The organism is Vibrio sp. FE10 (assembly GCF_030297155.1).
In the GTDB taxonomy this organism is placed as follows: domain Bacteria; phylum Pseudomonadota; class Gammaproteobacteria; order Enterobacterales; family Vibrionaceae; genus Vibrio; species Vibrio apostichopi.
Window position 1 is genome coordinate 1,326,443 of record NZ_AP028067.1, and the last position, 57,671, is coordinate 1,384,113.

Sequence of the window (57,671 nt, forward strand, 5' to 3'; positions counted from 1 at the left end):
ACGTTTAGAAAGTCGAGGCTCAGAAGACCATCGTCGTATTCAGCGAATCGAAGAGCTAATGGGACGCTTCACTCAAGAGTTTGAATCGAAGCTTGTACCTAAGATCAACGATGAGTCTGCGCTGTTATCGAATATCCAGCAGCTTCGTTCTTTATATGAGAGCAACTTAATCCCAGTTGAAAACTTACTAGACCAAGCATCAGCAAGTGAGCGTGCGGATACAGAGCAATCACTGCTTGTATTAACCGAGTCGTTTACCACGATTGAACGTACCATTATGGTGTTGTCTGGCATTGCGATTGTATTTGGTAGTGTGATTGCGTATGTACTGTCTAGCTCTATCACTAACCGTTTAACTCGCGTTGAACAGGTAGCGCGACGTGTAGCAAATGGTGACTTAACGGCCGGAGATATCGTTGATGATTCGGGTGATGAACTGGCTGACTTAGCTCAGTCCATTAACCAGATGCAGAAATCATTGGTAGATCTATTGGGTTCTATCTCTTCTGTGACCAACCAAGTTCAATCGGTTACCGGAGAACTGTCGTCGATTAGTCATGACATCGTTTCTGGTGCGTCGGCACAAGCGGATAAAGCGAACCTGATTGCAACAGCAGCAGAAGAGTTAAGCTTAACCATCTCTGAAGTGGCTCAGCAGGGCACTTCTACTTATGAAGAAGCTCGACGTTCTGAGTCTTCGGCAGAAGATGGCCGTAATGTGATAGTAGAGATGGTGGCAAGCATTCAACAAGTCTCTGCTCAAATGAGTGATATGTCGGTACAGATGAACACGCTAGGTTCACATGGTGAACAAATTGGTAGCGTGATTAAAGTGATTGAAGACATTGCTGAGCAAACCAACCTGTTGGCTTTGAATGCGGCGATTGAAGCGGCACGTGCTGGTGAGTTTGGACGTGGTTTTGCCGTAGTCGCTGACGAAGTAAGAGCGTTGGCTGAAAGAACCACCAAAGCGACGCAAGAAGTGTCTGGCATCATCCAATCGATCCAGTCTGGTACTCAAGAAGCCGTGACTTACACTCAAGACAACTGTCGTTTAGTTGAAATTGGTGTAGAGCAAAGCACAGGGGCGGTATCGGCTCTAGAAGCGATTGTTAGCGGTGCTGGCAATGTACAAAGCATGGTCAACTCTATCGCGACCGCGGCAGAAGAACAGACGGCTGTGACCAAAGAAATTGCTGCGGATATTACCGCGATCAGTGATATCTCAGAGCAATCCTTGCAACTGGCGACTCGCAGTTCTGAAAATACACTGGGCTTGAATGCCAAGGTTGCGGAGCTAGAAGCTCTGGTTGGTAAGTTCAAACTTGCTTAGTGCTTAGTTTGTTTTCAATAGGGACTAAAAATCCATTACTGAAAGCGGACAATTAAAAAGAAGCCCAATGATTCAATGTTTATTGAGTTAGTTGGGCTTTTTCGTAGCTGGAATCTGGGTTCAGACACGGTATACTCCACGCTCTACAATGGAGCTAGCCTTTACATGTTCGACATTCTTCTGAACCATTCAGATTTTTTACTCATTAATAAGCACCCTGGAGTCAGCGTCCACAAAGACGATGGTGACACCATGCTGCTGCAAGAAGTCGCTAATGCGCTTAATGAGCCGAAGTTATATCTCGTTCACCGCCTCGATAAAATGACCTCAGGTATTCTGCTGTTAGCAAAGAATGCCTCGGCAGCGAGTGAGCTTTCACAGCTGTTCGCAAAGCGTGAAGTAGAGAAGTACTACCTTGCGATTGGTTCGAAGAAGCCAAAGAAAAAGCAGGGGTTGATCTCTGGTGATATGGAACGTTCACGACGTTCAAGCTGGAAACTACTGACAAGCAAAGAAAATCCAGCGATTACCCAGTTTTTATCTGCAACCGCTGAACCCGGCGAGCGTCTGCTGTTATGCAAACCTTATACGGGACGCACGCATCAGATCCGTGTTGCGATGAAGTCGATCGGCTCGGCCATTGTTGGTGACCCTATTTATAATCCATCGAGTGAGGCTGATAGAGGCTATCTGCATGCCTTCGCGATTCGATTTACCTATCAATCACAAGCCTACGAATATGTCTGCGACCCAAGGAACCTCGATTCCTTAGGTAAGAAATGGCATCAAGAGATGGTGTCTGCTGGTTTAGACAGTTGGCTTGAACCTTGGTCATTAACTTGGCCGAAGCTAAATACTAAGTGAGTGAAATAATGGAAGCATCAGCTTTACCTCTGTTTTTTAGTCATATTGAACAGCAACTTAATGAAGTGCCGAATGAACTACGCCGTATTTTTCACGGTCGTGGTAAGTTTTGGCCAGGCCTAGATCAACTGACATGTGATTGGGTTGATGGGCAGCTACTGGTTAACGTATTCAAAGAAGTAGACGATGAGTTCTTGTCATCTCTTAAAGCCGGACTGGTTGACTTGACCAATAAAGACATCTGGCAAGCAAAGCAGGGCACGAGTATTGTTCTGCAACACCGCTATGCCGATGGCGCGCCTTCAGAGGTTTTATGGGGCGAACTTAATGACTCTCCGGTTGTGGTTGAGCATGGTCTTAAGTACCAATTAGATATTGGCCGTAATCAGAACTTTGGTTTGTTCCTAGACATGCGTAATGGTCGTCAGTGGGTGCAAGAAAATGCCAAGGATAAGAATGTTCTTAACCTGTTCGCATACACTTGTGGTTTCTCCGTCGCAGCTATCGCTGGTGGCGCTCGCCAATGCATGAACGTGGATATGTCTCGCGGTTCGTTGAATAAAGGCCGTGATAACCACCGTCTGAATGAACACGACATGCGCTCGGTTAATTTCCTTGGCTACGATATCTTCAAGTCGTGGGGAAAAATCAAGAAAGGCGGCCCTTACGAGCTAGTGATCATCGATCCGCCTTCGTTCCAAAAAGGCAGCTTTGCTTTAACTAAAGATTACAAAAAGATCTTACGTCGTTTGCCTGAGCTCCTAACAGAAGGTGGCGAAGTGATTGCTTGTGTCAACTCACCAGCAGTATCACCAAACTTCCTAATTGAGACGATGGCAGAAGAAGCGCCAAGCGTTGAGTTCATTGAGCGTTTAGACAACCCGCCTGAGTTTGTCGATGTTGACCTTGATTCAAGCCTTAAGGTACTGAGGTTTAAGATTAATGCTTCTGCTGACGCTTAATTGTTTTTAAACATCAGTTAGAAAAACGCCGCTCATATTGAGCGGCGTTTTTGTATCTTGTTTTTGTCGTTAGATTGCTAACTCTCTTGCTGAGTCTTGAGTGTCTGGAACCCAAAATAAATACGCATAAACGTAGTCAACCAACACGCTGCGCCAAAGGTATAAGCGATAATTGCAAAGTGTTGAGGCCAAATACAGAAAGCAATGAAACAAGCGATGGTTTCTGTGCCTTCGGTTAGCCCAGACATGTAGTAGAGTGACTTGTGCTTATAAACGGGGTTCTCGATGCCTCGTTTGCCTGCCATCACCGCAAACGCCAAAAAGCTGCTGCCCGTGCCGATAAAAGAGAAGATCAAAAATGCACCGGCAATAGCGTTGTGCTCTGGGTTCGCAATCACAAAACCAAAAGGGATTAATGAGTAGAAAAGGAAATCGAGGCTGATATCGAGGAAGCCGCCCGCATCACTGATGCCTTGGATTCGAGCCAAAGCGCCATCAAGCCCATCACACACTCTGTTCAATACAATGAATCCTAACGCCCACTCATATTGTTGAAATGCTAACGCAGGGAACGCTAAACAGCCGACTAAAAATCCGAACAGGGTGGTTTGATTGGCCGTGATACCAAATTGGTTCAGTAACTTAGCTGATTGGTTTAATGGCCACTTAATGACCTTGATGGAGTACTTATCCAGCATTATGATTTCTCCATGGCCAAGACAGCACTTGCGCCCCTTGAGGCACATCAGCTTCGTCGTGCGTCACCATCAGCGTAGGGATGTTGGCTTTTGTCAGCTGCTCAAACACCCAATCGCGAAACTGTGCTCTGAGCTCTTGGTCTAACTTACTGAACGGTTCATCAAGTAAAGCCAATTTAGGCTTCGCCAAAAGCATACGTGTTAAGCTTATTCTTGCTCTTTGGCCCCCGGATATTTGGTCAGGGAATGACTCAGCTAAATGAGTTAACTCAATGTCTTTTAACGCGGTCATTGCTTGCTGTTGACGAGCTGAACCCTTAACGGAATTAGGCAAAGAGAACGCCAAGTTCTCCCATACCTTGAGATGAGGGAACAACAAGTCATCTTGAAACAGAATTCCGACTTCACGCTGATGTGATGGCAAGTCGTCGAGCTGAATGTCGTTCAAAACAACGGTGCCAGAATACGAAAACTCATCATTAAGGTGACCCGCTACGGCGTCCAACAAAGTCGATTTCCCGCAGCCACTCGGCCCCATCAAAGCCAATACTTGGCCTGATTCTAATGTTACGTTTAGCGCTGAAAACAGCGATACACCATCGTTTTTATGGATGGCGAGGTCGTTGAGGTGCAGACTCATTCGTTAGAAAACCTTTAAAAGTAAGACGGCGATATCTGAGTTGAAGTCGGCTGACCAATATCGCTAAAGAGAAAAAGAACAGAGGCAACAAGGCCTGCCAGATAGCATAAATTGCCGTTACCCTGCGGTCGAAACCACTGGTTAGGGCAACAGCTTCTGTGGTGATCGTGCTAATGCGACCTGCACCGAGCATTAATGTCGGCAGGTACTGAGCCAAACTCACACTGATCCCGACCGCCCAAGCGAAGGCGATAGCAGGCAGCAATATCGGCAGCTTAATGGAGTACCAACTTTGAAATGGTGATTTACCTAGGCTGAGTGAGGCTTTTATTAGGCCATCATTGAAGCTTTTCCAAGGGCCATCTAAAGACAAGTACACAAACGGGAAGGCAAAGAATACGTGTGCCCAAATCACCCAAAACTTATAAGCGTTGCTGCCTATGTATAGGGTGGTCACTTGCATGCCAAACAATACTGAGAGTTGAGGTATCAACATGGGAATCGCGATAATAAAGCCTGGAACTTGCCATTTGTATTTGATTCGGTATTCATGAGCCACCAGCGCGAGTAATAAAGCAACGGAAGCAGCAATAAGCCCAATCCATAAGCTTTGCCCGACGGTGCTCATGATGCCATCCCACTCAAACTCCCAAAAACGCATGCTATAGCGACTTGGAAGTACATCAGGGAAGCGCCAACGTTGGGCAACACTCCAAATCCCCATTAGTGGGATGATCAGTAGTGATAATGTCGCAAGCACTGCGAAGACCGTTTTTCCTGGAAGGTTTGTGCCTGTTCTGCCTGAATATTGCCAAGTTCTAAAGTACTTCAGAATTGCCCATTCGATTAAACGGGCTAAGGCGATGATCAACGAAGCTAAACCGAATAAAACGATGGCGCCAGCGGCTGCTCGTGGCAATAAATTAAGGTCTGGGTCGTTAAACCATTGCCATACCAAAACGGCAAAGGTCGGCGGGTTAGTTGGGCCAATGATCAAAGCAATATCGACAACCGACACGCTGTAAGCAAGTACGGCCAACATAGGGAAGCGAAGCTTGGTAAACCATTGTGGGAAAATACATTTCCACCAAATCTGAGAACGACTGTAGCCCAGTGAAGCACTCACCTTAGTGATACGTTCGACATCGATTTGTTGAAGTATCGATATGCTCATCAGCAATAAGAAAGGGACTTCTTTGAGCGCCAACATGATGATGAGACCGAACGCGTATGGGTCTTTGACCAACAAAGCCAATTCAGAACTCGCAGCCGATTCACCAAGTAAGTGATGCACGGCTCTGGCTCCAAGGCCTGTCGGGCTAAATAGAAAAGCAAAGCCAATGGCAAAAGCAACATGTGGGATGGCAAGCATTGGCGATAGCGTTAGCTCAATCTTTCTCCAAAACTTGTTTCCCCAAGAGGCTTGAAGAATACAAAAGGTAAGAAAACAGGCGATGTAGCTGCTTGCGATGGCTGAACCTAGGCTTAAGCCAATCGAGTGCCAAGCTCCTTCCCATTGGAAGACTTGGCTAAAACCGTTGAGTGAGGGCTCCTCTAAACCTAGGGGCGGGATGAAACTCAGTGACGAAGCCACTACTCCCGCTACCCCAGGAATCGTAGGGATAATGCACACAGCTATAACAACAAAATATAGAGCGCGTAGCATGACGTTTAGTTACCGTATCGCTTAAGCCACTCTTTCTCGAGCGCGTTTTGCCAGCTTGGATGTGGTTCATCAATCGATTTAAATTGCTGGGTGTTTTTAGCGCTTCCAGTCAGGTACTTGCTGCTCAACACTGAAGGATCGCCCCAAACGTTGAGGTCGCCTTTACGCGATTGTGCTTCAGGGCTCAATAAGAAGTTGATGGTGACTTGAGCACCAGCACTTGCATTAGCATTCCAAGGAATCGCAAGGAAGTGGATGTTAGACAGAGCGCCGCTTTCTAATGCATACGCTTTGGTAGTTTCCGCTAAACGGCCGCTTGCTTGTGCTGAATACACAGAGTTTGGATTGAATGTAATCGCTAAATCGAGCTGACCATCATCCAGAAGTTGGATGCTTTCAGATGTGCCTGCTGGGAATTGTTTGCCACCGCGCCACGCCACTTTATGGAATTTATCTAGGTAAGCCCAAAGTGGTGCCGTAACTTCTTGGAAGTTGTCTTCTGAAACCGGCTTAGCAAGTGCAGGGTTGTTGTCTGTGAGCTCAATCAGTAGAGACTTGACGAAGCTGGTGCCGTGAAATTCAGGTGGGCGAGGGTAGCTTAAGCGATTCGGGAAAGCTTGAGCGTAGCTCAACATCTCTGAGAAAGATTGTGGTGGATTGTGCAGTGTCTCTTGGTCATGGATGAACACAAGTTGTCCAACGCCCCATGGTGCTTCTAGGCCTTCTGTCGGTTCAGAGAAGTCGACATCAATAGGTAAAGATTTATCAACGTACTGCCAGTTTGGAAGTGATTCTGTGAATGGTCCAAACAACAGCGCGTTGTCTTTCATCGAACGGAAGTTTTCACCATTGATCCAGACGATATCGACACTGCCTTCTGTGTTCTTACCAGCCGCCTTTTCTGCAAGTAAGCGAGTGGTGGTTTCGGCAATATCAGTGACTTTGACATGCTTTAAGGTAACACCGTAGTCACTCTGTAACTTCTTGCCTGCCCATTGTAGGTAACGATTGATCTCTTGGCTTCCGCCCCAAGCGTGAAAGTAGACAGTTTCTCCCTCTGCCTGCTGTTCAATTTGGTTCCAGCTATCGGTTGATGTTGCTTCATCAGCATAAATGGTTGCGCTGTATGCAACGGTTGCCATGATTCCTAACGTACTTACTATCTTGTTCATAAACTTTTCCATTTGGTAGTGAACGGGCAAGAGCATTGTATTTTCGAGCTCCCTAGGGCGTGTTGACCTTTCCAGGTTAAATTTTGTTCGAGCTAAAAGCGTTTTAATCGCGGCGAGGGGGAAGTAGCCTAGTCATTCTAAGCAAATCTCCCTCAACAAAGAGTAAAACGCTTTTAGCTGAACCCTTCGGGCAGCGTTTGCTGGTCATTTCTACTACGTTATCGGCTTCTCATGTAGGCTAGCTACACATCGAAGCCTCTGCCTTGTATAAATACCCAGCAACTCGCTGCAAAAATCAGCTCGAAAGATCAACACGCCCTATAGTTATTCTATCTGTTTCTGAAATAATTTCTAATTCAATAGTAAATTCAATCAATTACTAGGAGCCTCTGCCATCCTAGCAACAGACCGTTAAAGCGGTGAATTAATTGCACCTAAATGAGGTTTTTTTGATATTAATTGGAGGTTGGTACGAAAAGCGGGCGATAAGTGGTGTTTTGAATGCAATAGGCTGTCGAGTAAGAAATAAAAAAGGAGCCATTAAGGCTCCTTTAATCAATATCTGTTTTCAATGACGGATTAGTTTACCCAGTCACGAATTGTGTACGTTAGTGTGTGTACATCGTTTTTTAGTACTAGCGTATCGTTTGTTAGGGTTACGTCGCTCCACTCGCTTAGAGTAGCTGAAACCGATTGTTCGATTTCCATTGCTGAACCGTGACACATTTTCATTGTCATGCCCATTTGCTTGATACGGAATTGACCATCTTTCAATTCGCCCTGACCAAAGAAGTTGTTACAACCAGCCATGCCGTTTGCAGTCAGCTTTTCGCCGATCTCTAGACGAGGAGTCGCTTGTTGCTCGCTTTTCTCAATGTCCTTGCCATCAATTTGCGCAAGTTCCCAATTATGGTGCTGTAGATCGGTTGGCGTTACTTGCATCGCGTTATCACCTGTTGTTGTGCATGCTGCTAACATCATAGGTAAAGCGGCTACTGCTAGTAATTTTTTTGAACTAAACTTCATATTATAAGGCTCCAAAGGAAAGAACGAAGTTACTGAATATATGTAACTTGATGGGTTCAAAGTATAGTTTACAAAACACTATATGTGTCAGTATAAGGTCATAGTTTAGTATGGATTTAATCGGTCTGGCGACAAATTAATCGCTTATTTTTGAATTAGTAAGCTTAATTTCGATGTGTAAGGAGACAGGGTGGAGCAGTTAGAGTTTTTCCAAGTTCCAAGCCCTTGTGTTGGGGTTTGCTCAAGCGATGAAAAAGGCTATTGCCATGGCTGTATGCGCAAAAGAGAAGAGCGCTTTAATTGGATGTCGATGACATCTGCGGAGCAGTTACATGTCATAAAATTATGCCGTCAGCGCTATAGAAGAAAAATAACGAAGCAAAACAACTTGGTTGGTAAGCCTGAAGAAGAAGAGGGAAACACAAGTCCCCAAAGAGATCTTTTCGGCTAAACAATAACTATTGAGTTTTTATTTAACTCCGAAGTAACTATTACTTTACATAATGGTTGGGGTGTAATATTAAGGTAGGTACCTTTGTACCAGAAGGAGTGGTGTCGGTATGAATAAAAAGGACGTGAAAATCAAAAAAAAGCCAGTCAAAGCACTGGATAAAAAACCTATCGGGGCGAAAGATGACCCTGAAGAGAGCCCGCGTGATTGGCATTCGATGTCAGAAGAAGAGCGAATGGAAATCCTTTCTCACCTTTCAGACATGCCTTTTCAATAACATCACTGGTTCATCAGAGACTTTCTTAATAGCCACATTTTCTCAAGCTAACAGGTTCTAGATGAACGTCTTCTTAAACAAACATATGATTCGCTTTCGTTACACCACGATGGTATGTGCAAAATGTATCATCGGCCTCGGTGGTTTTACTATGAATCTTAATGTTGGTTATGACTTCGACAGCCCCTGCATCGTAACAAGCTTGCTCAGCCTTTTTAACGATATCGAGTAATTGGTTGAGCTCACCCTTCATTGTGGTTTCCATCGCACCAATTTGAAACGGAACATCGGCTGCTTTTACTACTTCAATCGCTTTATCAACCACTTCGAAATTGTTGCCTTCTTTAACGCGAGGGATAACTTGGAAGGCAACCATCACTTCTTTTTCTCTTTTTAACTCAGACACTTTCTGCTTACTCAATGAAGGGAAATTGTTGCAGATAATAGGTTAATGCGGAGATAAATTCTACAGCGGTTATGCTGGCTTATGAGCTTATAGCCTACTTGCTACCCCAGTGGTCGCTAACCCAACCGCCTATGTGCTCATCGAAATGACTACCACTGAACCTGTGGTTGCGTTCAACAGAACAGTCACTCTCGTCTTTGTTATCTATTAGGTTTTGTATGTAGTTTGCCATCGGGTCATTGGAACACTGACGATCTCGGCGAGTTGCCACTTCCTTAATCAGTTGCAATCGATATGTAGAGCTAGCACGTTTCATTTCAATGACCTCCTGTTTTAGACACTAATAGAAAAATCTAGTTGCCAGATATAGGGGCGTCAACGTGATCAGAAAGTATTTTTTTTGAGCAACCAAGAATCAATACGTTGGCATCATAATTCATAAAAGTGTCATGTAACTTGGCGTGATTAAGCGGTCTTTTTCAGGTTTAGCTGGCAGTTTTTCTTTGAATAAAAAAGCCCAGTTAATACTGGGCTAATCGATTTTCTATGGTTATTTTGAAGAACTGGTTATTTCGAAGAGTTTGGCTTGCTCTTAAATTGCTTAACACTCTTCTTTTTTGCCGTTCTGCGATTGGCCATTTTGTCCTTTGGTGGACGTTTTCTCGCTGTTGCTTCAGAGGCGGGTTTATCCGTTACTGGAAAACCGTCTAATGACTGCAACGGAAGAGCTTTGTTAGTCAAAGAACGAATTGCGTCTAAATACTCAGTTTCACCGTGGCTCACAAGGGAAATTGCGAACCCAGTGCTTCCTGCTCTGGCTGTGCGCCCGACACGGTGTACGTAAGTCGCAGAGTGAGATGGCAAGTCAAAGTTAATCACGACAGGCAGTTGGTCTATATGTATGCCTCGAGCCATCACATCAGTTGCGATTAACACTCGTGTTTCACCATTTTTGAAACTTTCTAATGCTTGCGTTCTTTCTTCTTGGCTTTTGTTGCCGTGCAAAGCACTTACGCTAATTTTCGCTTTATTCAGTCGCTTGGTGAGCGCGTCAGCATTGTCTTTGGCACTGATGAAAACCAGTACTTGTGGCCACTGATGTTGGTTCAGTAATGCTATCAGTGCTTGAGGTTTGCTTCCCTTATTCACTAGATAGAGCGTTTCTTCAATGGCTGAAACGACACTGTTCTCTTGATGCGTCGAGACCTTTACTGGATTAATAAGAAGCGCCTCAGCCTGACTGACCAGCTCTTTTGGTAACGTAGCTGAAAACAGCAGTGTTTGATGTTTTTTAGGAAGAGCAGAAATAATGGTTTGAATATCCGGCCAAAACCCCATGTCGAGTAAACGGTCTGCCTCATCAAGAACCAAGGACTCGCATTGGCTTAGCACTAGCTTGTTCTCTTGAATAACTGCAAGTAGGCGACCAGGAGTTGCGATCACGAGTTGTGGCTTTTCTAACAATTGCTGTTGCTGATCATCGATATCAACTCCACCAGTCAATGTCACCGTTTTGATATCAAGTGCGGTTGCGATGGGTTCTAGAGCTTTGGCTACTTGAGAGGCAAGTTCACGGGTTGGAACAATGATGATCGCTTGCAGTTCGTGAATTGCCGCATTGATGTTATTTAACAGAGGTAAGCCAAACGCCAATGTTTTCCCGCTGCCTGTTTGGGCTAAGGCGAGAACGTCTTTACCTGAAACAATGTGGGGAATAGCCGATTGCTGCACCTCTGTAGGAGTCTGGAGTTGGTCGGGGATCGCAGCAAGAGTTTGAGCGTTTAGGGTTAGGCTATCAAATGACATAAATGAACCAAGTATCAAAAGGGAGGTGGAGTCTAACAGGGCTATAAATGTTAGAGAATGAGTTTTGCAGCGTTACAGGATAAACAGGTGAATTATACACGTTAATTTTATGTGTTATCCATATAAGCGAACTAAGACAAGCGAGCTGAGCATAAGCTAATAAACGTTTGGCATATTGTAATGGTGTTGAATGGACGTACAATACCCGCCCTAAAACGATCGAGAATGATTAGGAAGCGATAAGGAAATGAAAGCGAAATGAGTTGGGAAAGTATCTGGCTGTTTATTGTCATCGTGTTTTTTATTGCCATTATTCCAGGCCCAAACGCTCTGTTGGTATTGAGCACGGCTTTAACCCAAAGAAAGCTGTTTGCGTTTATTAACGTGTTGGGTGTGTCATGCGGGTTCTTTTTTCATGCGTTCGTTTCTGCGAATGGCATGAGCTTACTGTTATCTCAGACCCCAATGGCGTTTGAAGGTCTTAAGTGGATGGGCGTCTTGTACTTAGTCTGGCTCGGTTATAATCACTTTCGAGCGGCACTGCGTGCTCAAGAAGGCGTGCTTGCTGTGGTAAGTGCATCGGGAAGTAAGCTTTATCATCAATTTGTGAAAGGGTTATTGACCAACTTACTCAACCCTAAAATTGTCCTGTTTTACCTTTCAATATTCCCTCAGTTTGTTTCTACGGACAACATTGTATCCGACAGCTTAATGTTGGGCGCGATACAGGCGACAGTGGTTGCTACCTGGTTTTTGGTTGTCATTTTGATGGCTGATACGTTTAAGAGGTTATTGACTCAAAAGCGCACTTCTCAATGGATGAACATTGTGTGCGGGTTGTTGTTTGTTGGCTTCAGTATTCAATTGGCGTTGTTTCAGCTTTAGTATTCATCGCTAACAATCGAGCTCCTGACATATCCGACTCACATCTCACTTTTTACTGAATGCTCAGCAATCCTTGTTTCTCTGCATAAATCTCTAAAGCATTAGCTCGTAAAGTCGATATAATAATCAGCTATCAATTTGGTGAATGTGTTCGTTCAAAATCCAATTGAAGCTAAAAGCTATTGCTTGACCGAATAAACAGAGACAGGGAGTCACAGATGAGTGAAGAGTCATTCACCCAGAAACGCAAATATTATCGCTTGAAGTACCCAAAAAAGGCACGTCCACTGATGCGAATTAAGGATGAGCTTTTTCATGTCAGTGAAGTGTCTGAAAAGGGTGTGCGCTTGATGATGCGTAACATCATTCCTGTTTATCGAGGCTTCTCAATGGCGGGCAGCTTAAGACTGCATGATAACAACACTATTGATATAAGTGGTGCAGTGCTGCGACAAGAAGGTGATGAAGTGATTGTTCAGTTGTTACAAGGGCCAAGCTTCAAAGATATGGTGTCAGAACAAAGACACATTAGGCAAAGATACCCAGTATTTTTTGCTAGCCTCAGAGTGGCATAGAGAGCTATTAAAGTTAGATACCTTAAAGCTAGATTCACTCATCAAAGCCGATATTAAAAAGCCCAGCACTTTCACAAGTGCTGGGCTTTGCTATATGTGTAAGCAAACTAACTATACGGACAAACTAAGGCGCTTAGTCTGTCTATGGTTCGTTTTACAGCTCGTCTACTGTTGCCCAAACCGCGGCTAGCATGTCGTGACCAAATGCAACGCTACGCTCTGGAGACCAACCGTACAGTTCGTCAGCGTGGCTGATGTGATCTTTAAATGGCATCTCTACGGTGTAAGCCAAACATTTGAACTGCTCGCCGATCCAGTTTGTGCCGACTGTCATATTCGCTTTGCCCGGCTCGTCTTTATCGTAGCCAAATTCATCTTGGAACTCTGGCGTGATAGTCAGAAGCGCTTGCTTGAAGTGATTCTCTAGCTTTGCAATGCGCTCGTTGTATGAAGGTGTGCCTTCGCTGCCCGCTACAAAGTTATAAGGAATTGCTTCGTCGCCGTGAATATCTAGGCACAGGTCAACGCCAGTTTCTAGCATGCGTTCACGCACGAGGAAAACCTCAGGGCTGCGTTCCATAGAAGGTGACTGCCATTCACGGTTTAGGTTAACGCCAATACCGTTGGTGCGTAGGTGGCCACGGATGCTGCCATCTGGGTTCATGTTCGGCACAACACGGAAAACAACGCTGTCTAGCAGAGAACGACCTACTGTATCTGTTTCATCAAGCAGACGTTGAAGCAAGCCTTCGATTAACCATTCAGCCATAGTCTCGCCAGGGTGTTGGCGACCAATAACCCAGATGTTTTTCTTCTCTTCACTTGGCTCACCGATGGTTAGCAAAGTGATGTCATTGTTGTCTAGCGTGTGACCCAGAGTTTCAAGCTTACAAGCTGGGTGCGTTTGCGCACTGTGCAGAAGGTCTTGATGACGATCGTATGAGTAAGGTGCGAAGTACGCGAAGTACATTGAATCGTGTTCAGGAATGATGTCGAAGCTTAGTGTGTCGCCATCGAACTGAGATGGAATACGGAACCACTCTTCACGGTCATAAGATGCAACCACATCGTAATCTTTCCAGCCTTCAGGGTAAGCAGACGTTGCCAATTGGCCGATTTCAAAGTGGTGAGCTTGTTGAGCTTCACTTTCTAAGCGGAAGTGGAACCACTGAGAGATTTCAGTCTGGTTGTCTGCTGGGATAGTCAGTTGAATGTTTTGTGGTGAATCTGCTGAAACGACGTGAATGTTGCCGCTTTCGAAGTTGCTGAAAATTTTCATTGTAGTTTTTATCTCGTAGTTGAGTTGCCGTAAGACTAGCACACTTTTTTTCGAGCAAACCACTAACTAAATCGTAATGAGATGTTATTTCAGCTATCCGTTTTCGAGCCTTCTAACCCTAAGCTTTTTATTTCGAAGCTTTCTATTGTTTGAACTGCCTACTTTTAAACCGTCAGCTTATTAGTCAGCTTATTAACTATCTATTTTCAGCTATCGACGTTGGCAAGTTGTGCAGCCACGACAGGCTGATCGTGTGTAGCGATCCAGCTTACTGCGTTGCACCTTACAGTACGCGTTTTTCAGCGCTCTTCGTCCAGAAAACCAATCATCAGGTTTCGAAAGAATCAGATAACCATTAAAGCGCTTCACGAGCTCGACTCTGTTCTGGTCGATGAACTTGCTATCAAACCCAATTTCAAAGTAATCAAGCGCTTGTTCGATGGCAGTGAAACTCGCTATTTTTTGTTGGAATTCTGTTTGGTTCATTGAGTAAAGAGTTTATGAAAATAGGTAGCCGATATTGTATTGGATTTACAATTTACTTCTTTGATTTGGGAGGCGGTTTAGTGTGTTGTTATTAAATTAATCAATTGTGCATATTAATCCAAAGTATTGTATTTGCAGGGTGATTAGGTTGTAAGGGGGTTCATTTTATAAAGCGACCTCATTCTCTCAGAAAGGTTCATTTTTTATTCCTCAGATTGCGATTTATGATCCAAATCAAACCTGCCTACCCCTAAAGTACTATTCTGATCGTAATTGTAACCAATTGTTGAAGATGATTAAGAATTATGACAATAAAAAAACGTTATATCGCACTAATAGCGGCGGTTGGTATAGGTATTGGCTGGTTAACCTTAGGGGGAACTGCAGCCGTTATGCACTATACATCGAGCACTGAATTTTGTGTTTCTTGCCACACGATGGAAGCTCCCCACAAAGAATACCAAGGTTCCGTTCACTTCAGTAACGCAAAAGGCATTCGAGCAGAATGTGCCGATTGCCACATCCCCACAGATCCGATTGATTACGTGATCACTAAAGTAAGAGCATCAAAAGACATCTACCACGAATTCATCTCCGGTAAGATCGACACGCCTGAGAAATACGAAGCGCACCGTGAAGAGATGGCTGAAACTGTATGGGCTCAATTCCGCGAGAATGACTCAGCAACGTGTCGCTCTTGTCACGACTTCGATGCAATGGAAGAGTTCGAGCAATCTCGTGATGCCGCGAAAATGCACGCTTACGGTAAAGAAAATAACCAAACGTGTATCGACTGTCATAAGGGCGTAGCGCACTTTGCTCCTGAAGCTCAGCTAGACAGTAAAGCGTTTGATACCTTGATTGCCTTTACCAAAAATACGGCAGCAGATGCGAAAGTTGTTTACCCAGTGACAGACATTGCAATAGGTGAGTTCGGTAGCCTAAACCCAACAGCTGAATTGCAAGTAATTAAAGCTGAAGGCGACAACCGCACTGTAACGTTGAATGCGTTCCAAATGAAAGGCGCAGAACAGGTGCTTTACTTCGGTGAAGGGCAGCGTTCTATTGTTGCTAAATTGACAGAACAAGGGCAAGGCGCACTTAAAACGGGTGAATATGAAGCGGATGCTTATGGTAATGAATGGCGTTCAGTTGAATTGACGGGTGACATTATTTCGCCAGTTGTCGATAGCCTAGACCCAATTTGGTCTTACGCCGAAGAGTTAGACAATGTTTACTGTTCAACTTGTCACGCAAAAATTCCTGGTGAGCACTTCACTGTTAACGCTTGGGGACCGGTTGCTAAAGGTATGGGAGATCGTACAGATATCTCAGAGCAAAACCTTGAACTACTGACTAAGTACTTCCAAAACCACGCGAAAGACGTTGTTGGCCACTAATAGTAAGGAATAAAAAATGACAGATATTACACGTCGCGGATTTCTAAAAGGCACAAGTATGGCGGCTGGTGCAATGGCGTTTACGTCGTTTTCCCCAGTGTCCGTAGCTTCATCAGATACGCGTGGTAAAGGTGTTCTTACGGCTGGCCGTATGGGGCCGATGTTGTGTGAAGTGAAAGACGGCAAGTTAGTGTCTACCACGAATGCAGTAGCACAAACGGTTGCAAACAGCCTACAAACAACAGGCCCTGACCAAGTTCATACCAAAGCTCGCATTAAATACCCAATGGTGCGTAAGAGCTACTTAGATAATCCACTGGCGCCTAAAGCAGCACGTGGTGATGACGAGTTTGTTCGAGTGTCTTGGGACGAAGCGTACAAATTGATACACGAACAACACATGCGTATTCGTGAAAACAATACACCAGATGCTATTTTTGCTGGGTCTTACGGATGGCGTTCAAGTGGCGTCTTACATAAAGCACAAACACTACTGCAGCGTTATATGGGAATGGCTGGTGGTTATTCGGGTCATATGGGAGATTACTCAACGGGCGCTGCACAAGTTATTATGCCGCACGTTGTTGGTTCGATTGAAGTTTATGAGCAACAAACGACTCACCCGATGGTTCTTGAGCATAGTGATGTCGTTGTGCTTTGGGGTTTAAACCCTATGAACACACTAAAAATCGCGTGGAGTTCAACGGACTGTTCTGGTTTGGAGTTTTTCCACCAACTGAAAAAATCAGGGAAAACAGTGATTGCGATTGATCCAATGCGTTCTGAGACCATTGAGTTCTTTGGTGATAATGCAGAATGGATTGCTCCGCACCCAATGACTGATGTTGCGATGTTGATGGGTATTGCCCATACACTGGTTAAAACAGATAAACACGACAAGTCATTTATTGAAAAATACACAACGGGCTATAACGTATTCGAAGATTACCTGATGGGTAAAGAAGACGGTGTGGTGAAAGATGCACAGTGGGCATCTAACGTGTGTGGGGTCTCTGTTAAGCAGATTGAATTACTTGCCGAGATCTTTAGCAGTAATCGAACTATGTTGATGGCAGGTTGGGGAATCCAACGTCAGCAATTTGGTGAGCAACGTCACTGGATGTTGGTGACACTCGCAGCGATGTTAGGTCAAATCGGTTTGCCAGGCGGCGGTTTTGGTTTCTCTTACCATTACTCTAATGGTGGTAATCCATCTCGTGATGCGGGTGTTTTACCTGCTATGTCAGCGTCACTTGGTGCGGTAGCCGGAAGTGATGAGCGTGGCTGGTCTGCGACGGGTAAAGTGATGAACTCGTTCCCGGTTGCTCGTATTGTGGAAGCGTTAGAAAATCCAGGACAAGCATACAAACATAATGGTCATGATCGTGTCTTCCCTGATATCAAGATGATCTGGTGGGCTGGCGGCGGTAATTTTACTCATCACCAAGATACAAACCGTCTTATTAAAGCATGGCAAAAACCAGAGCTAGTGGTTATCTCAGAAATTTACTGGACCGCTGCAGCAAAACACGCAGATGTCGTTCTTCCAATTACTACGTCATTTGAACGTAACGATTTGACGATGACGGGTGACTACAGTAACCAACACCTAGTGCCAATGAAGAAAGCGGTTGAACCTCAAGGTGAAGCGCGTAACGACTTTGACGTGTTTGCTGATATGGCGGAGCTACTTGCGCCGGGTGGACACAATGTGTACACCGAAGGCAAGACCGAGATGGAATGGTTGTATGGCTTTTATAAAGCAGCGCAACAAGGTGGTAGAGCAGCGCGTGTCGCTATGCCGAATTTCAGCAAGTTCTGGGAAGATAATCAGCTTATTGAAATGAAGTGGAACGAGAAGAACGCACAGTTCGTTCGTTACGCTGATTTCCGTGATAACCCAATCATGAACCCACTAGGTACGCCAAGTGGTAAGATTGAAATCTTCTCGAAAACGATTGAAGGTTACCAATTAGAAGATTGCCCAGCGCATCCAACTTGGTTAGAACCAACAGAATACACCGGTAATGCTAAAGATGGAGAGCTGCAACTGATGACAGCGCACGCCGCGCATCGTCTACACAGCCAGTTCAATTACGCGAAGATTCGTGAAGAGTATGCGATCGCTGACCGTGAGCCGATTTCTATTCACCCTGAAGATGCAAAAGTTCGTGGCATCAACACAGGTGATTTGGTTCGTGCACACAATGGGCGTGGACAAGTTTTGGTGGGTGCATTAGTGACGGATGGCATCAAGCAAGGCTCTGTATGTATCCATGAAGGCGGTTGGCCAGATTTAGACAAAGACACAGGTCTATGTAAAAATGGTGGCTGTAACGTACTTACGTTGGATATTCCGACCTCTCGTTTGGCAAATGGTTGTGCTGCGAACTCTGCGCTTGTGAAAATTGAAAAATACACAGGCCCAGCATTAGAACTGACGGCATTTGATCCACCTAAAAATGGTTAATCTCTAACGAGAAACAGCCGACAGAATAGAGCCAGCTTAATCGCTGGCTTTTTTTATGATCTTTTTTGCGTCATAGAGACTATTACTCAGTGTCGAGTAGACAGCTCATATTAATCAACGACATCACAGCGAGAGATAAGATCATGAATCGGATCAACCCAAAGAAGTTACTTCGTAGTAAATGGACCGCGGTTAGCCCAGTAAAGAAGGAGAAACACTTCATGATTACTGAGGTTGAATTCGAAGAAGGGGAGGTGATTCGTTGTTTAATCGAAGCGGTCATGACCAAACGAGAGGAAGCCATTAATTGGCGGGATTTGACCGACAAAGATCATTGGCTTCCTGGTTGGAAATAAAGATGTGGAGCCAGCACCTAAAGTAAAGGGAAGATAACGCAGATTCGCCCGTTTTAACTTGCCGAAGCTGTGCGTAATTGCCAGTATTTGAGTCCTTCTAACACTCCCTCTGCGTGTGTTGCTCTGCTGGTGTAAACATTGTCTCTATCGGACAGGTGAGCAACCTCAGGGTAATGGTTAGCCACTAAGATCGAGTTTACGCCCTCTATCGTCAACATAGAGGTGTCGTTAGCAGAATCACCCGCTACGCATACTTCCTCAACGCTCAAATCATGTTGTTTGAGCAGATGATGAATCGCGGTAGCCTTATTGACGCCCTTCGGTGTGATGTCCAGATACCAGTCGTGAGAGTAGGTGAGGTGTACATCCAATCCGTGCGATTCCAAACTTGATTCGATCAGCTCATGTTGAGGATCAGACAGTTTCCCTTCAAAAGTAATCTTGTAATCACCTTGATGGTTTTCGAAGCGTTCGCCCATAAAATCGAGCGGTGCGAGTGCTGACTCTACCTTTGATTTATTCCACGATGCTTCTAATTGGTTATGCCAAATATGGTCAGGCTTTTGGGAGTGAACGTGGTGAATTTTCGTGCCCACATCGCTAATAATACTGTGTGGTTTCGGGTAGTTATCCGATGCTAAGCCCACTCGAATAGAAGGTAGGGTTCTCCCCGTCGCAATGATAAATCGGATATCGGATTGCTCGGTTAAGTAGTCAAATAATTGATTAACCCCATGAGAAGAACCTCCATCCAGTGTCCCATCAAAGTCACATACCAACATTTTTATCATTTTGAATTCCCTGTTCTTTTCTCTAATCATCGCAGAAAGAATATCCATTTCTTCTATAAAGAATGGCTCAGCAATGCGTACTCTACAAGTTGTCTTTTGGCTTAGATAATCGACATTCAATAGTTTGCAGCAAGCGTCACAGTCGGCGTTATGTTCTGGATATTATAGATAATTATATCAACCGGAACTGCGCTTAATTGGGGGCGATTTTAACGGTTGTTTCTACTTTTTTTTTGTGATTCTTCGCCCCTCTATGCGTTTGATTTGTAACTTTGAATGCCTCTCTTTCCTCGTTGATTTCATGCAGAACCCTCGTGTTATACAGACAAAGGCTCAGGGGGGTATTTGACCTTCGTATCAGAGCCAATCACCAGTTTGTAAATGACACCAAAATCGGCGTCAAATAGTTTGTATTCGAATTATTTGTGCACGAACCATTTGTGTGTATTTGTGGTCTATTTAGCCTATTAATTGTTCTTATGTGAAATAAATATTCAATAATCTATCAGTAAGTAATACATAATATTGCAGATGACATTAACGAGTTAAAGTCTTTTATTATCAATATTTTGCTTGGTTTTAGCTTGAAATTTAACCTTTGTTTTGGTTGGTGATTTAGCGGTTTTATTACATATTTACAGAACGCGACCCCTTGATTTGCAGGGTTTAATTGCTTAGAGTGCTAATCGTTTTTCGGGTTTAAATAACCATTTTAAAGCTTAAACAACCGTTTTAAGTTTAAATAACGATTAGTTTAAATAACTAAGAAAGGATTAGATTACATGGATCCCATACTGGAAGTTAAGGGACTGTACAAGGTGTTTGGTGAAGACACCGACCGTGCTTTTACAATGATTAATGAAGGCGCGAACAAAGATAAAGTTTTCGAAGAAACAGGTTTAACGATCGGCGTTAACGATGTTTCTCTTAGCATTCAAGAAGGCGAGATTTTCGTCATAATGGGACTGTCAGGCTCTGGCAAATCAACCCTAGTACGCCTTCTTAACCGCTTGATTGAACCTACCAAAGGTAATGTGCTTCTTCGAGGCAAAGACATTGCCCACATCTCAGAAGATGAACTCCGCGAAGTCCGCCGCAACAACATCTCAATGGTTTTCCAAAACTTCGCATTGATGCCTCACATGACAGTAATTGAAAATGCCGCGTTTGGTCTTGAGCTAGCGGGTGTTGAAGTTGATAAGAGAAAACAGTCAGCATTTGAAGCGTTAGAACGAGTAGGTCTTGGCGCGTATTCGGAATCTTACCCTGATGAATTGTCTGGCGGTATGAAGCAGCGTGTTGGTTTGGCTCGTGCTCTAGCTTGCGACCCCGATATTCTGTTAATGGACGAAGCCTTTTCTGCACTCGACCCTTTGATTCGTACTGAAATGCAAGACGAGCTAATTCGACTTCAAAATGACGATAAGCGAACAATCGTATTCATCTCGCATGATTTGGATGAAGCGATGCGTATCGGTGATCGAATTGCGATTATGCAAAATGGCGAAGTGGTTCAAGTAGGTACTCCTGACGAGATCTTAAACAGCCCAGCGAACGACTACGTTGAAGCTTTCTTCCGTGGTGTGAATGTAGCAAGTGTTCTTACGGTGAAAGACATTGCGCGTAAGAAGCCGGCTGCGGTATTTAAGAAATCAGAACACGACGGTCCAGCTTCAGCTCTGCAAATCTTGATGGATAACGACCGTGAATACGGCATCGTTGTTGAGAAGAGCAGTCACTACTCAGGCATTGTGTCTATCGAGTCCCTTCGTAAAGCCCATAAAGAGAACAAATCATTAGTTAGCGCACAGCTAGATGATGGCTTAACTCTGAATCCAGATTTACCAATCAATGATGTACTTGGCCTTGTGGGTGGCGTGCCTTATTCCGTTCCTGTTGTGGACGATAAAGGTAATTACTTCGGCGTTGTGACGAAATCACGACTGCTACAAACATTGGATAAGGGATAGATCATGTCGTCGGAACAAACAAATAATGACCCATGGTCACAGTCTGCACCTGCCGCTCAACCTGCAAGTGATCCTTGGGGCCAAGCCGCTGATACTTCTCCATCTGCAGATTGGCTAAGCAGCGAAACCGTAGAAACCATTCCTTTTGATCCACTTAATCCTTTTGCAGAAGCAGTTCTGCCTGTTGATACTTGGGTTGAATCTGGATTGAATTGGCTAGTTGAACACGGACGTCCGTTATTTCAAGCAATACGTGTACCTATCGATTTCATCCTAAGTTCATTTGAAACGGCTTTGGTGTCTACGCCAGCTCCGTTCATGTTGATCATCTTGTTTCTCGTCGCATGGCAGTTTTCAAATCTGAAGCTTGGTGTGGCTACTGCAGTATCGTTGACGTTCATTGGCTTGATTGGCGCTTGGTCTGAAGCGATGACCACACTTTCACTGGTTATGACGTCGGTCTTCTTCTGTCTGTTGATTGGTTTGCCCATGGGGATATGGCTCGCCCGCAGTAATACTGCGGCTAAATTCGTACGTCCAATTCTCGACGCCATGCAAACGACGCCAGCCTTCGTTTATCTCGTACCCATCGTAATGTTGTTTGGTATTGGTAACGTTCCGGGTGTCGTGGTAACCATCATATTCGCTTTGCCACCAGTGGTACGTTTAACCATCTTGGGTATTCAACAGGTGCCGGAAGATTTGATCGAAGCGGGTCACTCATTCGGTGCAAGCAAAAAGCAGATGCTATATCGAATTCAATTGCCATTGGCATTGCCAACCATTATGGCGGGCGTAAACCAAACATTAATGTTGTCGCTATCGATGGTGGTTATCGCATCAATGATCGCGGTAGGCGGTTTAGGTCAAATGGTACTGAGAGGTATCGGCCGTTTAGATATGGGACTGGCCGCTGTTGGTGGTCTAGGCATTGTTATCTTGGCAATCCTACTTGACCGTATTACCCAAGTTCTCGGGGTAAATGCAGGCAATACAAAATTACGCTGGTATCACATGGGGCCTGTTTCTCTTGTGCTAAAAGCTTTAAATCGCGGTAAACAATCAGAACTACAACTAAGGAAAAACACCAATGAATAATTCATGGAAGAGCAAACTAGCCGTTAGCATCGTTTCGACACTGGCTGTATCAACGAACGTGTGGGCAGCAAGCTTGCCAGGTGAAGGTGTATCAGTTCAGCCTGTTCAATCTTCAGTTGCTGAAGAAACGTTTCAAACACTGATTGTTAACCGTGCTTTAGAAGAGCTTGGCTACGACGTGAAATCAACACAAGAAGTGGACTACAACGTAGCTTACACCTCAATTGCAAAAGGTGATGCAACGTTCCTAACCGTAGGTTGGTTCCCACTACATGCTGATAAATACAAAATGGCAGGTGGCGATGACAAATTCTACCGCGAAGGTCAGTATGTTAGTGGTGCCGCTCAAGGTTACCTAATTGATAAGAAAACGGCAGAAAAGTACAACATCACTAATATTGGTCAGTTAACTGATCCAAAAATCGCAAAGCTGTTTGATGCAGACGGTGATGGCAAAGCAGACCTAACAGGCTGTAACCCAGGTTGGGGTTGTGAAATGGTTATCGAACATCAACTATCAGCATTCAAACTGGACGATACGGTAACTCATAACCAAGGTAACTATGCGGCTATCATCGCTGACACGATTTCACGTTACCAAAAGGGTGAATCAATCCTTTACTACACGTGGACACCGTACTGGGTGAGTGGCGTATTGGTGCCTAACGAAGACGTAGTATGGCTAGAAGTGCCATTCTCTTCATTACCTGGTGAGCGTGCGAATGTTGATACTACTTTGTCTAATGGCAAGAACTACGGCTTCCAAATGAACTCAATGCGCATTATCGCGAATAAAGAGTTTGCTAAGAACAACCCATCAGCGGCTAAGCTTTTCGAAATCATCAAACTTAACATCAATGATGTAAGTGCTCAGAACATGATGATGAGCAAAGGTAAGAACAGCTCTGCTGATATCGAAGCACACGTAAATGGTTGGATTAAAGCGAACCAAAATACGTTTGATGCTTGGATTGCAGAAGCTAAGAAAGCAACACTGTAGATTGGTACTTGTTCAGGCTCGATTGTCACCTCAGCGGAAATTATGAGCGTGTTTAGTGATTGTGTAGATCTACTAAGTCGCTTTCAAATGAAGTGAAAAGACGGCAAGCATGATGATTAAAAAGCCAGCAGTCCATTTGGATTGCTGGCTTTTTGTTTTCTGTTTCTATTCTTGAGCTTCTAGCTTCTAGCTTCTAGCTTCTAGCTTTTCGCTATAGCTCTAGCGTTCGCCTTGAACTTCGAAGTCGTCACTAACTAGACGAGCACAGCCATCCGCTTCTAATGCCCAATGTTCACGATGGACAACACCAAATGCTTTGTTCATGGTCCAGCTAGCCGTCAGAATGTAGCCGCCTTCTGGGTGTTCTTCCCACTTAACATCGGTGTAATCAACGTCTTTGAAGCCTTGGTCGATGATGTTTTGCCAAAACGCTTGAATTGCTTCACGACCTTCAAAGGTACCAAATGGACGAGCTTCCATCACACACGACTCAGAGTACTGATCCGCACAACCTTTTGCATCTTGGCTGTTGAATGCTTTCTGCCATGCGTTAATGCCTTGCTTACATGCTTCTAATACTTGGTTGTTTAACATTGCTTTTCTCCATAGCAGTCTTCTTTCAAACACTGTGTCTTTGATTTGGGTGTCTCGATAAGTTGGATTGAGTTTAGTCTTGGAAATTGATTTGAAAAACAGAGATAATAGAAAATACTGTATGTAAAAAGAGAACAATAGAATGAGTAAGCTAAAGCAGATGTCGATTTTCGCTCACATCGTAGAGCAGGGTTCAGTATCAGCTGCGGCTGAAAAGCTTGAGTTATCTAAGTCCGTCGTCAGTCAGCACCTCAAAATTCTGGAGCAAGAGCTAGGTGCTTCGCTTCTCAAACGCACAACACGCAGACAAACCCTGACCAGTATGGGTGAGCGTTTCTATTTAAGTTGCAAAGACATTAACGTGATTGCTGACTCTGCTTGGGATATGGCCAAAGCTGAGTTAGAAGAGCCACAAGGTCGAATTCGAATTACGGCTCCGAATGCGTTGATGGATTTGTTGGTCGCGCCTGTTATTGCAGAGCTGATGAAGCAATACCCAAAGTTAAAACCAGAACTGATCAGCGATGATCAGCACTTAGATTTCATGGAACACGATATTGACCTTGCGGTACGAGTGGGCAGCTCGCGTGACAGTAGCCTCAAGCAAAAGCGCTTAGGCGAGTTTAAAGACGTGCTGTGTGGCATCGAAGGTATGCGAGATAGAGAACTTGAATTTATCCCTTACATCGCCAATTCTTGGCAGGGGAAACAGGTGACTCATCATTTTAGTTCTCAAAATGAGCAAGACTTTGTCTACCAACAGCAAGCCAGCTGTACCACTAACTCTTTTCACAGTTGCCTTGCCTTGATCAAGTCGGGCGTTGGCATTGGTGTAATTCCAGATTTCTACCTTCATCAGCTATCCGATGAGGTGGTCGACATTATGCCTAGCTTTCAATTACCCACTAACACCGTTTATGCGCTGAACCCATTCGCTTCCAACACACCTATCGCCATCAAACTTTGCGTTCAAGCGTTGGAAGATAAGCTGAAACAGAGCTTTATTTAATTGATGGGAGGCTTTCAGCAAAAGAGCCCGTCAACTAAGGTGAGATAGCCAATCGGTCATTTCATCTTTTATCTCTCTACCTCTCATTTCTACCTTATCGTGTTCGTTTAATTGTGTGGATATTGGCGAAAAATCAAACCCTTACTTATAGTTAGTCTTAGTGTCTAGTTGCTTATCAAATGCTAAGAGGTTTAGTTATTGTCTGATCTTTGTACCAAATCATGCATCGAGTGTGGGTTAGTCAGCCAGTTCCGTGAATTGCCGCCGGGAAGTGAGGCATCGTGCCCTCGCTGTAAACATACTTTATGTAGTATTGGAGCAAGCAAAGGGCAGGGTGTGATGGCTTATGCATCGGCCAGTTTGATAACGCTAGTGATGAGCCTGATCTTCCCTTATATGTCTTTTAGCGTGCAAGGTATCAGTCAACAAATAACCTTGTATCAAGCTGTCGAAATGATGAACCGGCTCGATAACACTTCGATTGCCGCGTTATTGTTTCTCGCTGTCATTTTCCTTCCTGCTTATTTTCTTATTAGTGTGCTTTGGTTTTATGCATTAACAGAAAGGAAATCAAAACACTCACACGCGCCAAGCGGTTTAGCTATCTTTGTATTAAAAACATTGAGTTGGGTGAAACCCTGGTTGATGGTAGATGTATTTTTGATTGGTGTGCTCGTCAGTTTGATTAAAATTGCCGCTCTAGCCGATGTATCTATGGGTATCTCTTTTTGGGCATTTGGCATTTACGCTATGTTAGTGGTTAAGACGATGTCATTAGTCGATTTTGATTGGATTTGGGATCAGTTAATACCACCAAAACCGTTGGATGGAACTGTCACCGGTGGCCTGTTTCAAAAGCATGATCATTTAGTGTGCCATGTCTGTGGGCAAGTCCATCTCTATGATGACAATCTGACTCAATGCTCTCGCTGTCATGTCCATCTGCATCGATTTAATCCAACCCAAAACCTTCAGATAGCGTGGGCTCTATTACTCACCTCCATCATTTTCTACATCCCGGCAAACCTCTATCCAATGATGTATACGTCTGCGTTCGGGACGAGTGAAGGTTCCACAATCATAGAAGGGGTGATCATATTGTGGAATATGGGATCATACCCTGTCGCTATGGTCATTCTTCTTGCGAGTGTGTTTATTCCAATGGCCAAAATGGTCGCTTTGGCTTATCTGTATTGGAACGCAAAAAGGGTTGAGGGGCTACCAGCGCATGAAGCAAATCGTTTCCTCAAAATCTATCGTATCACTGAGTTCATTGGCCGTTGGTCGATGATAGATATTTTCGTTGTCGCAATCTTGGTTGCTTTGGTTCAACTCGACGGGGTCATGGCCATTTACCCGGGTCCCGCAGCGTTGTCTTTTGCTTCGGTAGTCATCTTCACCATGTTGTCAGCGATGATTTTCGATTCTCGAATTATATGGAAGTAATCTCCCCTAAGAGGTGTGGGACATATGGATAAACAAAACGTTTCAGATGCAGAAGTATCGAAAAAGAGTGAGATTTCACCTGTTTGGATTGTGCCGATTATCGCGGTATTGGTTGGGTGCTGGATGTTGTTCCAGTACTTCAATAATCGTGGGCCGGAGATAACCCTGATCTTGCCTGATGCCTCGGGCATTGAAGCGGGAAAAACGGCGATTAAGTCTAAAAATGTCCATGTGGGTACCATCACCGATGTGGCATTAAGTGAAAATTATGAATACATCATAGCGAAAGCTCAGATAGACAAAAAAGCCTCTCGCATGATCAATACAGAAACTCAATTCTGGGTGGTTGAGCCCCATGTCGGCACAGATGGTATTAGCGGGTTGGAGACCATTTTGTCGGGGTCGTATATTGAATTGAAGCCGGGTAAATCGAGTGAATCTCAATTGAAGTTCGATGTGCTAGACACGCCTCCGGTCGCAGGGCCAGATACCAAAGGAATAAGAGTGGTGGTCTCACACAACAAGGCGAATCAACTCAATGTTGGCGAGCCGGTGTTACACCATGGTTTTGTTGTCGGTCGTGTTGAAAAAACGAGTTTTGATTATCAAAAGAAAGAGGGTAAATACCAACTGTTTATCTTCGCGCCTTACGATGGTTTGATCTTCGAAAAGACTCAGTTTTGGTTATCTTCAGGAATTGATGTGAGGTTTGGTGCCAATGGCTTAGACGTTAACTTCGCATCGATCGAAAGCATATTAACGGGTGGTGTGAGCTTTGATGTCGCGGAGAGCATTAAACCGGGGTTACAGATCAAAGAAAACTTGCACGAGTATACGCTTTACGACAACTACGATGCGGTACTACAAGGTAAATACACCACTTCGATTGACTACGTATTGTTGTTTGAAGAATCGGTTCGAGGTTTAAGAAAAGGTGCCCCAGTCGAATATCGTGGTGTCCGGATTGGTACGGTGGATACGGTGCCGTTACAGATTCGCATGGACAAAGATGGCAAGGTATCGAATCGAATTCCAATCTTAATTAAGCTAGAAATAGAGCGTGTTTCGGAAGTCTTTAGAGCCGTAAATGCTGAAAGCTTTGCTGAGCGGGTCAAACTTCAGATGGGAGAGGGCTTAAGGGCGACGTTGAAAACAGGTAACTTGCTCACGGGCGCGTTGTTTGTCGATATTAACTTCTATGAAGACGAAGACCCTTACGAGCCGAGAGAGTTTGATGGTTATCCTGTATTCCCCGTCGTGCCGGGTGGCTTCACTGAGATTCAAAAGCAGATCACCGATTTCCTAACCAAGATTAATGAGCTTCCGCTGGATGCGACTGTTGCTAACTTAAATGGCTCGCTTGCCTCTTTAGACACCACTTTGAAGAGTATGGATGAATTACTGGACAGCGAGGGCGCAAAAGCGTTGCCTCAAGATCTGAGCGAAACCATGAAGCAACTTGAAACGACATTAGAAAGCTACGACGATGATTCTGACGCCTACAAGCAATTGATCAGTGCATCTGAAGAGTTGGAGCATGTGCTTAAAGAGCTTCGCCCATTGATCAAGGTATTAAACGACAAACCAAATGCGTTGGTGTTTGGCAGCGATGTGGAAGAAGACCCGATTCCAGTTAAGGGAGTGGAATAATGAGAAAGCTATTGATATCACTGGTTATGTTGGTCGGACTCTTGGGATGTGCGACTCCCACTGATGGCACTAACGCCTATCTCTTGCCGAAAAGTACACTAGATAAACCAATCTTTAAGGTAAAAACTCGGGTAGAGCTACCTGATTACTTGGACACCATTGGCATCGCTTATCGCAAATCTGAAAATGAATTAGTTTCTGCACGCAAACATGTGTGGGCGGAAAATCTAGAAGGGTTACTCGAAGAGAGGGTCAACAGTTCTAATGCTACGGGCGCTGCAGATAAAGAGCTAACGATAACCTTTGAGCAGTTCAATGGATCTTATACAGGTAACGCAGAAGTGAAAGGAACTTGGGTGCTAAGCGAACAAGATGCAGAGCTTGCGCGTGCTGAGTTTGATTCTAAGGTGCCATTGAAAGAAGCAGGTTATGAAGCACTTGTTGAGGCGTTAGGTGAAGGGCTGGATGAGGCCCTGTCTGATATCCAGTCGCAGTTACCTTAAAGGTCATTTTTAGAGCTGTTTTCTATTTGGTAAATCTCGGTTTTCCTCGTTTGTTTGGTTGTTGATGGCTAAAGTAAATCCATCGAAAGAAAAAACGAATGATGAAATACAGAGGTGATGTATGAAAAAATTAATCGCACTAGGCCTAATGGCTCTTTCAATGAATACAGCGTTTGCGGCAGATGGTAATTACACAGGTACAATCGATATGAACCTGACAGCCCCGAACCAAACTAATGTAGAGCGTGTTGAATCAGAACCTGTATTACAAGGCCGCAACGAAGCATCTGCTGGTGGTTTAAAATTCCAAACTGACACTCAAGATCACGCGATTGAGTTAACCGGTCGTCGAGATTAACCCAAATTTCTAGATTTAAAGAAGCCACCGTTTATACGGTGGCTTCTTTATAATTGGAGTCTATAACAACTCAACCATATTTATTAATGAAAGATATAACATGCTTATTACTAAGCAATTCGATCTTGTCGATGGTTAATATACAGTATCGGTATGACTTGTTTTTAAAGGTGATATTCGACATCTCTTCTGTTGGCTCTGAGAACTTATAGATCTCAAACCCGAGATTCTTCATTAGCTCTAATGCGTTTGGATTTTTTATGATCATCGAATACTTTTTAATTTTAGTATTTCTTGCAAGAAGCTTCATATCGGAAATCAGGTTCGCAATAGATTGTTCGCGCTTCTCGGAATGACCGCTAACCACAATGTAATTTAAGTTATGATTAGAATCTAAAGAGCATGCTTGCTTAATATGCAGATGCTTATTTCGGTATTGCTCGAATACCTCTTCGTTGAAGAAAAAACCTAGGCTATGACTAACAATATCGCCATTAACATCGACCATTTTTCTGCCATGTGCTTTTTTTTCACTGCAATAGAGAAACAGGTCGATAGTATCAAGAGCTGAAGGGTCCACCTTTGTATATTGCGAAATCAGCTTTATTCTATCTATTACTGCTTTGTCATTCTGATCTGTCATCAAGGGCATTATCTGACAGTCGCAGCCTTCTTCTATCTCCCCTTTAGTGATAGATGATATTCGGCTTTGAAACGAAAAGAACCTCTCACGAAGGAAGTCTTCAAGTAGTACACTGTCTTCGTTATCTTCTGAATTAAAGGATTTCAACGTTGTATACAAGTCCAGGCCAAGGCAGTCCAATAGCTTTAGGGCTTTGTAATTACTTGGCTTTACTTTGCTATTTTCCCATCGATTAATCGTTACGACATCTACAGAGCTGAATTCATCATCTAAGTGATTGATGTATGCCGCGAAATCCTTTTGCGTTAATTTCAATTTTTTACGTGATTCACGCAGTAAATGTGAAAATTTCATCGTGGTAGAATATCCATCTTTGATTAGTGACATAACGTTCCGATTCGTCAGATAGTCTATTTTATCAATAGTTAATATACAGTAGCTATAATATTTTTTTTTGAATGTAATATTAGATTTTTCAGCAGAAGGTGCTGAAAATTTGAATACTTCAAATCCCACTCCCTTCAAGAGTTTCATCATATTGGGATCTTTTACTAAAACAGAGTATTTCTTTATGTTTTTGCTTTGAGAAAGTAACTTTATATCTGAAACTATATGCTCAATCACATGGTGTTCTGTTTCTGAGTGCGAGCTTATATTAAAATAATTTATGTTCTTGCTTGATTTTAAAGAGCAGGCCATTCTTATATCCAGCTCTTGAGTCTTTAATATTTCAAATTGATGCTCTTCAAAGAAAAAGCCTAAGTTGTGACTCACAATCTCGTCATTTCCATTTATGAGTTTGTGACCGTGTGCTTTTTTCTCACAGTAATAGAGATATATACCGAATCAACTTGAAGATGCAGGCTTGAGAATCTGAAAATTATCATTAATTCGAGATGTCAAAGAGCCTGCGATCTCTGGAAGAGTCACTGCAAAAAATTGGTCTATTGCCTCCTTGAAGTCCCGTTTTCTTTTGAAGTAAACGTTGTTCCTCGACTTCTCATTCATTACTTTCCATAGCCGCTCTATTGGGTTGAGGTTTGGGCTGTAAGGTGGAAGATAATGCAGTTCAATATTCAGGACAAACGCCGCATCTTTGACTAAGTCACTGCGGTGATACCCCGCACCATCTAAGATGATATGAAGCTTATGGGTTAACGGATAACTCTCTCTTAACTTACAGAAAAAGCGAACAATCGTTTCACTGTTAATGTTCTCATAGTCGTGAACAATGGTTGCACCGATATCCGATAGGTTCAGTGCGCCAATAATGTTCAATCGGCTACGATTACCCGTTGTTTCAATCACTTTATCCTGACCAGTTCGTATCCAGCCACGAGATATTTTTGTTGATAGTGTTGGGTGAACTGCATCAATAAAGACTATCGATTCATCCTCGCCACAGCTTGCCTTTAGCGCTTCATAAGCCTCGATGAAAGCTTGTTGTTTTGCTTCATCAAATTTGTGTGGAACGCCTTTCGGCTGCTTGTAGCTAAAACCATTGTGGTGAAGCCATTTGTTCATACCAGAAACCGTGTAATCAAGTCCAAATGTCTCTTTAACGTAGGCGACAATTTGATGCGTGTGAGAATAGGTTTTCTCAGTCAAATGCTCGATTAGGTGCATGGTTTGAGTTGCAGAAAGCTTGCTTTGGCTTCCGCCATTTTCAGGCTTAAGTTTTTCAGAGAAAACATAATCACTGAGATGACGAGCAACAGTCGATTCGTGAATACGAAGAGCTTGTGAAATCATAGTCTGACTCCAGCCTTCAGAAGCCAGCAAAACAGCCTTAATACGGTCGCAGACCCGACTATCACGTTCAATGTCGTGCATTTGTTCGAGTTGTAGTTTCTGCTGAGGAGTCAGTGTAATTTTCATGGTTCGTAGCATGATCCTGATTTTAAAGAAAATCAAGCACCTTCAATGATCACGGGTATAAGTCAATTTGATTCAGTGGTGAAATGTCTACTTTGGTGAACTTAGAAAGTAGTTTTATTCTGTCAATGACGCCAGTGTCGCACTGCTTTGACATTAAAGGCAGTGACTTAAAGTTGCGATTGCCTTGTTGCTTATTCAGGCCTGATACTGCTGAAATTCTACTTTGAAATGAGCCATAAGATTCGTTTAAAAACAGATCGATTAACGTATCTTTTGGGTCAGATTTAAAGCTTCTTATTGTACCAAACAAGTCCCCCCCAAGGTACTGCAAGATCTTGAGTGCTTTGTAAGCGCTAGGCTTTACCTTGTTGTTTTCCCAACGATTTATCGTTACAACATCAACCGCATTAAACTCATCATCTAGGTGGTTTAAGTAGGTTGCAAATTCCGTTTGTGTAAATTTAAGTTCCTTTCTTAAGTTACGTAGCAACTGTGAAAATTCACTCATCTTAAAACACTAACCTTTTGATAATTAACTTAATAAGTTGATTCTAATTTAGACATCCGACTCGCTATTTAACATCGCCATCAATTTGTTTTTTATGGATGTTAATTGTTCAGAATATTTGAACTGTATGTTGCGCATGTCCCTAAAAGGCAAAGTGCCAAATTAGTGACGTCAAATCTATGGCATTCGGCCTAGAGACTTGTCAATCTACTGTGAAGTGCGCGTTAATGTTCAGATACAACCTTATCTTTCTCTTATCCATTTTATTGGTTCCATTTGCCTCCTATGCGGACACTACCGGCTTAACAATGGACCTGTCTGTTGATAGTGCGTCTTACGACAATGACCAGGAAGTGGTTTATACGCTTGTTTTAACGAATGAGTCGGATACAGCCATCCATGGTTTTGACGTTAAAGATGAGCTATTAAATATCTTAACGACAGACGATGAAGGGAATAACGTTAACGCCTTTACTGAGGTATTGATTGAAGCTCGGTCGAACGTTCTTTCGTCACCGGGCACTTACAATCGTTTTGGTAATCTAGAAGCGACTGACGTTCGTGTTACGGCGGGCGGGTCGGTGACCTATACGATGACTGCTACAGTTTCTAGTGATGCGGCGGGTACGATTGATAACGTGGCAAGTGCAAGCTCTGGACCTCTCGATTCTGTTGAATCAAATACGGAATCCATTCAGAGAAGTTTGTACCAACACGATGTTGTGGTGTCAGTCGATAAGACAAACTACCAACTGAATAAAGAACTGACGTACTCGATCAAGGTATCGAATACTGGCGATACGGTGATTCAAACGCTTGATGTTCACGATGCAATTTCAGATATTAAGGCACTCGACATTGATGGCGTTCTTCAACAGGCCTTCACTAACAATGTGAACTCAGCCGAGGTACAAGGTGGCGATAGTGATGCAGGTACCTTTAGTTCTTCAGGGGACTTGTCAGTCGCTGATGCATCGATAGATATTGGTGGATCTATCACCTACACGATTCGAACGACTGTTGCCGACAAACTCGTCGGCGACATCGTTAATGACAGCATAACGGCGGAAACACGAGATGCTCTAGTAACGGGTGATGTAATCACCACGCCACCTACACAACCTAATATCACTCTGAAACATACCTTAAACCAAACAGATAACTACCTTGTTGATGATGAGTTCTCTTACACGGTTACCGTAACCAACCAAGAAGACTCTGGTATTGCGTATCACTATTCTGTTCAGCAATTACTTGCCGACCTTGAAACTGATTTAGGAAACGATGTTAGCGATGATAGAAATGCTAACGATACAACGGGTAATCCTTACGAATCTTGGACCAATCAAGTTATTACTATTGGTGCTAACAGTACTTCTGAACTGGCCGTTAGCGGCGTTGAATCCAACCGTTCACTGAACGATACAGTCTCTATTTACCCTGGTGAGGAGATCCTTTACTCGGTTGAGGTCGATGTAAGCCCTGTGTCTATAGGCGAAATTCCTAAAGTTATCGCGCGCGTCGTGAATGCTGAAGGCACGGCAGATTCCGCTGATGTGGTGACTACTCCTCTAAATACGGAAGATGTTTTAGATTCTTCATCAAGCCAAATTACTCGTAACAAGAACACAACGGATACCACTTATGTGCCCGGAATAGCGGGTGAAAATGAAGTTGTATACGACATTGTTATCTCCAACAAAGACACTGAATTTTTCGCAAACGATATTGAAGTGATCGATAAATTTGCTTGTATCGTGACAGAACAAGCCGATGGCACTAATGCTTCTGCGTTCTCCGAATGGAAACTGGAAGTGGATGAAAGCAGTGGTGAGGGTTCTAACTATGGTTCATTTAATTATGGGGCTTGGACAACGAACGACATCAACCTAAAAGTCGATCTTGCTCCTGAGGGCTTTGTTCACTATAAGCTGACAGCAAAAGTAGCAGATACCAGTGTCGGTCAAATTGTCGATGATGGTACCGATGCAGGCTTGTGTCTGGGAGATAACCTAGGTGAGTCGGGTTCTGGCGTACAAATGCCAAACTCCAAGTTGAAAGTACAGAAAGAGGTGGATTCTCGCTACTACTCTGCAGGTGGCACACTCAATTATGAAATTACTGTAGAAAATAATGGTGATGGCTACGCGATCGATGTACCTGTTTATGATGATTTAGTGTCAGTCATGACCAATTCAATCGATGGTACGCCAATCAACGCGTATTTGAGCTGGGAAGTGACGGCGAAATCTTACGGTTCAGATAACTTAGTATCAACAAACAGTGATCCCGGATTCAGTGGTGAGATTGAAGGTGATCAGAGTAATAAAAAGATCCTTGATGTAAAGGCTAAATTAGCCCCTCACGACAAAATCATCTACAGCATTGCAGCAGTGGTAAATCCGATTGCAGATGATGAGATTCGAAATCAAGTGACGGTAGACAGCGTGCTTTATTCCGACAGAGGTTCATACCCGAGGGACTATTACCTAGTCTTGGATAAACGTGTCGATGGTAACAATGAGCAAAGCGCTTACACTGACACGACAGAGGAAGTGACTTATAGGATCAGCATTACCAATCCTGAAGGGAATGGTTTTGCGTCTAACATCAATGTCAAAGATGAAATCAGCACGATAAAAGCTGAGCTACTGCATGTTCCGGGTGCAACCAAGCAGGTGTTCTCTTCGTGGACGATCAGTGCTGAAAAAGAAGCAACCTCTCCTTGGGCAGAAGCCGTTACTGATCCTGGTGAATTCTTAGACGGTGAGGACTTGGATGCCGTTGCACAAATCCCGCCGGGCGCAACTATTACGTATACCATTGTCGGTAAATTGGATCGAAGTGATGATACTGAAATCCTCTGGGGAGACTTCAGCAATACTGCAACGGTCACGGGCATTGATACCAACCTATCGGATACCGTTCACACCTACCCAAGTGAACCTAATCTTATTGTCGATAAGACGGCTCAAAACTCTGACTTTGTGGGAGGAGAGCGTACTACCTTCGATATTTATATTTATAACCGAGGTGTTGGCTACGCAAATGACGCAACGGTAAAAGACAGTATTTCAGCGCTTAACTTCTTTGAAAGTTGGACTATTGTCGGTTCAACCAATACGGATGAGCCGGGATCTCGCTACGGTGATATCTCTGACAATGCAGACATCGATACTGATGTGGATATTACTCCTGGCGGGTGGGTGCACTACGAAGTCAGTGGTGTTGTTAAGTCTGATTATGAAGAAGACCAAGTATCAAACCGTGTTGATGTTTATGACCCAATTACAGACCGTGAACACAGCTCTTCTGCACAAATAGACAACTCGAACAGTGCTTATGACATCAATGTATCACTAGCCAAAACGACCGATGTGGTTCGTTACACGCCGGGTGAAGATCTCACTTACACTATCGTAATTAGTAACAATGGAGATACAGACGAAACTGATCTTATCTTTTTGGATCGATTGAGTGAGATCACCACAACGCTTGCCAACGATAAAGATGGTGAAGTGGAAGATCTTGTCGATCAAAATCCGTTTGAGTATTGGTCGGTTGATAGTGGTGCGGGTTTTGGGCCTGATACGACTGAAGATGTAGAGATCCCACTGACGATTAAAGCTGGTGAGCTTGTTACCGTCCGCATTAAAGCGCGTGTCAAAGACAATGCGGTATCGAATGGAGTCGCAGATAGAGACGCCGGTATCATCCGTAACGAAGCGGTGTTGATTCATGCTGACGATGCTGATTGTACCGACGACTGCGAGTACGCGAAACGTGCCGTAGCTGAAAACCATCAAGTTCACAATAACGGCACAGTGGTTCGGACGACCAATATCAACCGCTACTCTCCGGGCGATGAACTGACTTACACCATCAAATACAACTCTCAAGATGGGCACGGCTATCGCAACAATGTTGACGTCAATGAACTGATCAATGATATCTCGGTTGAGCTTCAAGACGGCACGTCAGGTAATCCATTCTTCGACGATTCGGTTGGTGAAAACAAGTTTACGGTTTCGGTGGCTAAGAGTGACCCTGTAAACGCGGGTACAACCGATGGCACAAAAGACGGCAATGTTGCAGACGACACGAATATCGTGACCTCTATTGATATTGATGCCGGAGAAGATGTGACTTATACGGTGACAGGTATCGTTAGACCTGATGCGACTGGTGATATTCATTACCGTGATACCGTGGTGCTTCCTGATGACTACCACCTCTCTTTTGATAAAACCACGGACGAAGTGGTGTATGAACCTGGTAAGACGGTTACTTATCATTTAGTCGTTGAGAATGACGGTAAAGGTAATGCTCACGACATTCCAATCGTCGATAACCTCAAAGATATTACAGTCGATCTCGTAGACGGTACGACTGGGCCTGCTTATTCAACGTGGACCATTACATCTATCGCATCTGGCACCGATTCTGAATATGTAGACGCAGGTGCGGGCGCCGGTAAGGTTTACACATCAACAGACAGCAATTTAAACGAAGAGGCCGATATTCCGATGGGAGCGACACTTGAGTACCAAGTAGTCGCGACCATTAATGACAAAGCTAATGGCGGTGTTGTTAATGTATTGACCGTTGATGGCGACACGATTTCTCACAATATTCAACAAGAAGCTCGTAAAGTCGATTTTGAGAAAAATATTTTGGCTTACTACGATACGGATGGTAAAGAGATTCCGGGTGCGACAAGTTACATGCCTGGGGGTTACATTGAATATGAAATCTTAATCGAGAATATTGCGAGCGCTCACGTTGATGATATGAGTCTGCGTGATGACATCGACCAAATTAACACTCAATACTACGATGAAACTCGTGGTCCAGCATTTGATAGTTGGTCCATCGAAACGTTTACAGACAGCTCAGGAATCTCTGACCCAGACGTTGATAACTCGATTCAAGATAACCAACCGATTGATACGCACTTCGATATCTCTGCAGATAATTTTGGTCGCGCAACGTCATCAGCTTTTGTGCGTTATGTTGTTAAAGCTAAAATCAGTCCTAAAGCAGTAGGCTCGTTTACTAACAGAGCTTACATTGACGAAGACTCTGGAAACGAACTGATAGCGGTTTCTCCGCCTGCGTCGATGTCTGACCCCGAAATAGCATTCTCGAAAAAGGCGTTCTATGACGCTGGCTTCTCCTCGGACAAATCTGAATATTCTCAAGCCGCAGGTGAGAGTGAGGTTTACTACCGCGTTCAAATTAAGAACACGGGTAATGGCATTGAATATGGCTCTCGCCTCGAAGATACCATTTCAGAAATTCAGACTCGTATTGCAGAAGATGCCTCGACTTCTGGCAGTGACCCAGTCGGGCAGCCATTTTTGTCTGGTTGGGAAGTGCAGTTAGAAAAAACGGCAGCGGTTGATTCGATTACGGACGCGGTTGACTTTGTTTCTGGTAACAACGTTGATATTGATAACGACATTGTTATCGCGCCTCAAGAAAGTCTAATGTTCACTATTCATGCTGCGATTCGTGAAGATGCATTGGGTGAAATCATCAACAAGGCAAGTTACGACGGCAATGTTCGTAGTTCCAAACTAACACCGCTTGGAAACAATATCAGTGTTGAAAAACGCGTAGTGTCGATTAATGGTAATCCGTTTAACGATGGAGATACCTATCTGCCGGGCGACGAAGTTGAGTATGAGTTTGTGGTCACTAACCCTGAAAACGGTTGGGCAAATGATATTCAGATCAAAGACACGGTAAAGGATATTCAAGTTGAGGTTATCGGCGGAACAATGGAATCCGCTTTTGTTTCTGGCGATATCACTCACGAAGGCAGCAATGGTATTGATGCTAACGTCGATACTTATGTTCCTAGCTATAATCCAAACAGTAACCTGAATATTGAAACCGATATTGCCGCGGGTGAAGTGTTGACGTTCAATCTAAAAGGAATTATTCGTGACGACGCGTTGGGTACTATCGAAGCTAACCAAGTGTCGGCAGAAAATGAGTCAGCGACATCAGAAACTATCCCACCTCAAGAAGCTGAGCTCGACTATTTCAAAACCTTGGTTTACACCGATGGTGAATCGGCTGGTTGTTCAGTTCCCTCAAACGATGGCAGTAGTTGTACCTACGCACCACGCGGGGATGTTGAGTATCAAGTTACGCTAGAGAATACGGGTGATAGCATCGCGAATGACGTGAGTGTTATCGATGCCATTCATACCATCAAAACCGAAGATGGTGATGATGCGTTCTCTGAATGGACCACCGCGATTGCTGTGGAACCTGTTGGTTCTTATGACGTACGAGGTAACTACAACGGCAGTGTGCCATTGAATGCAACTGTCGACCTTCGCCCAGGTGAGCACATTGTATTTGACGTGAAAGGCAGAGTTTCTGCATCAGCGACAGGTACCATCACCAATACGGCACAAGTGAATGGCGATAACACCAACGATATTGTCCTCAACCCTGGTCGCTCGAACATTCTAGTTGATAAGTGGACGGATACGCCTGATTACGTACCGGGTGGCACGGTGAATTACTACATCGATATCACCAACGATGATGTGGATACTGGCCTGTTCTCTATCCGTGACATCATCAGTGGTTTTGAAGTTGAAACTGTCGACGGAACAATGCAAACCGCACTGACGGAGTGGACTTTTGATTATGATGTTCTGGCTAACTCTGCGCCGTTAGATCCCAATGCGAATGACTTCTCTGAACTAGACAAGCTGGTCTCGCAAAGTAGCCCAGACATCGATGTCCCTGCTAAGTCTCTCAAGATCGCAGGCCGTGATGATGCGGGTACTGGCGGCGGTGACAAGTACACAGCAGTTCGTATCTATATCGAAGGTAAGGTTCGTGATGACGCGATTGGTCGCTTTACCAATACCGCTTATCTGCGACACGGTTTAGACGATTCAAAGATGATTCGTTTGAGAGAAGGTTACATCACTCCTAAATCGGGAAAGCTGGTATTAACCAAAGAAACCACACCGATTGCAGAACCTGATGCTAAGTATCAACCGGGTCAACCTATCTCATACAAGATCACCGTGGCTAACACAGGAGAAGGTTACCTTGTAGATCAAGTCTTGACGGATCGTATCGATACCATCATGACTGAAGTGGCTAACAGCCCGGATCAAGAGCAAGCATTGACCGGAAGTTGGGTCATCAGTGATGAAAAGATTGATGGTAGCGGTGATCCAACACTGAATGCTCGCAAAGATGTGTCTAATACCACTCAAGGTTACAGCGCCACTTACAGCATTCATCCTGGCGATAGCTATTCATTTGTTGTAACCAACACGACAAATGACAAAGCCAAAGGCGAGATCACCAACGTAGTCAAAGTGGCTGGCGATGATGGTGAGTACACCGCAGACGCGACTTATATTCCAGAAGACGCGCAAGTTGAGATCACGAAAGACGTTGATAAAGCAGAGTACCTTCCGGGAGAAACACTTCAATACACCGTGACCGTTAAAAATAACGGCTTAGGTTGGGCAGAAGACGTTGCGATTGAAGATGCGCTTAAATCGGTTGAAACCACGATCGCTGGTGGTGAGACGAAGCAAGCCTTTGATCCTGCTTCAATCCAGATTTCAGCAGTATCGACGACGGGTGAAACGCCAGTACCAGACACAACCAGTGGTGAAGACCTCAACGAGACGCTCGATATCGCCCCGGAAGACAGCATTGTGTTCACGATTCAAGTCACGACGAATGCGCTTGCGACCGGTGATATCACCAATATGGCCTCTGCTACTTTTGACGGCACGACTTTAGATGACAAGGCAACCAGCACTCCTGTATTAGCGATGGTTTCTGTCGAGAAAACGGTCGACACTCCATCGTATGAAGTGACTAAGTTGAGCCACTACGAGATTAAGGTAACCAATAGCTCTGATGCTTTTGCTTCTGCGGTTCAGCTGCAAGATATTATCAGCGACATTGAAGTAGACACCACGACAGACAAACAAGAATCGGCCTTCCTAATGTGGGAAGTGAGCTTTGAAGCGAGCGATGACCGTACGGTTGTTACTCCGGAGAGCTTTGAGTTGAGTGAAGACATCGACGCTACCATGGATATCGCTCCACAAAGTACAGTGACGTTTCATGTTGAAGCATTGATTCGTACAACTGCAATTGGCGATATCAGTAATACGGCGACCATCACTTACAACGGGACACCACAAGATTCTACGGTAGTCATGACGCCGAAGGATTCTGAGTTTGTAGCGACGAAAACCAATGTACAGACCGAGTATATGCCGGGTGGTGAATTAGAGTTCCTGATCACGATTGAAAATACTTCAAATAACAACATCAATGACCTAAGTGTTGTCGATGACATGAGCACTATTGAAGTTGAATATTACGATGACACAACTGGGCCTGCTTTTGTTTCTGGCACCACCTCTATGGTGGTGGAGTCAACCACTGTAGGGACGATGGCTGAACAAATCAGCCCAACGGAATACAGCGTGGATATTGCACCGCATGGCACGGTTGTGTTCCGTTCAAAAGGTACCGTAGTCGATACCGCGACTGGACAGATCATCAATACTGCGCAAGTAGACGGCGGCGATGTAGTCAGCCCTCCGGTCAACACCGTTGCGGCGGTTGTTCAAGCTGAGCTCTATACAGACGCACCTTATTACGTGCCGGGTGACCAGGTTGAGTACCACTTAGTGGTGCAAAATATTGGTCGTGGTATAGCCAAAGATGTTGCTATTTATACACAGTTCGCAGAATCAATGGGCGATTACATTGGTGGTATTACTGGAAACTCATTTGATGAAGGTACATTAACCGCAACGTGGGAAGGAGCAGAAACTCAACCGGGCACGTTTGAAGATAATAGAGACTTGTCGACCGTTGTCGATATTGCACCTGGCGGCAATATTGATTACACCTTCATTTTGACAGTCAATGAAGACATGCTGACTAACATTGACGTCTTTGGCTATTACCTTGACTTAACTGGTAGTTCAACGAAGCGTGCTCGCTCTAAAGATATGTCGGATTCTGAAGCTTCGAAGCAGATAACTGGCAATCAGGTGTCAGCTTTGAATTTACCTCCAGTGGGTGCTGATCTGGTTGTCGAGAAGCGTTCAGACAAACCTGAATACACTGAAGATGACGACAGTGTCACTTATTACTTGGCCGTGACCAATAATGGTTTAGGTAATGCTGCGAATGTTCGTCTAACCGATGAAATCAGTGAACTGCAAAATAGCGTCGGCAATAACGTGTTTACCGACTGGACGATTGAAGGTGTGGAAGTCGATGACACGGGCGCAGTGATTCAACGTCATAGCTTCCCATCGAGTAAAGATTTAGACACCACCGTTAACCTGAAGTCCCAAAAACGAAATGCCTATGCATTTGAAGTGGTGGGTACGCTAGGTAAAGGCTTGGATGACGACATCACTAATACCTTTACGGCGAAAGAATCTGACGGTACCGAAACCAGCGACAGCGTAACCACTCACATCAAGAAGATTCCAGATAACTCTGGGATATTGGAACTGACCAAGTCTGCACTGCAAGATACCGCACAAGTCGGTGATGCGGTTGAGTACGAGATCATCGTTGAAAACAATAATGAATCTTACTTTAAGAACGTGACGGTAGAAGACCGTTACCCGGGTGGTTTGAAATACATCGTGGACACGTCAGAAATCGTGTTGAGCGGTATTGATGGTGAGTTTGGTACGGAAGACGATCAGGTTCTCTCTCAAGAACCATCAGACACTGGCAAGCTGATGTTCACTTCGTTGAACTTTGATCCGGGCGAGAAGCTGCGTATCCGTTACCTATTGCGTGTATCGGTAGGTGCCACCTTCGGTGACTACATCAATACCGCAGTCGCAAAAGTGGATGGCTCGGCGGTTTCTAATGAAGATACTGCCAAAGTAACCATAGAACCGGACAAGGTGTTCGATACCTCATCGATCATCGGTAAAGTTTTTGAAGATCACAACAAGGATGGGTTCCAAGCAGACGCAACCGCGTTTGATGTTGAGTTAAGCGCGAACCTAGCAACGCAAGGCTACATTGCCGACTCGACACACATCATCCGTGATGGTCAAGACGTTGCTGTTCAAGATGGTGCGATAACCACTGGGCTTGAGCAGGGCTTGGATCTTGGCGATCTTTGGGGTCATTCAGTAAACCGAACACTGCCAGAAACCAGCAAAGTGGTGATTCAATTTAAGACTCGCACACAGCAGAGCTTTGATTTCTTTGTCACGACCGATGCGGGCTCCCGTATCGAGTTTGATGTACAAGGTCAGATTCAGTTTAAGCATGAATCCGATAAGAAGAAGGGACTGAGCGCGGAAAACCTCAATGTAACCAGAAACCTATATCGCGATGGCGAGGATTACCTGTGGGAAATCGTTATCGAGAACAAAGGTATTTACGAAGATGGTATTCCGGGCGTTAAGTTAATGACGGTTGAGGGAATCGTTATTTACACAGACCAGTACGGTCGTTACCACGTGCCCGACCAATGGGTACTCAATAAGAAAGGTAAGAACTTCCTAGTGAAGTTGGACACTGATTCGCTATCCACCTCTATGGAAGTGGTGAGCGAAAACCCGAAAGTGTTGCGAATTACCCCGAACAAGCTCACCAAGTTCAACTTTAGCGTTCATCGCAAAGAGCAAGAAAGTGAACAGAAGTAAGCCATTGGAACCGTATCTGGAAATTGTATGAAAGTATTTAGTAAGTCTCGTTTAGCGACGTGTGTGTTGACTGCCATCCCTGTAATGGCGCTAGCAAAAGACACTGGTAAGCTTGAAAAACTCGGCTCTGAGACGACTGGCATTGAAATCACCAAACCGAACCAAGACCAAGACAGCTCGCGTATTTACCTAGAGCAAGGCGCTATTTGGGCAAGCCGTGACATCACTCGCTTTGACCCAGTGTTAGATGTCAGTGTCAGCGATGAATTAGAAGTTGAGCAAGGCACACTGCGTGACAGCGTCGGATTCACCATCACCACTAACTATGGTTACTACATCAAGAAGTACCAACTGGAAGTGTACCGTGTTGGTGACTTTGGTTTGTCTGAGCCAATCGCTGTGCTTGATGGCGATAAACTGGCAAACGATTCTGACATCAACTGGGATGGTCAAACCGATGTTGACTACCAGTTTGAAGTCGGTGAGCAGTTGATGTTCCGCCTAAAAGCGTGGGACAAAGATGGCAACATGGACGTGACCACAGTGGGTGTGACGGACTTGGTGAAGCCTGACTCTGAAGTCGATATCGATCGAAACGACAACGACGATGAAGAGAGCAAAGGCAAAAGCTACGGACAAGCTAAACTGATGCGTCACAACATCCCGACAAATGCAGGCTTAGCCAAGTTCATTGGTACCGGTTTAAAAGGCGTTGATAGAGTCATCATTGGTGAAGACGAATTTGACGTTGAAGATGGTAACTTATACGCAGAGCAATACCTACCAACAGATTCCTACATTTTCCCAACTAAGGTTGTGTTTGATAACGGTGATGAACGCCGCTACAAGCTTTACGTTCGTATCCCAGATACTTACTACGCGCAAACGGGTTTGGCTGATCTTTATGTTGGTAAGAACAATGTTTCTGGCAATAGCGATGCATTAAGTGTCGATGACCAGTATCAAGATGACATCTATAATCAAGGTCGTTTGGCGTACTTTGGTCAGGGTAAATTTGGTGACAAGCTTCGCGTGACCACTCACTTCGATACTCGAGAAAGTGAGATAAAAGACATGTTTAAACATCCGTTCGCATCAGACGATTCGGATGTATTCGACATCCTCGAAGATGACGATGAGCTGTATTACGGCAACTATGGCGACAGCTCAAACATCGAAAAAGTAGTCAACACTAAGGGTAAGGTTTACCTCAACGTTGAATACGATAAATCGCAGTATTTATGGGGTAACTACAATACAGGCTTAACCGGTACTGAGAACAACGATTACAACCGTAGCCTCTATGGTTTCAAGGCTGATTATCGCACTCGCGATACCACACAATACGGTGAAGACCGCTTGAATGTGGTCGGTTTTACGGCTGAAGCTGACTCCTTGTATGCACACGATGAGTTCTTAGGTACGGGTGGTTCTCTGTATTTCCTTCGCCACGGCGAGGCGGTACCAGGAAGCGACAAGGTTTATGTAAAAGTAAAAGATGAATATGGCCTAGTACAAAATGAAATCCCACTTGAGCCGGGTGTCGACTATGATTTTGACCCATACCAAGGTCGAATCATTCTGACCAAGCCACTCGACAATATCTTGTCTGACAGCTTTGGTAGCGTGATTGAAAACGGCGATGATTACGAAAACTTTCTGGTTGTCGATTATGAGTATGTCCCACAAGGTTCAGATTCGTTAGACGCGATGTCTTATGGTGGCCGTGCCAAAGGTTGGGTCAACGATTACGTTGGTGTTGGCGTGACGTATGCGACTCAAGAAAAAGACAATCAAGACTACGAGTCTTACGGTACGGACTTAACGCTGCGTGCAACAGAAGGTACTTACATTAAGGCTGAGTTTGCTCACAGTGAAGGTACTCAAACAGAGTCGAATTTCGTCTCAATCGATGGTGGTTTAACCTTTACGCCGATTGGCGACACATTAGAAGATCGGGAAGGTGACAGCATCCAAATTACCGCTGTGACCAGCCTTTACGATCTTGCCCCAACTATTTTTGGCGCAGTTGGTAATGACTTGAAACTTTGGTATCGAGACAAAGACGCAGGATACAGTTACGCGAGTAGCAGCGATGACCTAGAACAAGAAGCTTATGGTGCCGAGCTTCGTTTGCAAGCGACCGACCGTTTAGCGGTGCTGTCTCGTTTCTCTACCAATGAAGAGCGCGATGTCGACGGCAATTTAGAAGCGGATACTGAAACCATTGAGATCGAGACTCAAGTCAAGATCACTGAGCACATCAAGGTGTCTGCGGCGGGGCAACAAACCGAAGAGCTGAACCAAAACGATGAACAAAGTGATGCGACCCTAGCAGGTGTGCGTTTGGAATACATGTGGGACAGCGACAACAGTGTCTACATCAAAGGACAAACCACAGTCTCTCAATCGGATGACTACGACGAGAACGATAGCGCATCGATTGGCGCAGAATTCCAAGTATTGGAAGATCTGTCATTGGGGGGTGAATACACCGATGGCGACCGCGGCCAGGTTGCCGAAGCCACCGTGACTTACGATGTTTCCGATGACCACTCAACATACGTAACCTATGTTGATGATAACTACGAAGGTGAAAACAACGTGATTGTCGGTCAGCGTGCAGACCTCACTAGCAGTGTCGATTTCTACCAAGAGAACCAGTTCGTTGATGAAAACGATGGTCACGGTCGTATTGACTCGTATGGCTTTGGCTACGACGTGACGGATGATGTCGAGATGGGCATAGGTTATCAGCTTGGTGAAATTGAAGATGACGAGAACATCACCACAGAGCGTGAGTCCATCAGCTTCAATGCATCGATTGATCTGGATGACATCACTTTAAGTCACAAATTCGAATACCGAGTGGATAAGAGCGAAGACGACCCAGAAATCGCGCAACGAGAGCTGCAACAAATCGTGACGACCAACCGTTACACGCACCACTTAACGGAAGAATACACGCTGTTTGGTAAGTACAACTACTCAATTACAGAGAGTGAAACCACTGGCGAAACCATGGCGCAATTTACCGAGGCGACGGGCGGACTTGCGTATCGTCCGATCTATAACGATCGACTCAACTTACTGAGCCGTTACACCTACATTGCGGACTTCGATCAACTGGATCGCGATGTGGATTATCAAGACGAAACCAGTCAGATCATTGAAGTTGAAGCGATCTACTCGATCGACCAACACTGGGACGTCGGCACTAAATATGCGCATAAAGACAAAGAGCAAGCCTTCGAACGAGCGTCTGGTACGAATGAAATAGTTAAAAGTGACATCGACTTATACGGACTTAGCGCCTCTTATCGCGTGATGAAAGAGTGGGACGTGACGGGTGAATATCACTGGAAAGCAGACACACTCAATGATGAATTAGAGCACGGCGCGTTGGTCTCTGTGAACAAGCATATTGGTGAGAACCTAAAAATGGGCATTGGTTATAACTTCTCTGCGTTTGATAGTGATTTAACCAACGATGATGATTATGACGCTTCAGGTGTGTTCATTAACTTAGTCGGTAAGATTTAAGCCAGCCCCAAAGAGGGGGCAAAGTAGAAAGTAGAGAGTTGAAAGTTGAGAATTGAACGTAAGATGAAAATAACAATTGGCCTAATCAGCGGTGTAATGAGCGCTTTGCTTCTTGCTGGCTGTGCAACTGACACCTACGTGAGCCAGGAAAACAGAGACAAGTTTGCTGGCTTAGATGTGTCTAAGTTTTTAATCAGTGAATGTTTAGCGCCTGAACGTGAGGTGCATGTCGCTATCGCAGAGCATTTTGCGTTTGATAAATACAAAATACGCGATTTAGATGCGCTCAACTTAGATGCGTTTGTGGAAGAGATCAGAGGCCTGAAAGGGCGCATCACTATTGTTGGCCACACCGATTACAAGGGCTCGCTGGATTACAATCAGCGCCTTTCACAACGCCGTGCTAAATCGGTTGCAGACTATTTGAAAGCGCACCTCGACCCAACGAATTACGATTGGGAAGTGAAGCACCTTGGTGAGACTCAACCTCTGCTATTTGGTAAAACCGATAAAGATAGAGCTGAAAACCGCCGTGCGTTTATCGTGTTTGAAGAAGCGCAGAAATACGAAGAGATGCCTTTCTGTGAACCACCAAAACCAGAACGTAAGGTGTACATGGCAATGACGCCACACTTTGATTTTGACAAGTCAGTACTTAAGCCAGAAGACTTAACTCAGTTGGATGATTTCACGGAGCAGTTAAGTGGTTTGCAAGGCAGCATCATGGTCGCAGGACACACCGACCAAGCGGGGTCACTTTCTTACAATGAAAAGCTGGCAGAGCGCCGTGCAGAAACCGTGGTTGAGTATCTCAAAACTAAACTCGACCCTAAGCAGTTCATCTGGGAAGTGAAGTCGTTTGGTAAACTACAGCCAGCGATCAATGAGCGCACTGAGAAAGCTGATGCGCTAAACCGCCGCGCATTTATCGTGTTCAAGGAATCTGATATTACTGCAGAGCAACAAATGCTTTCCGGCAGTCAACAGCAGGCGCTTTCTGGAAATGAACAGGAAGTAATGAGCATCGAGAGCGAGCAGAAAACTTCGACTGATAATCAATAGTTAGCATTGGGTTTAGATGCAAAAAAGCCCCATGCGTTGGGGCTTTTTGCTGCCTGCTCTATGGGCTAACTAAGGTAAAACATCTATTGAGACGGTAAGTTTTGCTTTAACTCTAGAAGCATTCGATAGGCACTTTCTCCAGACATCTCATAAGGATTGAACTGATCAGATGTTGAAAACTGTAAGTTAACCAGTTCAGTTAGGCTTGATTGTGGAATATCACCCATCGACCAATCGCCAAATTCTCTACAATCGATCTCTTTGAAATATAAAATCATGACTTTTTTGTGCCGCTTATCATTCAGAATATGATTATAGGTATGGTTAACCGCAGTTCGTGAACCTTCGATACATTGTAGGAAATACTGGTCGTTGTGACTAAGAAGGCCAGTTAAGTGGCTCTGCTTATTACGATCGTGTGAGATCTTGAGAATTTCATCTAAAGCCTTCGAGTCGCAGCTTTCACAAAGCGTACTGACATAAATTAACCGAGTTAGGCGCATAGGCATCACTTCGAATTTTGTTCAAAAGGTATTAATAAATATAAGCCAAGCTCATGGAATTGCTAATTATTGGCAAAAATATCACTAACGATCTTATTTTGGCGAAGTAAGAGTGAGGACCAAGCTAAGAAAAGGCGTTCGGTACACCAATTCAGGCGATTTCAGAGTTTGTAACTCAATTGTTTGAGGGGATGGGCAAAGGAGCCGGCGACCGGCTTTATCGTGTGATTGTACTTCGTCATGGTAGAAGGTGCTGATAGTCACACCTTCTATTGAATCATATGATCTGTTTGTAATCTAGCGTCAATGTCTATCAACGTTATTCGTTCAAAACCGAGATCGATTCTACGTTTGAAGATGCATCAAATCGAACATTGACCATCACGCTTTCACGTTCAAAAGTCATATCATCAAAATCAGTTGTCGCGATCTTAAATCCATTCCTCGCGAATAAACTCGTCACCATTGTACGTTGTTTCTGTTCCATAGCGTAAGTCAGTAGTTTGTCCATCGTTGCCTCCATTAGGTAATAGTGTGCATAACGTAAAGATACAGACTTCATAATATGAGATCAATTGCTTAATCAATAAGCAGTATTAATGCCTCCGGATGAATGATTTGATCATTCAAATGGCTAATGGACGAGAAAGTCTTTCATTGCAGTGGTTATGATTACGACGGTGTTCTGTGACAAGGCTTCAACAACTTTTGCGACAGTTATTTTCTATCCAAATTGAATTGAAATAAGTGGTTACAAAACGGCTAGGAATTACTTAACTTTTTACTTTGCTTCTTTCTAGCAACCCATGGAACGAACTAATTAAAACTTATCGTTCGAGGTGAAATCTAAGCTTCACGATAGGTAGTATCTATCGGGGTAGTCAATGTTAGATGGGTATTGTTATAAGTGTTATTAATTGCATAAACTTGATTTTAACATTTGTTTGATTTATAAATTCTCTACGCATCAATAACTTCATGATTATATTAGTTTTTACTAACCTTTAAATAACATGGAGAAAGGCGATGAATAAGAACCAAACACGCAACGGGTTAGCGAATTTAATGCGACTTCGTAAACCATATAAGGCAGCAGATTTCCTTGTCAGTTCTAATGAACTACGAGTTAAGAAAGATGTTTATAGCTTGCGTAAAATTAAACAGTTAGAAATTCGTCAATTGGGCTTCAAAGAAAACGCTATCAATATCGTTTCACTGGCTTTAGTACTCTCCGCTGCGACTTGGGCGTTTGTTCCTCAGTTTGGGCTACCTATGCTTGCGCTGACTTTCATTTTGGCTTTTGTCTCATGGCGAAAATACGAATTGCGTGCAGAATTTAAAGGGGCAGACGAAACTGGTGATCATTGGGTATCAGTGGCTCGTGGTTGTACTCGCGAAGAGTTCAAAATTTTGAAAAACGTCGAATTGACGTTACGAGACCAAGTTTCTTAGTAAGCAAGGTGTCGTAATAAGTTAGGTTCAATAATAAACAAGGCTCGTCACTCGTTGGCGAGCTTTTTATTTTCTGAAAAAAATAGATAGAGCGGGTTACTTTTGTACGCCAGCGATGATGTTGGCAATGGTAATTTTTATGAATCTTAAGTCACGGCATTTATGATGGTCTTTAGGGCTTTGAATTTAGGGAGAGGGTGGCGGTGAATACACAAGTAAATAAGAGTTTCTTCAAAAGGCTCATCCGGGTCGTTGGTTATTTTGTGATTATGGTGTTGAGCTTTAACCGGTTTTCCAATGCTCAAGCCATAGAGTTTCCTACTTGTGCGCAGAGTGATGTTTTGAACACAGAGATCCACCTTTATGTTGATGAATCTGTGTTAGCCGAATATTCCAAAGAATTTATAACCTCTAAAATAGCGACATGGGAAAGCTATTCGAATCTGGTGTTGAAGAACTCCTGCATTCCTATGACGAGAAAAGTAACCAAGGTGACTTATAGCTCTGTAATCGATAGCCTCTGGTTTCAAGATTTGAGTGCAGCAGAGAGGCTACTCAAATTATCGATGGAAGAGCCAATTGAAGAAATCACAGAGGACGGTCGTCCTGTTTTTACAGGTGTTGTGTTTTCTAATTATCATTCTGCTTTCGAGTCTCGATATTGTGGTATCGCATCTCAGGTCTCTCGTTTTTTCTTTTTGGCTATAAATTGCCCAGACTCGACAATGGAACATGAAATTGGTCATTTGAGCGGTGCTAACCATGACTATAAAACGGTGTTAAAAGATTACGCGACTATCGAACATTTTATCGCTGACAGGTACCCAAAAGCGCCCGCATATTCATTCGGTGCTACATGTGCAGAGAGAGGCACTGTAATGTCTTATGAGTGTGATATTATTCCTGCCTACTCTAGTCCTGAAATTAGAGTTAACGGACAGCAATGCGGAGATAACGCGCATCACAATAATGCGAGAGTGCTTAGGGAGTTCGCGCATACTCATTTAAAGCTAACAAACTCCAACAAAAATTAGTCGAGCTAATACTGAGAATATTCAAACAGTACGATGGCGTTTGAAAACAGGATAAGGAAGGTAAATGGACATAACGATAAGACCAGCAATGCCTAGCGAATTGGCTACCATTTATGCTTTGTTTATCTCAAACGATGAGTGGACCAAGTTTAACGGCCCTTATTTCCCATATTCACCCCCATCGTTAGATGAGTTTGAAAGTCATTCGTTTCAACGCTTACTCGATGGATCCGACTTGCAGCTAGTGGTTGTAGACGAAGTGCCTGTTGGAACGGTCAGTTGCTACTGGGAATGTGAAGAAACACGGTGGTTGGAAGCGGGTGTGGTTATTTATAACTCGGAGTATTGGGGTAATGGCATTGCCGCGTTAGCACTTCCGCTTTGGGTTACTTACCTATTCGAAAATAAGCAGATCGAACGTGTGGGCTTAACCACTTGGTCAGGTAATCCGCGGATGATGTCACTAGCTCTCAAATTAAGCTTCCAGCAAGAAGCTAGGCTAAGAAAAGTGCGTTATTACCAAGGCGAGTATTATGACTCGATTAAGTATGGCCTATTGCGTTCTGAGTGGCTGGAAAGCAAATAGCCATGATTCGAGTTAGTTTGTTGTTTTATTTAACTTTATAAGTCGTGTAGTCCAAAGTGGTCACTTGTGATCTTTAAATCTAAGACGAGCGTATTTCTCCCAGTTTACAAAGGAAGAGTATGCATGATGCTATCTAAAGAGAATGAATCAAGAATTATAGAAATGGCGTGGGAAGATAGAACTCCGTTTGAGGCGATAGAGCTGCAATTTGGTTTGAATGAATCAGAAGTGATTCGCTTCATGCGAAGCCATCTGAAGCTTGGCAGTTTTAAATTGTGGCGCACACGTGTTTCTGGTCGTTCTACCAAGCACATAAAACTTCGTAGTGCAGATGTATCGAGAGGGTATTGTCCTACTCAATACAAGCATCGTTAAATAGGAACTTACTTAACCAGCAATTCCAATGAATATATCAGTATGGAAACGAAAGGAATAAAAGGAATGAAACAATTTTTTGCTCTAATTTTGGCAGTGCTTTGCTTTGGTGTTAGTTATGTTCAAGCTAATGATGTTCACCTTAAACAAGCTTACGAGAGTCACCAAAGCGATGTACAAGTTCGTGGCTCTGGTACAGTTTCTCGAATACTTCCAGATGATAACAAAGGCTCTAGACATCAGAAGTTTATCTTACGATTGGACAGTAAACAAACCGTGCTAGTCGCGCACAATATTGACTTGGCTCCTCGTATTAAAGGATTAGGAAAAGGTGACCGAGTTGAATTCTATGGCGAGTATGAATGGAACAAGAAAGGTGGCGTAATTCACTGGACTCACAGAGACCCTAACAACCGTCACGCTCACGGTTGGTTAAAGCACAATGGGAACGTATACGAGTAAACACCTATGAGACAAGAAGCTTGTTTCAAAGAGCCCCGATTTTTCAAAGATAAATGGTGGGATATGGTTGTTTTAGCTGTTCTTCGATCTGAATGGCAGAAGATATAATTTGGTATGCCCAAGCACCTCTCTGACAGGTATTAGACTATTGTTAAGTTAAAGGCTTAATTACTGAGGGGTCGAGAATGACGCGGTTTGTACTGGTATTATTATTTGCAATTATTTCTTCTGGTTGTGGGACAAGTGACAGCGCTTTGATTGAGAGTGGACATAACGAATCTTACATACAGGGTTTTCATGATGGCAGGCACAGCGGCATGCAAGAAGCCGGTAATGACTTTGAAGACTATATGAAAGACGAAAAACGTTTTGACTCAGATACGGACTATAAGCAAGGTTGGCTTGCTGGTGAATCAGAGGGTAAAAAACTACAAGATGAAGCAATGTCGATAGGTAAAGGTATCGCGGGTAGTTACCCACAAAAAACTGATTCGACAAATACTGATGACATGGCAAAAGACGCATTGAAAGGTATTGATACGTCGGGGTTAGAAAATTTAGAGTAAAGAAAATACACAGGCTGAATTGAATCGACATCGCTACAAAACTGGTCGTAATTCGGACCCCGAGTTTTCATTACACTGAATCCTAATTCTCATTTGTTAGGCTTGTGTGACGGAAAGTTTAGCTGTTCGGCTCATCATCCACAGTAACCTCACCATTCATTGAGTTGTAGTCAATGGAAATTCCCGGTACGACTCGATAATGATAGATACACTGATCCGTCTGTATATATTCAGCAATGTAGTCGGTTTCTTCTGGTGAATTGAAACTTGAAATACTCGGTGGATCGAGGAGCAGTGCGCCCCATACCGAAATGCAGTCTTCAGCGTTATCTAATCTTGGAGATTCTTCGGGTAAGTGCCATTGTTGGGCTGGATATCCCCATTCATTGAAGTCAAGCTGGCCGGTCGCGGAGTCATCATAGATAGGGACGTTTGTGGAAGCACCGCCACCGTTTGAGGTTAAATTTTTTGAATAGGCAAGATCGACACCTGTTTTAAAAGAAGCGCCAGTGCCTTTCACCACTGCAATATGAGAATCAGTACTTACATTGAGGAACCTTGGAGCAGCAGTTACGGCGAGTATTCCAAGGATCACAATAACGACAACAAGCTCAATAAGTGTAAAACCGTTCTTTTTCATTTAGCACCTCTTTTAAAGGCCGCTAGTATGCATTATAAGTTACTCTTACCAAAGGGAATATCCTCATTTGGGTGGTAATTTAAATGCTCAATAATGAATGTTGTGATTAAGGTAACTTATATTTTATAAATCCAACGCGCATGGCTTAAGTGCTGTGTATCTCACTTTGATATTAATTTTAGCTCTATGAAGGTTTTGCAATTAATGAATATCGTTGAAACGGTAAAGCTTCATCTTTCAGACGTTGGTTATCCAAAGGCTAGTGTTAAAACAGAGCAGGTTCGATCTATATCGGCGCTCGTTTTTAAAACCATCAAAAACAAAGATATCTCCAATGTTTTGTCCTTGTGTACTCAATTGCTTGAAGAAAGGGATTGGGCGTTAGGCGTTATTGCTTACGACTGGGCTTTTAGAGTAAGAAAACAATATTCGAAAGAAACGTTTCCAATCTTTGAGCATTGGTTAATGGAGTATGTCACTGACTGGAATGATTGTGATGACTTCTGTACTTATGCGTTTGGTGAGTTACTATCTCAACACCATGAGTTGTTCGAGATGACAACTAGATGGGTCGACCATTCTAACTTTGCTGTGCGAAGAGCAGCAGCGGTTGTCTTAATTTACCCGATCAATAAGGATAGATACTCAGGTTTGAACCCCTTTAAAGTGGCCGATTTGTTGATTAAAGATGAACATGCTCTCGTGCAAAAAGGCTATGGTTGGATGCTAAAAGTGCTCACTCAAAAAGAGCCTCAATTGGTGATTCGTTATTTAAAGGCTAACCATACCGTAATGCCAAGAGTCGCTTTTCGTTACGCGATTGAAAAGCTGGATGGTAAAACTAAGCGAGAGTTAATGTCACTTTGACCATTGGCACTTCTCAAATCATCATAAGAATCCGGTGTGATTAATTATAACGATTAAAATAGGAACCTAAGGTGCAAGATCAAACTAGAGGGCTCGACAAAGACGGGTTCATCGAAAACGTATACTCACCTGAGAATATCACTCCTGAATTCCAAGATGTCGTGAATGCCGTTATTGACTCGTTGTTAAGCGAACTTCCGAACCAAATTGATGGCATCTACTTGTATGGAAGCGTGCCGAGAGGAACTGCCATTGTTGGCCACTCTGATTTGGATGTTTCTATCGTCCTCGCTACGCCTGTTGGTCAAAGAGAAGAGGAAGTATTTAAGCGACTTTCTGACGCCATTCCCAAAGCATATCCTCAAGTGAGCAAGCTTGATATCGATCCAGGTTTTCTCTCAGAGATTCTTCAGCCCAACGAAGAATTCCATTGGCAGTTTTGGCTCAAACATTGTTGCTGTTGTATGTGGGGTAATGATTTATCTGCTGGGTTTCCACGTCACAAGCCAAGTATTGAAATAGCTCAAGCTCTTAATGGTGTTTTATCGACTTTTCTTGAACAAATGACCCCAAGCTTTGAAAGCATGAGTGATGCAGACGTCGCCAAGGTTATTGGCAAGAAGTTAGTTAGAGCAGCATATTACTTTGTTGCTGAGAAAGACGGCAGTTGGTACACAGATTTGTCTCAGTGCGCTGCAGTAGCCAAGCGCTATTACCCAAACCTAGACGATGATATTGAGTTAGCACATCAATACGCTTTCGGAAATTTGATATCTAAAACAGAAGCTTTTGAATTGTGTGAAAGGTTTAGTAAAGAGCTTGTTGTAAGTTAAGCATTAACACAAATTAGAAAACAAACTTAGCTGCCGTTGTAACGGTTTAAGGGAAATCTGATGGATGTACATGAGTGTGTTTCTTTTATTTTGCTGAACGAATCACAAGTATTGTTAGAAAAGCGTAGTGAGTCTAAAGAAACGGATCCTGGCTTAATTACCATACCTGGCGGCCATATTGAGCATGGTGAAAGTCAGGTACAAGCGTTGTTTCGTGAGCTCGATGAAGAGCTTAATGTTGTTCCCATTCATTACAAATACTTGTGCTCACTTTACCATCCTACGAAAGAGCTTCAGTTGATCCATTACTTTATTGTGAGTGACTGGAAAGGAGATATCACAACTCAAGAGGCTGACAGTGTCGCGTGGTATTCGTTAAATACAGATCTTGTTGGTATTGCTGCCGATGGCGTTGCTTTGAAAGAAGTGGAGCGGGTAGGGATGTTTCTCTAAAGCTTCGCCAGATAAACACCGACAGCAGTAAACACAACAACCTAAACACTTGGTTGTTGTGTTTACATTGGTATGTATTTCGATACTCCGTGTACTTTGGCTCACGTAGCCCTGCCTCTATGCTCTTTACCGTTTTGTCAGCTATTTAACTAAGACCGCACGGGATTACTTTTACATAATTAATTGTTATGTTATAACGTTAGACTTGTTCGAGCTTTTAGGTCAAAGGTATGTCGTCAATTCCAGTCACCATTTTGCATGGGTTTCTAGGGTCAGGGAAAACCACGTTCTTACGCAACATTCTTCAACAAACCGATTATTCCGGCGATGACCTGTCCGTTATTGTGAATGACATGAGTGAGTTGGATGTCGATGGTGTGCTCATCTTAAATACAGATGCGGTGAGTGAAGAGCAGGGCAATTTCGTCACGATCAGTGGAGATAGCATCAGCAGCCCGAGTGGTGTAAAGCACCTCGATAAAGCGCTTAAAAAGCTCTGTGCAGAAAAGTCGCCAGAATGGATTGTGATTGAAACGTCGGGTAGTAGCCATCCTTTGCCTTTGATTGAGTATTTCAAAAACAACGCGCAATTTGCACTTAAAGACGTGACTACGTTAGTGGATGCGACTTGGCTGCGGGATGATTATCAACAAGGAGCTGCGTTAATCCCTAAGTGGCAGGAGAATGTGCAGCAAGGTGTTCGTGGTGTAGAAAACCTGTTGGTTGAACAAATCATGTTCTCAAATCGTGTCATGCTAACCAAAACGGACAAAGTGGATGACCATACCGTTCGCAACATTGCGCAGGCGATTCACCCGCTCAATGTGTACTCCGAGATAATCAAAACTTCATGGGGAAACTTGGATATCCGCACGTTAAAAGGTAAGCAAGACTACAACTTTGCCTTAGTGGAACAGTTAACCGCAGAACTTCGAGAGACAGTGAATGAACCTTTGAATCTCTCAGATAAAGACGAACAAAGCCTTGTCGCAAAAGTGATCAAAGATGATCGCCCATTTCATCCTGCGCGTTTATGGAATACGTGCCAACAGCATTTAACGAAAGGCGTATTTCGTAGCAAAGGGTTCTTTTGGTTCCCTACTCGAGATGATGTTTCATTGCTTTGGAGCCAAGCGAACGGCAATGTTGGGCTTGAAATTACAGGCTTTTGGCGTGCTTCGGTGATCAATGATGAATCACAAAACTTTACTGAGGAACACCGTCAAATTCTGCAAGATAAGATAGACAGTGTTGAAAGCCGCTTTGGTGATCGTCGTTGTCGTTTAACGGTGATTGGGCAAGAAGATGAAGTCGACGCCTTTATCGATGCACTGGAAAACTGTTTTTTGACTGATGCGGAATTGGATTTGTGGCAGCAAGGGGAGACATTTGAAGATCCTTGGCCAAAGAAAATTGCCAAGTTAAGCCAGAAGAAGACACTTTAAGTACACTGGTGAATACTGCGTCGCCGCGTTGTTAAATCTCGGTTTGTTCCAATAACGGATTTACTGAATTGACCTCATAAAACATGAAAGCCTCCCGAATAGCGGGAGGTTTTTTTATCTAAGCTGTTTATTCTTCCCAAGCAGGGAATGGGTCTTCCAAAGACAACCAATAGTCGCCCTCTTGCTCCATTTCATCTTCCGTTAACAAACATTCGTTGAGACGGGAAATCAATTTTTCTTGCTCTAATCCTTGGCCAATAAACACCAATTCTTGACGCATATCGCCATAAGGTTCTTGCCAAATATTGTTGATGGCATCGAGGGATTCTTGATCCGTCGGCCATTCCTCTTTCGGAATTGCTTTCCAAAACATACCTGCGGCACCATAACGTGCGATGCCGCCCGCTTGGCTCCACTGGCCCACAAACTCCGGCCTCGTTGCTAACCAAAAGTAACCTTTAGAACGAATCAGTTTGCCGTAGTCTTCTGCGTTATGGAGGAAATCATAGAATTTTTCTGGATGGAAAGGACGCCTCGCATGATATGCAAAGCTGGAAATACCGTATTCTTCAGTTTCAGGTATGTGCTCGCCTCGCATTTCTTTCAACCAACCAGGGGCTTGTTGTGCCTTTTCAAAACTGAAACTCTGTGTGTCGAGTACCGCATCAAGTTCCACTTCACCATTCGAGATAGGAAGAATAGTGGCTGAGGTATTGAGTGTTTTAAGAATCGCCAAAAGTCTCTCGACTTCTGACTTCTCAGCGAGATCGGTTTTGCTTATCAAGATCACATCCGCGAACTCTACTTGATCGACAAGTAAATCAGCGACACTGCGCTCATCGTCTTCACCTAATGACTCGGGCGTCTCTGTTAAGAACTTCGCTTCATCGTAATCTCGCAGGAAGTTGATGGCATCAACCACTGTTACCATTGTGTCTAAACGGGCAACG

General features: G+C 43.9%; 50 protein-coding genes and 1 pseudogene (2 of these 51 running past the window's edge). 32 read left to right on the forward strand and 19 right to left on the reverse strand.

The annotated features are described in order from the left end of the window. The 3 genes from QUF19_RS06060 to QUF19_RS06070 form a co-directional block, all read left to right on the forward strand. On the forward strand, positions 1-1,333 hold the 3' portion of the coding sequence (locus QUF19_RS06060; RefSeq protein ID WP_102278382.1) for a methyl-accepting chemotaxis protein. The gene continues 284 nt to the left of window position 1, outside the view; the window shows 1,333 of its 1,617 coding nt (coding positions 285-1,617); its start codon lies off the left edge, out of view; the stop codon is at positions 1,331-1,333. Between the two features lie 165 nt (positions 1,334-1,498). Further along, positions 1,499-2,197, forward strand: coding sequence for a TIGR01621 family pseudouridine synthase (locus QUF19_RS06065; protein ID WP_286297516.1), 699 nt, complete (start codon positions 1,499-1,501; stop codon positions 2,195-2,197). 8 nt (positions 2,198-2,205) lie between these two features. Further along, positions 2,206-3,159 (forward strand): class I SAM-dependent methyltransferase, encoded by a 954-nt coding sequence (locus QUF19_RS06070; protein ID WP_286297518.1) that lies wholly within the window; start codon positions 2,206-2,208, stop codon positions 3,157-3,159. Positions 3,160-3,236: 77 nt separating this feature from the next. On the opposite strand, the gene QUF19_RS06075 is transcribed toward QUF19_RS06070, so the two are convergent. From QUF19_RS06075 to QUF19_RS06095, 5 genes are all read right to left on the reverse strand, one after another. Continuing rightward, positions 3,237-3,857 carry a CDP-alcohol phosphatidyltransferase family protein gene (locus QUF19_RS06075; protein ID WP_286297520.1) on the reverse strand — a complete coding sequence of 207 codons (621 nt, stop codon included), beginning with the start codon at positions 3,855-3,857 and terminating at the stop codon, positions 3,237-3,239. After that, the gene (locus QUF19_RS06080; protein ID WP_286297523.1) at positions 3,847-4,497 is read right to left on the reverse strand and encodes an ATP-binding cassette domain-containing protein; all 651 of its coding nucleotides are present in this window, start codon (positions 4,495-4,497) and stop codon (positions 3,847-3,849) included. The genes QUF19_RS06075 and QUF19_RS06080 overlap by 11 nt, the downstream gene beginning before the upstream one ends. After that, positions 4,463-6,163: an ABC transporter permease gene (locus QUF19_RS06085; protein ID WP_286297525.1), complete on the reverse strand. Its 1,701-nt coding sequence runs from the start codon at positions 6,161-6,163 to the stop codon at positions 4,463-4,465. The genes QUF19_RS06080 and QUF19_RS06085 overlap by 35 nt, the downstream gene beginning before the upstream one ends. A gap of 5 nt (positions 6,164-6,168) precedes the next feature. Further along, on the reverse strand, positions 6,169-7,335 hold the full coding sequence (locus QUF19_RS06090) for an ABC transporter substrate-binding protein (RefSeq protein WP_286297528.1): 1,167 nt from the start codon (positions 7,333-7,335) through the stop codon (positions 6,169-6,171). Positions 7,336-7,914: 579 nt separating this feature from the next. Continuing rightward, complete coding sequence (locus QUF19_RS06095) at positions 7,915-8,361, reverse strand: META domain-containing protein (protein WP_102435340.1); 447 nt, start codon at positions 8,359-8,361, stop codon at positions 7,915-7,917. 190 nt (positions 8,362-8,551) lie between these two features. Between QUF19_RS06095 and QUF19_RS06100 the strand changes: the two genes are divergently transcribed. Both QUF19_RS06100 and QUF19_RS06105 read left to right on the forward strand, forming a co-directional pair. Next, complete coding sequence (locus QUF19_RS06100) at positions 8,552-8,812, forward strand: DUF1289 domain-containing protein (protein ID WP_286297531.1); 261 nt, start codon at positions 8,552-8,554, stop codon at positions 8,810-8,812. A 109-nt stretch (positions 8,813-8,921) separates the two neighbouring features. Continuing rightward, complete coding sequence (locus QUF19_RS06105; protein WP_017109881.1) at positions 8,922-9,089, forward strand: hypothetical protein; 168 nt, start codon at positions 8,922-8,924, stop codon at positions 9,087-9,089. A gap of 73 nt (positions 9,090-9,162) precedes the next feature. Here the strand turns inward: QUF19_RS06105 and QUF19_RS06110 are convergent, their stop codons facing one another. The 3 genes from QUF19_RS06110 to QUF19_RS06120 all read right to left on the reverse strand — a co-directional run bounded on the left by QUF19_RS06110 (position 9,163) and on the right by QUF19_RS06120 (position 11,301). Then, positions 9,163-9,465, reverse strand: coding sequence for a thiamine-binding protein (locus QUF19_RS06110; protein ID WP_102339582.1), 303 nt, complete (start codon positions 9,463-9,465; stop codon positions 9,163-9,165). Between the two features lie 124 nt (positions 9,466-9,589). Beyond that, positions 9,590-9,811 (reverse strand): hypothetical protein, encoded by a 222-nt coding sequence (locus tag QUF19_RS06115; RefSeq protein ID WP_065103807.1) that lies wholly within the window; start codon positions 9,809-9,811, stop codon positions 9,590-9,592. A gap of 251 nt (positions 9,812-10,062) precedes the next feature. After that, the gene (locus QUF19_RS06120) at positions 10,063-11,301 is read right to left on the reverse strand and encodes a DEAD/DEAH box helicase (protein WP_286297542.1); all 1,239 of its coding nucleotides are present in this window, start codon (positions 11,299-11,301) and stop codon (positions 10,063-10,065) included. A gap of 258 nt (positions 11,302-11,559) precedes the next feature. Here QUF19_RS06120 and QUF19_RS06125 point away from each other — a divergent pair, with 258 nt between their 5' ends. Together QUF19_RS06125 and QUF19_RS06130 are read left to right on the forward strand one after the other, a co-directional pair. Next, complete coding sequence (locus QUF19_RS06125; protein ID WP_286297545.1) at positions 11,560-12,186, forward strand: LysE family translocator; 627 nt, start codon at positions 11,560-11,562, stop codon at positions 12,184-12,186. Between the two features lie 218 nt (positions 12,187-12,404). Further along, positions 12,405-12,761 (forward strand): PilZ domain-containing protein, encoded by a 357-nt coding sequence (locus tag QUF19_RS06130; protein ID WP_286297548.1) that lies wholly within the window; start codon positions 12,405-12,407, stop codon positions 12,759-12,761. 154 nt (positions 12,762-12,915) lie between these two features. Here the strand turns inward: QUF19_RS06130 and QUF19_RS06135 are convergent, their stop codons facing one another. Beyond that, complete coding sequence (locus QUF19_RS06135; RefSeq protein WP_029225770.1) at positions 12,916-14,040, reverse strand: M14 family metallopeptidase; 1,125 nt, start codon at positions 14,038-14,040, stop codon at positions 12,916-12,918. 210 nt (positions 14,041-14,250) lie between these two features. Further along, on the reverse strand, positions 14,251-14,526 hold the full coding sequence (locus QUF19_RS06140; RefSeq protein ID WP_102434216.1) for a nitrogenase-stabilizing/protective protein NifW: 276 nt from the start codon (positions 14,524-14,526) through the stop codon (positions 14,251-14,253). Positions 14,527-14,831: 305 nt separating this feature from the next. Here QUF19_RS06140 and QUF19_RS06145 point away from each other — a divergent pair, with 305 nt between their 5' ends. The 3 genes from QUF19_RS06145 (at position 14,832) to QUF19_RS06155 (ending at position 18,752) form a co-directional block, all read left to right on the forward strand. Further along, a complete protein-coding gene (locus QUF19_RS06145; protein WP_286297559.1) occupies positions 14,832-15,926 on the forward strand; it encodes a NapC/NirT family cytochrome c in 1,095 nt (364 codons plus the stop codon). Positions 15,927-15,942: 16 nt separating this feature from the next. Continuing rightward, positions 15,943-18,396, forward strand: a complete 2,454-nt coding sequence (locus QUF19_RS06150) for a molybdopterin guanine dinucleotide-containing S/N-oxide reductase (protein ID WP_286297561.1) — start codon at positions 15,943-15,945, stop codon at positions 18,394-18,396. 143 nt (positions 18,397-18,539) lie between these two features. Continuing rightward, positions 18,540-18,752: a TIGR02450 family Trp-rich protein gene (locus tag QUF19_RS06155; protein ID WP_017105704.1), complete on the forward strand. Its 213-nt coding sequence runs from the start codon at positions 18,540-18,542 to the stop codon at positions 18,750-18,752. A 53-nt stretch (positions 18,753-18,805) separates the two neighbouring features. On the opposite strand, the gene QUF19_RS06160 is transcribed toward QUF19_RS06155, so the two are convergent. Continuing rightward, positions 18,806-19,543 (reverse strand): HAD-IIB family hydrolase, encoded by a 738-nt coding sequence (locus tag QUF19_RS06160; RefSeq protein WP_286297564.1) that lies wholly within the window; start codon positions 19,541-19,543, stop codon positions 18,806-18,808. Positions 19,544-20,325: 782 nt separating this feature from the next. On the opposite strand from QUF19_RS06160, the gene proV reads away from it, so the two are divergent. From proV to proX, 3 genes are read left to right on the forward strand one after another with little or no spacing between them, the layout of a single operon-like run. Next, the gene (gene proV / locus QUF19_RS06165; protein ID WP_102434219.1) at positions 20,326-21,513 is read left to right on the forward strand and encodes a glycine betaine/L-proline ABC transporter ATP-binding protein ProV; all 1,188 of its coding nucleotides are present in this window, start codon (positions 20,326-20,328) and stop codon (positions 21,511-21,513) included. Between the two features lie 3 nt (positions 21,514-21,516). Continuing rightward, positions 21,517-22,611, forward strand: coding sequence for a glycine betaine/L-proline ABC transporter permease ProW (proW, locus tag QUF19_RS06170; RefSeq protein ID WP_017105706.1), 1,095 nt, complete (start codon positions 21,517-21,519; stop codon positions 22,609-22,611). After that, positions 22,604-23,611: a glycine betaine/L-proline ABC transporter substrate-binding protein ProX gene (gene proX, locus QUF19_RS06175; protein ID WP_286297572.1), complete on the forward strand. Its 1,008-nt coding sequence runs from the start codon at positions 22,604-22,606 to the stop codon at positions 23,609-23,611. Before proW ends, proX begins: the two co-directional genes overlap by 8 nt. 219 nt (positions 23,612-23,830) lie before the next feature. On the opposite strand, the gene QUF19_RS06180 is transcribed toward proX, so the two are convergent. Continuing rightward, positions 23,831-24,205 carry a YybH family protein gene (locus QUF19_RS06180; protein ID WP_102434221.1) on the reverse strand — a complete coding sequence of 125 codons (375 nt, stop codon included), beginning with the start codon at positions 24,203-24,205 and terminating at the stop codon, positions 23,831-23,833. Between the two features lie 142 nt (positions 24,206-24,347). Here QUF19_RS06180 and QUF19_RS06185 point away from each other — a divergent pair, with 142 nt between their 5' ends. The 5 genes from QUF19_RS06185 to QUF19_RS06205 all read left to right on the forward strand — a co-directional run bounded on the left by QUF19_RS06185 (position 24,348) and on the right by QUF19_RS06205 (position 29,171). Beyond that, positions 24,348-25,214: a LysR family transcriptional regulator gene (locus QUF19_RS06185; RefSeq protein WP_286297579.1), complete on the forward strand. Its 867-nt coding sequence runs from the start codon at positions 24,348-24,350 to the stop codon at positions 25,212-25,214. A 198-nt stretch (positions 25,215-25,412) separates the two neighbouring features. Next, entirely contained in the window at positions 25,413-26,660 is a 1,248-nt protein-coding gene (locus tag QUF19_RS06190; protein ID WP_286297581.1) for a paraquat-inducible protein A, read from the forward strand. A gap of 24 nt (positions 26,661-26,684) precedes the next feature. Continuing rightward, positions 26,685-28,310, forward strand: coding sequence for an intermembrane transport protein PqiB (gene pqiB, locus QUF19_RS06195; RefSeq protein WP_286297584.1), 1,626 nt, complete (start codon positions 26,685-26,687; stop codon positions 28,308-28,310). Next, positions 28,310-28,813: a PqiC family protein gene (locus tag QUF19_RS06200; RefSeq protein ID WP_286297590.1), complete on the forward strand. Its 504-nt coding sequence runs from the start codon at positions 28,310-28,312 to the stop codon at positions 28,811-28,813. Before pqiB ends, QUF19_RS06200 begins: the two co-directional genes overlap by 1 nt. A 121-nt stretch (positions 28,814-28,934) precedes the next feature. Beyond that, positions 28,935-29,171 (forward strand): VPA0252 family protein, encoded by a 237-nt coding sequence (locus QUF19_RS06205; RefSeq protein ID WP_286297592.1) that lies wholly within the window; start codon positions 28,935-28,937, stop codon positions 29,169-29,171. A 70-nt stretch (positions 29,172-29,241) separates the two neighbouring features. Here QUF19_RS06205 and QUF19_RS06210 read toward each other — a convergent pair whose 3' ends face one another. The 3 genes from QUF19_RS06210 to QUF19_RS06220 all read right to left on the reverse strand — a co-directional run bounded on the left by QUF19_RS06210 (position 29,242) and on the right by QUF19_RS06220 (position 32,200). Continuing rightward, positions 29,242-30,588, reverse strand: coding sequence for a helix-turn-helix domain-containing protein (locus QUF19_RS06210; RefSeq protein WP_286297594.1), 1,347 nt, complete (start codon positions 30,586-30,588; stop codon positions 29,242-29,244). 72 nt (positions 30,589-30,660) lie between these two features. After that, the gene (locus QUF19_RS06215; protein ID WP_270000015.1) at positions 30,661-31,692 is read right to left on the reverse strand and encodes an IS630 family transposase; all 1,032 of its coding nucleotides are present in this window, start codon (positions 31,690-31,692) and stop codon (positions 30,661-30,663) included. Between the two features lie 49 nt (positions 31,693-31,741). Continuing rightward, positions 31,742-32,200: a helix-turn-helix domain-containing protein gene (locus QUF19_RS06220; RefSeq protein WP_286297596.1), complete on the reverse strand. Its 459-nt coding sequence runs from the start codon at positions 32,198-32,200 to the stop codon at positions 31,742-31,744. A 308-nt stretch (positions 32,201-32,508) separates the two neighbouring features. On the opposite strand from QUF19_RS06220, the gene QUF19_RS06225 reads away from it, so the two are divergent. The 3 genes from QUF19_RS06225 (at position 32,509) to QUF19_RS06235 (ending at position 47,505) form a co-directional block, all read left to right on the forward strand. Continuing rightward, on the forward strand, positions 32,509-42,900 hold the full coding sequence (locus QUF19_RS06225; RefSeq protein WP_286297598.1) for a hypothetical protein: 10,392 nt from the start codon (positions 32,509-32,511) through the stop codon (positions 42,898-42,900). A 27-nt stretch (positions 42,901-42,927) separates the two neighbouring features. Beyond that, positions 42,928-46,443 carry a hypothetical protein gene (locus QUF19_RS06230; RefSeq protein WP_286297600.1) on the forward strand — a complete coding sequence of 1,172 codons (3,516 nt, stop codon included), beginning with the start codon at positions 42,928-42,930 and terminating at the stop codon, positions 46,441-46,443. Between the two features lie 63 nt (positions 46,444-46,506). Further along, the gene (locus QUF19_RS06235; protein ID WP_286297604.1) at positions 46,507-47,505 is read left to right on the forward strand and encodes an OmpA family protein; all 999 of its coding nucleotides are present in this window, start codon (positions 46,507-46,509) and stop codon (positions 47,503-47,505) included. 83 nt (positions 47,506-47,588) lie between these two features. Here the strand turns inward: QUF19_RS06235 and QUF19_RS06240 are convergent, their stop codons facing one another. Both QUF19_RS06240 and QUF19_RS06245 read right to left on the reverse strand, forming a co-directional pair. Continuing rightward, the gene (locus QUF19_RS06240; protein ID WP_286297606.1) at positions 47,589-48,008 is read right to left on the reverse strand and encodes a BLUF domain-containing protein; all 420 of its coding nucleotides are present in this window, start codon (positions 48,006-48,008) and stop codon (positions 47,589-47,591) included. Positions 48,009-48,327: 319 nt separating this feature from the next. Further along, entirely contained in the window at positions 48,328-48,519 is a 192-nt protein-coding gene (locus QUF19_RS06245) for a hypothetical protein (RefSeq protein ID WP_102438918.1), read from the reverse strand. Between the two features lie 515 nt (positions 48,520-49,034). On the opposite strand from QUF19_RS06245, the gene QUF19_RS06250 reads away from it, so the two are divergent. The 7 genes and pseudogenes from QUF19_RS06250 to QUF19_RS06280 all read left to right on the forward strand — a co-directional run bounded on the left by QUF19_RS06250 (position 49,035) and on the right by QUF19_RS06280 (position 52,483). After that, positions 49,035-49,460, forward strand: a complete 426-nt coding sequence (locus QUF19_RS06250) for a hypothetical protein (RefSeq protein WP_286297609.1) — start codon at positions 49,035-49,037, stop codon at positions 49,458-49,460. A 203-nt stretch (positions 49,461-49,663) separates the two neighbouring features. Then, positions 49,664-50,494, forward strand: coding sequence for a hypothetical protein (locus tag QUF19_RS06255; RefSeq protein ID WP_286297612.1), 831 nt, complete (start codon positions 49,664-49,666; stop codon positions 50,492-50,494). A 64-nt stretch (positions 50,495-50,558) separates the two neighbouring features. After that, positions 50,559-51,080 carry a GNAT family N-acetyltransferase gene (locus QUF19_RS06260; protein WP_286297614.1) on the forward strand — a complete coding sequence of 174 codons (522 nt, stop codon included), beginning with the start codon at positions 50,559-50,561 and terminating at the stop codon, positions 51,078-51,080. A gap of 123 nt (positions 51,081-51,203) precedes the next feature. Continuing rightward, positions 51,204-51,455, forward strand: coding sequence for a TIGR03643 family protein (locus QUF19_RS06265; protein ID WP_286297616.1), 252 nt, complete (start codon positions 51,204-51,206; stop codon positions 51,453-51,455). Between the two features lie 66 nt (positions 51,456-51,521). Further along, on the forward strand, positions 51,522-51,917 hold the full coding sequence (locus QUF19_RS06270) for a DUF3465 domain-containing protein (protein WP_286297619.1): 396 nt from the start codon (positions 51,522-51,524) through the stop codon (positions 51,915-51,917). A 6-nt stretch (positions 51,918-51,923) separates the two neighbouring features. Then, positions 51,924-52,025, forward strand: a pseudogene (locus tag QUF19_RS06275) (GNAT family N-acetyltransferase); the annotation flags it as partial. A gap of 77 nt (positions 52,026-52,102) precedes the next feature. After that, positions 52,103-52,483, forward strand: a complete 381-nt coding sequence (locus tag QUF19_RS06280; RefSeq protein WP_286297622.1) for a hypothetical protein — start codon at positions 52,103-52,105, stop codon at positions 52,481-52,483. Between the two features lie 118 nt (positions 52,484-52,601). On the opposite strand, the gene QUF19_RS06285 is transcribed toward QUF19_RS06280, so the two are convergent. Further along, complete coding sequence (locus QUF19_RS06285; protein WP_286297624.1) at positions 52,602-53,123, reverse strand: type II secretion system protein; 522 nt, start codon at positions 53,121-53,123, stop codon at positions 52,602-52,604. Positions 53,124-53,327: 204 nt separating this feature from the next. On the opposite strand from QUF19_RS06285, the gene QUF19_RS06290 reads away from it, so the two are divergent. From QUF19_RS06290 to QUF19_RS06305, 4 genes are all read left to right on the forward strand, one after another. Further along, on the forward strand, positions 53,328-53,990 hold the full coding sequence (locus tag QUF19_RS06290; protein ID WP_286297626.1) for a DNA alkylation repair protein: 663 nt from the start codon (positions 53,328-53,330) through the stop codon (positions 53,988-53,990). A gap of 71 nt (positions 53,991-54,061) precedes the next feature. Then, the gene (locus tag QUF19_RS06295; RefSeq protein WP_286297628.1) at positions 54,062-54,823 is read left to right on the forward strand and encodes a nucleotidyltransferase domain-containing protein; all 762 of its coding nucleotides are present in this window, start codon (positions 54,062-54,064) and stop codon (positions 54,821-54,823) included. 60 nt (positions 54,824-54,883) lie between these two features. Beyond that, on the forward strand, positions 54,884-55,276 hold the full coding sequence (locus QUF19_RS06300) for an NUDIX hydrolase (RefSeq protein ID WP_286297630.1): 393 nt from the start codon (positions 54,884-54,886) through the stop codon (positions 55,274-55,276). A gap of 230 nt (positions 55,277-55,506) precedes the next feature. After that, complete coding sequence (locus QUF19_RS06305; protein ID WP_286297632.1) at positions 55,507-56,721, forward strand: CobW family GTP-binding protein; 1,215 nt, start codon at positions 55,507-55,509, stop codon at positions 56,719-56,721. Between the two features lie 127 nt (positions 56,722-56,848). Here the strand turns inward: QUF19_RS06305 and zigA are convergent, their stop codons facing one another. Next, positions 56,849-57,671 carry the 3' portion of a zinc metallochaperone GTPase ZigA gene (gene zigA, locus QUF19_RS06310; protein WP_286297634.1) on the reverse strand. Its footprint extends 377 nt past the window's final position, so the window shows 823 of its 1,200 coding nt (coding positions 378-1,200); the start codon falls outside the window, past its right edge — the gene reads right to left on this strand; it ends in the stop codon at positions 56,849-56,851.

Excerpts from the sequence above, each read along its gene's own strand:
- QUF19_RS06065 (WP_286297516.1), top strand. The coding sequence starts at position 1,499 with ATGTTCGACATTCTTCTGAACCATTCAGATTTTTTACTCATTAATAAG.
- QUF19_RS06070 (WP_286297518.1), top strand. The coding sequence starts at position 2,206 with ATGGAAGCATCAGCTTTACCTCTGTTTTTTAGTCATATTGAACAGCAA.
- QUF19_RS06075 (WP_286297520.1), bottom strand. The coding sequence starts at position 3,857 with ATGCTGGATAAGTACTCCATCAAGGTCATTAAGTGGCCATTAAACCAA.
- QUF19_RS06080 (WP_286297523.1), bottom strand. The coding sequence starts at position 4,497 with ATGAGTCTGCACCTCAACGACCTCGCCATCCATAAAAACGATGGTGTA.
- QUF19_RS06085 (WP_286297525.1), bottom strand. The coding sequence starts at position 6,163 with ATGCTACGCGCTCTATATTTTGTTGTTATAGCTGTGTGCATTATCCCT.
- QUF19_RS06090 (WP_286297528.1), bottom strand. The coding sequence starts at position 7,335 with ATGAACAAGATAGTAAGTACGTTAGGAATCATGGCAACCGTTGCATAC.
- QUF19_RS06095 (WP_102435340.1), bottom strand. The coding sequence starts at position 8,361 with ATGAAGTTTAGTTCAAAAAAATTACTAGCAGTAGCCGCTTTACCTATG.
- QUF19_RS06105 (WP_017109881.1), top strand. The coding sequence starts at position 8,922 with ATGAATAAAAAGGACGTGAAAATCAAAAAAAAGCCAGTCAAAGCACTG.
- QUF19_RS06110 (WP_102339582.1), bottom strand. The coding sequence starts at position 9,465 with ATGGTTGCCTTCCAAGTTATCCCTCGCGTTAAAGAAGGCAACAATTTC.
- QUF19_RS06115 (WP_065103807.1), bottom strand. The coding sequence starts at position 9,811 with ATGAAACGTGCTAGCTCTACATATCGATTGCAACTGATTAAGGAAGTG.
- QUF19_RS06120 (WP_286297542.1), bottom strand. The coding sequence starts at position 11,301 with ATGTCATTTGATAGCCTAACCCTAAACGCTCAAACTCTTGCTGCGATC.
- QUF19_RS06125 (WP_286297545.1), top strand. The coding sequence starts at position 11,560 with ATGAGTTGGGAAAGTATCTGGCTGTTTATTGTCATCGTGTTTTTTATT.
- QUF19_RS06130 (WP_286297548.1), top strand. The coding sequence starts at position 12,405 with ATGAGTGAAGAGTCATTCACCCAGAAACGCAAATATTATCGCTTGAAG.
- QUF19_RS06135 (WP_029225770.1), bottom strand. The coding sequence starts at position 14,040 with ATGAAAATTTTCAGCAACTTCGAAAGCGGCAACATTCACGTCGTTTCA.
- QUF19_RS06140 (WP_102434216.1), bottom strand. The coding sequence starts at position 14,526 with ATGAACCAAACAGAATTCCAACAAAAAATAGCGAGTTTCACTGCCATC.
- QUF19_RS06145 (WP_286297559.1), top strand. The coding sequence starts at position 14,832 with ATGACAATAAAAAAACGTTATATCGCACTAATAGCGGCGGTTGGTATA.
- QUF19_RS06150 (WP_286297561.1), top strand. The coding sequence starts at position 15,943 with ATGACAGATATTACACGTCGCGGATTTCTAAAAGGCACAAGTATGGCG.
- QUF19_RS06155 (WP_017105704.1), top strand. The coding sequence starts at position 18,540 with ATGAATCGGATCAACCCAAAGAAGTTACTTCGTAGTAAATGGACCGCG.
- QUF19_RS06160 (WP_286297564.1), bottom strand. The coding sequence starts at position 19,543 with ATGATAAAAATGTTGGTATGTGACTTTGATGGGACACTGGATGGAGGT.
- proV (WP_102434219.1), top strand. The coding sequence starts at position 20,326 with ATGGATCCCATACTGGAAGTTAAGGGACTGTACAAGGTGTTTGGTGAA.
- proW (WP_017105706.1), top strand. The coding sequence starts at position 21,517 with ATGTCGTCGGAACAAACAAATAATGACCCATGGTCACAGTCTGCACCT.
- proX (WP_286297572.1), top strand. The coding sequence starts at position 22,604 with ATGAATAATTCATGGAAGAGCAAACTAGCCGTTAGCATCGTTTCGACA.
- QUF19_RS06180 (WP_102434221.1), bottom strand. The coding sequence starts at position 24,205 with ATGTTAAACAACCAAGTATTAGAAGCATGTAAGCAAGGCATTAACGCA.
- QUF19_RS06185 (WP_286297579.1), top strand. The coding sequence starts at position 24,348 with ATGAGTAAGCTAAAGCAGATGTCGATTTTCGCTCACATCGTAGAGCAG.
- pqiB (WP_286297584.1), top strand. The coding sequence starts at position 26,685 with ATGGATAAACAAAACGTTTCAGATGCAGAAGTATCGAAAAAGAGTGAG.
- QUF19_RS06200 (WP_286297590.1), top strand. The coding sequence starts at position 28,310 with ATGAGAAAGCTATTGATATCACTGGTTATGTTGGTCGGACTCTTGGGA.
- QUF19_RS06205 (WP_286297592.1), top strand. The coding sequence starts at position 28,935 with ATGAAAAAATTAATCGCACTAGGCCTAATGGCTCTTTCAATGAATACA.
- QUF19_RS06215 (WP_270000015.1), bottom strand. The coding sequence starts at position 31,692 with ATGAAAATTACACTGACTCCTCAGCAGAAACTACAACTCGAACAAATG.
- QUF19_RS06220 (WP_286297596.1), bottom strand. The coding sequence starts at position 32,200 with ATGAGTGAATTTTCACAGTTGCTACGTAACTTAAGAAAGGAACTTAAA.
- QUF19_RS06225 (WP_286297598.1), top strand. The coding sequence starts at position 32,509 with ATGGACCTGTCTGTTGATAGTGCGTCTTACGACAATGACCAGGAAGTG.
- QUF19_RS06230 (WP_286297600.1), top strand. The coding sequence starts at position 42,928 with ATGAAAGTATTTAGTAAGTCTCGTTTAGCGACGTGTGTGTTGACTGCC.
- QUF19_RS06235 (WP_286297604.1), top strand. The coding sequence starts at position 46,507 with ATGAAAATAACAATTGGCCTAATCAGCGGTGTAATGAGCGCTTTGCTT.
- QUF19_RS06240 (WP_286297606.1), bottom strand. The coding sequence starts at position 48,008 with ATGCGCCTAACTCGGTTAATTTATGTCAGTACGCTTTGTGAAAGCTGC.
- QUF19_RS06245 (WP_102438918.1), bottom strand. The coding sequence starts at position 48,519 with ATGGACAAACTACTGACTTACGCTATGGAACAGAAACAACGTACAATG.
- QUF19_RS06250 (WP_286297609.1), top strand. The coding sequence starts at position 49,035 with ATGAATAAGAACCAAACACGCAACGGGTTAGCGAATTTAATGCGACTT.
- QUF19_RS06260 (WP_286297614.1), top strand. The coding sequence starts at position 50,559 with ATGGACATAACGATAAGACCAGCAATGCCTAGCGAATTGGCTACCATT.
- QUF19_RS06265 (WP_286297616.1), top strand. The coding sequence starts at position 51,204 with ATGATGCTATCTAAAGAGAATGAATCAAGAATTATAGAAATGGCGTGG.
- QUF19_RS06270 (WP_286297619.1), top strand. The coding sequence starts at position 51,522 with ATGAAACAATTTTTTGCTCTAATTTTGGCAGTGCTTTGCTTTGGTGTT.
- QUF19_RS06280 (WP_286297622.1), top strand. The coding sequence starts at position 52,103 with ATGACGCGGTTTGTACTGGTATTATTATTTGCAATTATTTCTTCTGGT.
- QUF19_RS06285 (WP_286297624.1), bottom strand. The coding sequence starts at position 53,123 with ATGAAAAAGAACGGTTTTACACTTATTGAGCTTGTTGTCGTTATTGTG.
- QUF19_RS06290 (WP_286297626.1), top strand. The coding sequence starts at position 53,328 with ATGAATATCGTTGAAACGGTAAAGCTTCATCTTTCAGACGTTGGTTAT.
- QUF19_RS06300 (WP_286297630.1), top strand. The coding sequence starts at position 54,884 with ATGGATGTACATGAGTGTGTTTCTTTTATTTTGCTGAACGAATCACAA.
- QUF19_RS06305 (WP_286297632.1), top strand. The coding sequence starts at position 55,507 with ATGTCGTCAATTCCAGTCACCATTTTGCATGGGTTTCTAGGGTCAGGG.